This window comes from Neobacillus sp. MER 74 (assembly GCF_023714155.1).
The window spans coordinates 1-50,087 of the sequence record NZ_JAMAUV010000028.1; the positions used below are offsets into that span (position 1 = coordinate 1).

The window sequence follows — 50,087 nt, forward strand, 5'->3', positions numbered from 1 at the left end:
CATAGCGCAAGCTAGTAAGAACCCTGAAAGATGATCAGGTTGATAGGTCAGAGGTGGAAGCGTGGTAACATGTGGAGCTGACTGATACTAATCGTTCGAGGACTTATCCTAATTTTAAGGTGAACTCAAGTTTACAAACTTCTTCAGCATTATCTAGTTTTGAGGGAATGAAGCCTCAAATTTTATAGTCTGGCAGCAATGGCGAGAAGGTCACACCCGTTCCCATACCGAACACGGAAGTTAAGCTTCTCAGCGCCGATGGTAGTTGGGACACGCGTCCCTGTGAGAGTAGGACGTTGCCAGGCACGAAAAGGACAATCTGAAAAAGGTTGTCTTTTTTGTTTTTCATGCTTTTTCCTCATATAAGTAAAAAAGGGCAATGAGTTAAATTTCATTGTCCTTTTCGGTCAGTTACATTATAATTATCGCCTTAATCGCCGTAATACCTTATATTCAAAATCATCACGATCGATATCCAATCCCAACACTTCATTTCGGAATGTCTTAAAACGTCCATTATCCACTTCCAAAGTAAAATAGCCTCTTTCACTTAAAAGATTTAAATCTCCAATGATATTTTTCCTGCGAACAGGGTCAAATAAATTAACTAAGTTAGGATTATTTGGATGTGGCTTGAATTGACATCCTTGTTCCACACAAGTTCTAACGATGTTTTGGACTTTTGGATGGGCAATACTCTCAATTTTTTTGGTTGCTTCGATACTAAGCATATCATCACTCCTTTTCCCGTCTTAAAACGATATGCATAGGCTATCACGAATATGCAATCCCTTCTTAGCAACATACAGGTCCATTCATAAATTAGAAGGATATATGTATTTCCATGCTAAAATAGATTTATGCTAGTCACAACGGAGGTCTTACTATGATACATATTGTGAATGGGGATGTGGTGGGGAATAAGATTAGAAATCTTCCAGGAGATGTTCTGGTTTGGCGGGAAATGTATGATTTTGGTCCACTCTCCCATGACATTACCGGTGAAAATTGGATTAGTCGTCGAGCCTATTTTTTTGAACAAAAATTGGCGATTCCAGCTGCGCTATTCATCCAGAATTGTAAAGACCAAAATCGATTTCTTTCTGAGATTCCAAAGGAAACAGAAATTGTTCTCTGGTTTGAGCACGATCGATATGATCAAACGATGTTAATGTTTTTGCTCAATGAACTATCAAAAAATGAATTGAAGAACTTATCAATGGTGACCATCAATGAGTATGATGGGGAAGAGCCATTTTATGGCCTTGGGCAATTAGCTTCAAATCAAATGGAAGAACTTTTTCATAAAAAGATACAACCTATTTCAGATGAGCAAATAAAAGAGGCAATTACGGGCTGGAAGGCATATACCTCAAAGAATCCCGCGGAGATTGAAACATGGATTGCAGCCTCAAAACAAAAATTACCTTTTTTAAAACAAGCATTACGATCTCATTTAAGCTTCTTTCCTTCAATACATACAGGTCTAAATGAGGTAGAAACCTTCGTGATTAAAAATCTTGATAAAAATCCTAGCTCCTTTATTGAATTATTCCACGCTATTACTCAAAAAAGAAGTAACGATGGAATAAGTGATCTATATTTTGCAGCTATGCTAAACGAGTTGATGAAGGGGCCATACCCATTGTTGGAATGTGATAATCCACTTCCTAACTATGAGAACCCAGTACCCTTAGCCCAACTTAGGTTAACTTCTAATGGTCTAGATATACAAAAAAGCCGGTTTGAGTTAATAGAACGTGATTGGTGGCTTGGCGGGGTCTATCTAAACAAGGAAAAGTGGTTATGGAATGGAAAAAGGCTTATTAATAAAGCTGAAAATAATAAGGGTCAGTCCTTCGCGACATAATGTTGTAAAGGACTGACCCTTTCTACGTCTTGGGACCGAGTGAAAAATCAAGCTTAGGCGCAATTATGATTACTAAGGAAAAAAGGTAAGATGATATCAAGATAAACAAAGGAGGAAAACAAAATGAAAAAATTCGGTTTACTTTTAGCAGGTGGGGTTGCAGCAATCGCCCTGCTTTCAACAATTGGTCCGATGCTAGGTCTGATTGTAAGTGCAGTCCTGTTATATTTCATCTACAAAAAGTTCCTAAAAACAGAATCAATTGGTTGGAAAATTGGCTTAGCGATTATCGGGGGGATTGTCCTGATCGCTTCTCTACACAATATTCCTGCCATCATTGGTGTTGGAGCTGCTTATGTGCTGTACCTAGTCTACAAAAAATGGAATAGCAGCAAAGTGATTTTTGAAAAAGAGGAATCAGATCCATTCATTAATTTTGAAAAGCAATGGAATGAATTAAAGAAATAAAAACAAAAAAGGAGAGAATAAGATGACAAACTTATTTACAAGAATTAAAAACACGATTACAGCAGATTTGCATGAGGCGATTGATCACAAGGAGAAGAAAAATCCAATTGCTCTTCTTAATCAATACCTTCGCCAATGTGAACAAGAGACCGAAAAGGTGCGAAAGTTGTTGGAGCGCCAGTATATCTTGAAAGATGAATTCCAAAGAGAATTACAGCATGCAGAAGAGTTAGCAGAAAAAAGAACATATCAAGCCGAAATTGCGTCAAAAGCAGGGGAAAATGAGTTATATCAGTTCGCCGCCTCCGAGCAGCAGCAATATACCGATCGAGCAAATCGTTTACGTACTTCCCTAGAACAAGTTAATGGGCAGTTAAGTGATTTAGAAAGAAAATATGAGGAAATGAAGCATAAGGTGAAAGATATGCATCTTCGCAGAATGGAATTAATGGGCAGAGAAAATGTGACTCGCGCGAATCTTCAAATTAACCAGGTGCTCGATTCCCATTCATACTCTGATAAATCATACTCAAAGTTTAAGGAAATCGAAAACTATCTTGACCGCTTAGAGCACCAAGTAAACAGCTCATTTTATCGCAGTACAATTGATGCGCGCGTTGCACAATTAGAAAAAGAATTGAAAAAAGAAACGATTTCATAAGTTTTTAAATGAACAAAGAGCGGGGCATCATTGCCTCGCTCTTTGTTTTATTCTTTAATGAATTCCTTGGTACTTCTAGTCGTATCAATTGGACGAACCATACTCTCAATTTGTGCCCGTTTGGGTTCTAAGAATGGCGGTAAAGATAATTTTTCGCCTAATGTTTCGTAAGGCTCGTCGCCCATAAACCCTGGACCGTCGGTTGCAAACTCAAACAGTATTTGTGGTGCCACTCTTGCATATAAGGAACCGAAGAAGAAACGATCAACGAACCCTGACGTTTGGAAGCCGAAGCTTTCCATGTGTCCAATCCATTCTTCTAAGACAGACCGATCTTCGACACGGAAAGCCGCATGATGGACGGTCCCGAAGCCTTGGCGGGCTTGAGGGAGGATCGCATTATACTCGACAACCACTTGTGCACCATTTCCGCCTTCACCCACTTCAAATAAATGAAATGAACCTTCATTTGCTATTTCTTTAAAGAGGAGTACTTTTTCCATCATTTCTTTAAAGTAGTCGAAATTTGCGACACGAACTAAGATCGGACCCAATCCTGTAATGGCATAATCTAATGGTATAGGCCCTTTTTGCCATGGGGTACCTGCTGCAATCCCTTGATTATTTTCATCTGAAATCAATTGATAATGCTGGTCATCAAAATCCACAAACGACAGGGTTTTTTTACCGAATTGTTCTTTAATCCCTGTATGCTTTACCCCTAAACGATCAAAACGTTTCACCCAATACTCAATCGCCGCGTCACTTGGGACACGGAAGGATGTTTTGGAAATTTCGTTGGTCCCATGAACTCCTTTCGGAATCCCTGGAAAATCGAAAAAGGTCATATCGGTTCCTGCACTGCCAACATCATCAGCAAAGAATAAATGATAGGTTTGAATATCATCCTGGTTAACTGTTTTCTTGACTAAGCGCATCCCTAATACATATGTGAAAAATTCATAGTTTTTTTCCGCACTGCTTGTAATCGCGGTTACGTGATGTATACCTTTTAAACCATTCATTGTCGTTCCTCCTATACCTCGAAATTTACATTTATTGTTTTAGTATCTTCTATCAATTTAAGGAATATTATCTTGAATTAATTTATCTTTAATTCAAAATAAATATAACACGAAATAACTATTCTGTCAAAAGTTCGTTCCTAAAGTTTTCACAATTTGGTTGTTACTAATGATGTGAATCACTAACAAGGATTTTCGGAAGTGGTAAGTTACTAATGAGAACAAATATCAAAAGTATTTTGCCACAATGAAGGAGAATCCTATTATGAGTGAAATCATTAATAATCGTGAACAACTGACTAAATCAAATTCAGAACGCTTAAGTATATTAAAACAACTGTTTGTCGATCTTCATCAAGGAAGAAACTTGGACGAGGTTAAAGCCCACTTTGATGCATTGATTGGAAAAATAACCATTGAAGAGATTACACAGCTCCAACATGATTTTGTCGAAGAGGGAAGTATTTCTGCGAAAGAACTACAACATCTCTATCATCAGCATTCAGCTATTTTTCAAGGAGCGATTGTGGAAGATGGAACCCAAAACGGAAGATTAGAAGAACAGCCTGGGCATCCCGTTCATACTTTTAAGCGTGAGAATCAAGAAATAGATAAATTGTTATCGAAGAAGCTTCAGGTCCATTTGGAGGAATTTATGAAGGAAGATTCTACAGAGAATATTTACAAACTAATGGAAGATATCAATCGATTGCTGGATATTGAAAAGCATTATAGCCGTAAAGAGAATTTGATTTTTCCCTATTTAGAAAAGTACGGGATTTTCGGTCCAACCACCAATATGTGGAGAATTGATGATTTCATTCGGGACGCGATTAAGGATTGCAGGCAGAAACTTGTTAATTATCAAGGGGATAAGGAAGCTATTATTGCCGTTGTAAATTATGTCATTCAAGAAGTAGCAGGGATGATTTATAAGGAAGAGAACATCCTTTTCCCGATGGCCATAAATAATTTTACGGAAGATGAATGGGTTAAAATTGCCCATGAAAGTGATGAAATTGGTTTTTGCCTGATCGATTCTGCTGAGGTTTGGAGGCCGGAGAGAAAGGCCTTGGAAGAAAAGGCCATCTCTGAAGGGTATATTAAGATGGAAACCGGGATTCTCTCCTTAAAGCAGCTGGAGTTGTTATTAAACCATTTACCAGTGGATATCACATTTATTGATCAGGATGATGTGGTCCGTTATTTCTCGCACGGGAAGGAAAGAATATTTGCTCGGACGAAAGCGGTCATTGGCCGAACTGTCCAAAACTGTCATCCGCCAAGAAGTGTCCATGTTGTAGAGGCATTGTTGGCAGACTTTAAGTCTGGCAAAAAGGACTGTGAAGATTTTTGGATTAAGTTCAAGGATAAATATGTTTATATTCGCTACTTTGCGGTTCGTGATGTGAACGGAAACTATATCGGCACGCTTGAATTTACCCAGAATATTGATCCGATCAAAGCAATTGAAGGAGAGAAACGGATCTTAAATTAAGAGCATATATAAAAAGAACTGTCATTTCAATGTCGAGGTAATCGCCAGGAAATGGTAGTTTTTTTGTTATGGGCAATATTCGGTATTTAAAATTACGACAATACTAGCTAATATTTGAGTTTACTTACTTTTGGTGTCGATAAAAAAGTTGGTCACTTTCACAAAGCTGTAACAGGTTCACCGGGAAACTGGAAGAAAACGGAGATAATAAAAGTAGAGGAAGATGTTATAGATGTGCACATGTTAGGAACTAATTTTCGAGGAGGGTAACAATGAAAAAACAAAAATGGATTGCTTTGTTATTGGCTGGCGGGAAGGGTACAAGGTTAAACCTGCTGACAAAATCACTAGTTAAACCAGCAGTCCCCTTTGGTGGGAAGTACCGCATCATTGATTTTGCCTTAAGTAATTGCAAGAACTCCGGAATTGAAACTGTAGGAATTTTAACACAATACAGACCCTACGTGCTGCATTCACATCTTGTTCATTGCAGCTATTGGAACTTGTATAATCGTCATGGGGGCCTGACGATTCTCCCACCATTTCAACGCAATAACTCTGGAGTAGAATGGTATGAAGGAACTTCCCATGCTGTTTTTCAAAATATTGAATTTATCGAGCAGCAAAAGCCAGAGCATGTTCTGATTCTTTCTGCAGACCAAATCTATAAAATGGATTATTCTTTGATGCTTGAACAGCATATTGAAACGAACGCGGATTGTACGATCGCTGTTGTTGAAGTTCCGTGGGAATACGCCGGCCGCCTTGGTCTCATAAAAATGGAGAAGGAAAGCTATAAAATTATCGATTTTGAAGAAAAACCAGAACATCCGACGACGAATTTGGCATCAATGGGTATTTATATTTTCAAATGGCCAGTGTTAAAAGAATACTTGCTGCAAGAGGAGCAAAAAGAAATTACAAATCGAGATTTTGGTAAGGATATCATTCCTTCAATGCTGTGTGATGGACGAGGGCTCTATGCCTATTATTTCAACAACTATTGGAAAGATGTGGGGACCGTTCGGAGTTTTTGGGATGCTAATTTAGATCTTTTAAATAAGGAGACAAACATTTTTCTGCAAAATCCGGAGTGGAAAATCCATACGGTCGAACATAATGCGGACCCTTTATATTTGGATCAATCCGCAAAGGCTCAGCAAAGTTTACTAAGTGAAGGCTGTGAAATATACGGGACTATCGAAAAGTCTGTTGTGTTTAGCGGGGTGAAGGTTGGAAAGGGGGCGCGAATCAAGAATGCTGTTATCCTGCCTAATACCATTGTTGAAGAGAACGCTTGGATTGAATATGCGGTCATAGGCAGCCAAACAGTGATTAAGAAAGGTGTCATCCTTGTCTCAAAGGATCCGGACGTCCATTTAATCGTTGTCGGAAATAATGTGACCGTGGACCCTGCCCTTCACGAAACAACATCCAAAAACAATGTATTGACAATATCCTCCTAAAAATCGGAAACCTTCCCTTTTAAAATAAAATAATAAAAAATTCAGAATGATATATTTTTTATTTGTAAAATGGTAAACTAGTAAAATATATCTTGGACAAGGGGAAGATTACGATGGTTAAAGCTATTTTTTTTGATTTAGATGATACACTGCTTTGGGATCAAAAAAGTGTTAAGGAAGCTTTTGTTGCTACGTGTAAAGTGGCAGAGGAGAGGTATGGGCTTAATGTGGATCAGCTAGAAGAGGCTGTTCGCGAAGCTGCGAGAAGTATTTATGCCGGCTATGAATTTTACTCTTTCACGCAAATGATTGGCATCAATCCGTTTGAAGGATTGTGGGGGAATTTTTTAGATGATCAAGATGACTTTAGAAGGATGAAGGAAATGGTTCCTTCCTACCGGAAAGATGCTTGGACAGCAGGCTTGAAAGCTTTGGGCGTAGAAGATGCTGATTTTGGATTGGAACTGGCAGAACGATTTCCTCAGGAACGCAGGAAATTACCTTTTGTATATGAGGAATCTTTTAAAATTCTAGATAGGTTGAAAGGAAATTACCAACTGCTATTATTAACCAATGGTTCACCAGATCTTCAAAAAACAAAATTAGAGATCACACCGGAACTTGTTCCCTATTTTGACCACATTGTTATATCGGGGGATTTTGGCAGAGGGAAACCGGACCCGGCCATTTTTGAACACGCACTTGAGTTATTGTCGGTTGATAAGGATGAGGTCATTATGGTAGGGGATAATCTGATGACCGATATTCTTGGTGCGAATCGAGCAGGAATCAAGACAGTCTGGATAAACCGACATGACAAAGCGAGAAATGAAGTTATTCCTACGTTTGAGATTAAACATTTAGAAGAACTTTTTCCTTTATTAGAGGAATTGAAGTCGAAATAAAACACATATTCTAAAAAAATTGCTGTAGATGTAGGGGGGTATCCTATATTTATGGCAATTTTTTTGGTTTTAATGGAAATTGTCGAACTTAAAATATTTAGTAAAGATGTAACTTTGTTCTCCTTTTCGGCGACTATATGGCTAAGACCACCAAATTGCTTTTTGAAAAGGAGAGGAAAAATGCGAAACATTAAATGGTTTTCTATTCTTTGTTCAACATTGGTGATTGGGCTTATAGCAGGGTGTGGAACAAATTCTGTTCCTAAGGGGAGTGCAGAAGGGACGAAGACTGAAACCCCAGAAGAATATGAGATAGCTGCTAAATTTCATCCTACGATCGAAACGAAGTCTGTGAACAATTCAATGATTATTAAGTACAAGGTTAAAAATCTTTCAGACAAATCCCAAAAGCTAACGTTTCCTAGCGGATTAGAGGCAGATTATATTGTTTACGATATACATGGGAAGAAAATCAAACAGTATTCCGATGAGGTTATGTCAACGCAAGCGATTAAGATATTAGCGTTAGGAAGTAATCAAGAAATTGCTAAGAAATTTACGATTTCGGATCTTCCTAATGGCCGCTATCAAATTGAGGTATTCTTAACAGCAAAAGAAGAGGGAGCCAAAGTTGTGACCGACTTAATTGTTAATAATTCGTTTAGCAAAGGGAGCGGAGTGCTTGTTGGTCAAATAGATCCCCATTCAATTGAAATTGATATCAAGGGCAAAAAGGTAGCCTTTCAGCTAACAGAGGAAGCTATCAAGCAATTATCGCAGCTTAATGAAGGTAAACAAGTATCATTTTTATACACAGAAAACGAGACTGGACAAAAGTTGATTCATAAATTTGTTACAGGAACTCCATAAATGCTAGAGATATATCAAACAGACCTTTGCCGACAAGTGGATAAAGGTCTTTTTGTTTTCTTAATTGTGAATATTTGTTATCTCAGAATAGAACTTCAAAATTGGTTAGAATCATTTGACATCTTTTTCTTGTTTTGAAAAATCAAGTAAATTCGTTTTATAATGGTATTTTATTCCTGTCGAAATTATCTAATAAATCTTAAAAATAGGTTGATATTAATTTGTAAGGATAGTAATATAATTCTCGGACTATATAAAAACTAAACATAGAAACAATTTAGGTAGGAGTAATAAAATGCAGAATAAATTACCATTTTCAAGGTATTTCGTTATAGGTGTCATGTTATTTGCCCTGTTTTTCGGGGCTGGAAATTTAATTTTTCCTGCGGCACTTGGTCAGAATGCAGGTTCTAATGTTTGGATGGCCATTACTGGTTTTTTAATGACTGGCATTGGGCTTCCTTTTTTAGGGATTCTCGCAATGGGGTTCTCAGGAAGTAAAAACTTAGAGGAACTGGCAAGCCGTGTCCACCCGCTCTATGGGGTTATATTTACTTCTGTTCTTTATTTAACGATTGGGCCATTTTTTGCTGCACCAAGGACAGGTGCAGTTGCCTACGATATCGGGATAGCCCCGTTTATTAGCAAAAGTTATGGACAAGTTGGCTTATTTGTATTCACATTGCTCTTTTTTATTGTGACATTATGGTTTTCTTTAAACCCAGCCAAGTTAGTCGATCGGGTCGGCAAAATTCTTTCTCCTGCGATCATTGTACTAATTTTTATCTTATTAGTTATGGTCATTGTCAAACCGCTTGGTTCTATCGAAGCGCCACAAGCGGCTTATGCTAACGGTGCATTTATGAAAGGATTTATGGAAGGTTATAACACAATGGATGCTCTTGCATCACTTGTATTTGGAATTATCGTTATCAATTCGATTCGTTCAATGGGTGTTACCACCACTCGAGGAATCCTATTAGCTTCAGCTAAATCTGGGTTAATTGCAACGATTTTTCTTGGGATTATTTATGTAGGTGTTGCTTATCTAGGGGCGACGAGCACAAATGCATTCGGGTTGTTTGAAACAGGAGGTCCTGTTTTAGGGAAGGCATCTACCTATTATTTTGGATCAATCGGAACGGTGATGTTGTCAGTTATTATCCTGCTCGCTTGTCTGACTACGAGCATTGGCTTAATGTCAGCGTGCGGCGAATACTTCCATACGCTTCTTCCTAAAGTCAGTTACAAAATGTGGGTGTTGTTTTTTTCAGTCGTTTCATTTGTGATTGCTAACTTTGGGTTATCGAATATCATTAATTTTTCCATTCCGGTATTAATGTTGCTATACCCTTTGGCGATTGCGTTAATGCTGCTGACATTTTTGTCGAAACTATTTAACCATTCACGAATTGTTTATGCAGCTGTCATTATTGTCACCTTTATGATTAGTACCATAGATGGTTTTAAAACTCTCTGCGATCTGCTTGGGATTGAATATTTCGGCTGGCTTGCGAAGATTGTTTCGTTTTATGATCAATTCTTGCCTTTTTATCACAATGGGCTCGGATGGTTCCTGCCAGTTTTGGTTACGATCATCATTACTGGAATCATCGTCAATGTGAAGAATTTTACAACGATTCGTGTAAAAAACAAAACTGAAAGTTTCTTATAACATACAAAAACACTCTTCCTCGAAAATAACTATTTGCATTCCTGTCATTTTTCTGTTATAGTTAAGAAGAATTATTTTTGTTAGTTGTAGGATAATAAGTGCTAAACTTTCTGTCTTAAAGAACTGAGCAAGGATAGTAACACAATGTGTGCTAAGCACACGAGGAGGAAACAACAATGGAACAAGGTAAAGTAAAATGGTTTAATGCAGAAAAAGGTTTCGGATTCATCGAACGCGAAGCAGGAGACGATGTATTCGTACACTTCTCAGCTATCCAAAGCGAAGGTTTCAAAACTTTAGACGAAGGTCAAGCAGTTACATTTGAAGTAGAACAAGGTCAACGTGGACCACAAGCTACTAACGTTCGTAAAGCATAATTGAACCTAAATAATAAAAGACTCTCTTATGAGGGTCTTTTTTGTGTTTGTCTATGTTAAAGGTTAATCTGATCAGCATTCTGTTGATTGGAGTGGAGGGCACGAAGACTCCTGCAGGATACGGGGCAGGGGAGACCCCGCAGGAGCAAAGTGACGAGGAGGCTCCCCGGCACGCCTGCGGAAAGCGAAGTGCCTGGAATGGAAATCAACATACAAGTTTAAAGCAGCCATGTGTTTAATAATAATATTAAAATATTCAGAGGTGGAAGTGTTGGAATTAAGGCAATTACAATTATTCATGGAAGTGGCTAAGCATAAAAGTATAACAAAAGCGGCAGAAAGCATGCATCTCTCACAGCCAGCCATTAGTAAGTCAATCCGGGCGTTAGAAGAAGAGCTAGGGATGACGTTGATTATTCGGACCAATAAGACGAGTGACCTAACTGATGCAGGAAGAATTGTTTTAGAATATGCGCAGAGAATAGCTGGACTCCTATCTGAAATGAAAACAACCTTAAATGATATAACGAACCTGTCTAGAGGGCAGATCGATATTGGGCTGCCACCTTTTATAGGCAGTTTATTTTTTCCAAGGGTAATCGCGAAGTTTCATCATTCCTATCCAAATATAGGACTGAATATTACTGAGTATGGTGGAGCAAGAGTGGTAAAAAGTGTCGAGGAAGGAGAGTTCGAGCTAGGTATAGCAGTTCTCCCTATTGATGAACAGCAATTTGATGTGTACCCCATCGTGGAAGAAGAAATGAAGCTGCTGGTTTACAAAGAACATCATTTAGCAAGGCATAATGTAGTCGATATTAAGGAATTAAGGAATGAGGAGTTTATTTTTTACCACGAGGAATTTGCTCTTAATCAAATTATGAGGAATCATTTCATTGCTGCCGGTTTTGAACCCAATATCTTATTTATGAGTTCTCAGTGGGACTTGATGACAGAAATGGTAGCTGCCAACCTCGGAATTACGATTCTTCCACAATCTATTTGTAACCGGGCATTTAACCCAGATATTAGGATTATCGACCTTGAACAACCGATTTTATGGAGGCTTGCGGTTCTAACCAAGAAAGACCGCTATATCTCTAACGCGGGTCGAACCTTCATTGATTTTATCTTAAAAGATCCATTATAACTTTAAGTTATGCAAACTATTCGATATATGTATTTTACGAATGACGGAAATCAGCGTACGATATACACTATAGTTAATTTCGGAATGAAAAGGAGTTTATTAGCTCCTTTTTTGCATTATGGAGGGATTTTTTCGATGAAACTTGGAGTTATCATCTTACAGGTATTATTTTTACATGTATTCTTATTTCTCGGCGCGTCACTGAAAGAGGTAATTCCACTTCCTATTCCTGCGTCTATGTTCGGACTGTGCCTTCTATTTCTCGCGCTCTATATCAAAATAATCAAATTGGAATGGGTGGAAAAAGGAGCAAATTGGCTGTTAGCCGAGCTGTTGCTTTTCTTTGTCCCATCAGCGGTGGGAATTGTCAATTATGATGAAATACTTAGTGTTGAAGGGGCAGAAATCGTCGGTTTGATAGGGATTAGTACGATTATTGTTATGGGAATTACCGCACTAATTGCTGAAAGAATAACGGGTAGGAAAAGGAGTGAGCAGCATTGATGATGTTTTTATTTACGATTGTAACATTTCTTGTCTACCGACTTTCGAAGAAGGTTCATTCAAAATGGAGCCTGTTCCTTTTCCATCCTTTATTACTGGCCCCTATTTTATTAATTATATTGATTTCCGTAACGCATGTCTCAGCCAATCAATACCTAGAGGATACAAAATGGCTGTCACATTTATTGGGACCAGCAACAGTTGCATTTGCTGTACCGATTTATAAACACTTAAAGATTATTAAAAAATATGTGGGTACAATTATCATTAGCATCACCTCTGGCTCTCTTGTGGCGATTTTTTCTACATTTGGTTTGTCGAAATTGTTTCACTTAAAATATGACTTTATCACATCGATGCTTCCAAGGTCGATTACAACGCCGATTGCCATTGAGGTTTCAAAAGAAATTGGCGGTCTGCCAACCTTAACAACGGTTTTCGTCATTTTAACTGGGATTATTGGCAGCATTGTTGGGCCATCGGTGATCAAAGGGCTATCCATTAAAACACCCATCGCCAAAGGCCTTGCATTAGGCATGGGTGCCCATGGAGCAGGGACAAACAAAGCGTTTGAATACGGGAAACAAGAAGCAACCTTCTCATCCCTTGCCATGATCTTCGCAGCATTAATTACCTTAATTTGGGGTGCTCTTCTCATACCACCACTAATGCATTTTACTGTCTGAAAATATAAAGGTGTCAGGCACCATGTGAATATTTCACATGGCGCCTGACACCTTTTCCTAATGATTTGGGACACGTGTTTGTTTTTGATAGCTAGTTTTGAGTATGCCTGTTGGTTTTTCCCAAAAGTATGCAAGGTGGGGTGTATTTTGGTTAAAGAGTTCAATAAGTTCATGGAAGTTTTTCATCTGATATACATTAAAGGCGATGCCCTTTTCTGTTTTTACTTGAAAATAACATGTGGTGGTATTATTTTCACCTGCCGATTCTTTCTCATAATAAAGGGTGTCCGTTACGTCTTCCCAGGTATACTCATTAACAAATGTCCCTTTTCTTTGGTTCGCGATGGTGACAGTAAACCCTTTTTCATGACAAATAACCGTGGTGTCATTGCCAAAGAAATACATTATAAGAAATATGACGAGGGCAATAATAACGATAATTGATCCAACTAATACGTTAATAAACATGAATCCAATTCCAATAAAACAAAAAATAAGTCCAAAAATACCAGAAGATCTGGATGACGTTTTATTTGCGAATTCTCTGTTCAAAAAAAATCCCTCCTTTAGTAAGAAGGGTATGCTTTCCACTATGTTAAATGACTGAACAAGTCTAACAGATGGTAAGAAAATTAACCGACAAATTGTGCAAAATCCAATGATAAAGTGAAATCTTTCATCATAAGATTGTTTCTTTAGCATTTAATAACTGTAAGAGTTCGCGAACAGCATAGGAAAAACCATCTTCGTCATTAGTTTTTGTGATAATATCGGCTTTTTGTTGAACAAGGGCAGGGGCGTTCCCCATTGCAACAGACGTGGTTGCGACTTCAAACTGGGCAAGGTCATTACCGCCGTCACCAAAGGCAATAATTTCCTCAAAAGAAAGATTCATCATTTGCTGGTATCGTAATAATGCTTTTCCCTTATGGGCTTCACTCGAGGTCATTTCCACATTGTTTGGAAAAGAAGAAGCCATAGAAATATCAAATTTCCCTTCTAAAGCGGTTTTAACTTTTTCAATTTCTTCTACTTGATCAGGATGGACCAAAGCAATAAGTTTATAGATTTTTAGATTGTCTTTTTCAAGAATTGTATCATAATTAAATGTTTGAAAAAGTTCATCCAACTCCTGTTTACTTTTGCCGTGTAATGGCGGCAATGTGGAAGGAAAACCTCCATAATTCGTGTAAACAAGAATGCCCACACCTAGTCCTTTCAGTTTCTCCAAAATATTTTTGTAGGTTGAAATAGGTAAGACAGCCTCATACATTAATTCTCTAGTTTCTGAATATAAAACAGACCCGTTGATACAAAAGATCGGAATCTCCATATTTTGAACAGCTTTTAATTTAATGACATCTGCGTAAGCCCGTCCTGTATTCAAAATAAGGCAGTGACCTTGAGCCTTTAATTCGTTTAAAACTTTTTCATTCTCCACAGAAATTTCATGCTGCGAGTTTAATAATGTACCGTCTAAATCAATTGAAATACATTTCATAATATCAAAATTCCTTTCCATTCCATCATAAAGACAACTATATCAGATTTACACACAAAAATGGGATTCCAAATTTTATAGTTAAATTGAGATATAGTAGTGCCTGACACCAATTATCAGGAAATGATGCTTGAATATTTAACATTTTAGTTGATATAACATTTTTTTCCTTCTATAATCAATACAATAACCTTATTGGTGAAGTGTACTGTCCCATTCCTCACGTTACTTTTTCACAGATTGTTTTAAGAATAAGAGATCGGGAGTGAATTGTGATGATATTGAGAATTAGTGAAATAACTGGATTTCTTCATGACTTTGAGAGATATGCTCACCAGGATGGTACGAAGTATTATCTTACATTAAACACGTTAAGTCCAAAAGGTACACTTACGATTATGAAGTATCCAGAAGGAAATTTTACTTACCACCGAAAAAATGAAAATTATTGGGACATTAAAGAAGTTGATATTGACCTGGAGATGTTATCTGATATTATATGGGGGTTTAGAAAGACCATTAACGATATGATCTTAGCGGGTACGATGGCACATTAGTGGTTTCATAAAAAATAACATAGCCTCCTGAACATGCAAATTCTTGTTTTCTTGCAATAATCCATCATTTGAAAAGTATGTTTTCGGGAATTTATGGATACGATATTGTCGAGGTGATGGAATGGCAACGGCTAAGTTAGGCGATACAATTTCCTTTCAACGGGATGGAAAAAACCTTGAAGGTGTCGTTTCTGGGATAAGGGAAAATTCTGTTATGGTCCAATATGGATTCTCGAAGGAGAAAGATGAGCCTCTGACAACCATAGTCAACCATAAAAATTACAAAATTAAGAAGTAAGCGTAAATTAGGAGTTCTTTCCCTTAGTGGGGAAAGGGCTCTTTTTTGTGGCAGGGGTGTAATAGATGGCAGCTAAAAACAAAGAGCATTTAATTGGCACTTTATGGATAAATCAGTTAATCTGTAAAAGTACGTTTTTTTCAAAGGCTAATGGTGGAGCTCACCATCATAAAGAAATAAAAGGGAACGGGGGATGGATAGATGGCGATTACAAATAATAAGCAGTCGACGATTGTTGCGCTTTTGCTTGCAGGAACTTTTATTGCTATTTTAAATCAAACTTTGATGATTACAGCGATACCTCCAATTATGGAAGAAATGAATATAACCGCTAACAGTGCACAATGGCTGACAACCGTTTTCATGTTAGTTAATGGAATCATGATTCCGATTAGTGCATTTCTATTAGAGCGGTTTACAACAAGGCAGTTGTTTCTTACGGCGATGAGTATTTTTGCTGTTGGAACCCTTGTAGGCGGAGTTGCACCTAATTTTGAACTACTTCTATTAGGAAGGATTATCCAATCTGGCGGGGCAGGGATTATGCTTCCCTTAATGACAACGGTATTTCTGATGATTTTTCCAGTCAATAAACGGGGTGCCGCCATGGGGCTGGTCGGTCTAGTCATATCCTTTGCGCCGGCAATTGGTCCGGCACTGTCAGGATGGGTGACCTCACAATTTTCATGGCGAGTCCTGTTTTTTATCATATTGCCAATTGCTCTTATAGATATTCTTGTTGCTTTCTTTGCTTTAAAAAATGTAACTGAGGTATCAAAACCAAAAATGGATGTTATTTCTATCGTGTTATCTACACTAGGTTTTGGCGGCTTGCTGTATGGTTTTACTTGTGCAGGAAATTATGGATGGGCAAACCCGACCACGCTCTTAACGTTAGGAATTGGTGGATTGTCACTGCTTCTGTTTATTACCAGGCAGTTAAGGCTTAAACATCCCATGCTTGAATTCGGTGTATTTAAGTATTCCGTTTTCCCATTTGCCATTATCATTGGTATGATTGGCTTTATGGGATTGATTGGGGCAGAAACAATTATCCCTTTATTTATGCAGCGGATGCGCGAATTTACGGCTGTGGAGGCAGGCATCGCACTATTACCTGGTGCGCTAATCAGTGGATTGATGGCACCAATTATTGGGAGAGTGTTTGATAAAATCGGCGCGAGATGGTTAGTAATGATTGGTTTAACAATTATGACTGCATCTTCGTTTGCTTTTACGAATTTGGGTCCTTCGACGACAATGACCTATATTACTGTTTTATACGGGGTCAGAATGTTTGGCTTTTCGATGGTAATGATGCCGGTTGCAACATCTGCCTTGAACCAGTTACCCAAACAATTAATCCCCCATGGAGCCGCCGTGGATAATACGATGAAAATGATCGCTGCCTCTGTTGGTACTGCAATCCTTGTCACGGTTATGACGACCACAGCGGAAAATGCCCAGACACGCCCAGAGATTTCCAATCCAGATATGTATGGAGCCAATGTCGCGTTTATGGTCATATCCATCCTGTCACTATTAGCCCTCATTCTTTCCTTTTTTATAAAAAATGACCCTCAGACAGAAGGGGATGGAAAGCGACAAAAGAAGGTAAAAGTTAAATTGCAGGAGTAGATTGATGTATTAACCAAACAAGAACTCTGAAAAACAAAGGTAATTTGTTTTTCAGTGTTCTTTTCATTTGGCATGTCATTAGATCAGGGAATGAACCTTCTGATTAGGTTCATAATAAAACCAAAAGGAGGGAACAAAATGGACCAAAAATACAATACAGGCGATGATGCTGCAATTGAATTAAAAAAGGCGTTAAACAAAAGCCGGCCCCGAAGCAATCCGAATATGAGTGAAGCCGAGCAGAAACTTAAATTGCAAAATAAGAAAAGCTAAGGGAGTTAATGGAGGTTATCAATAGGAGGTGAGAAAATGCCGAAGAATAATCCAATTGAGTATTCCGGGAAAGTTCTAGATCAAAGAAATGATCTTACTGGACCAGATGTAGGAAAGGGTACCTATCCTGAACGGCCAATGCATGTACCGATTCAAGACCCAACCAGCAAAAAAGGGAAATAAATGAGGCTTGGGCTAAAGAAACGGTAAAAAGTTACTTTGTGTTAAACGAAAAAGGCGGAACAGCGATTCGTTATTCGTTCAGTTTTCGTAGTAAATAAAAATGGCGTAATAACCTACATAAACACCTCATTTAAAGCGGACAAAATAGAAGATAATGAAGCGGTATTTAATGAACTTGAAAAATTAACAAAGCAAGTAAAAAGGAAAGGTGTCAGGCACCGACCAAGCACTGACACCTTTCTTTTTATTTAATAATCGGTAACGATAAAGCCTCTCTCAAGAAAATCCTCAATGACTTCGCTAACTTGAAAGGAAATCTGCGGCGAATCATAATTTTCAAAGGCGTGTTCACAGCTATTTTTGTAGTTCATGGTTTCATCATAATGGGCCATGTGGCGAGCAATGTCTTGATCATTATCTTGTCGTACTTTCTGTCTTTCAATAACCGTATCACGGTCGGCATAGATGAAAAAGCGCATGACACGATCACCGTACATTTGTTTTAATTTTTCGGTTCCTTCGGGATTTAATGTGAGGTATACGAGGTTGTGGGATTCGAATGCTTTAACAATGTCCTCTTCGCGAATACCATAATGGATACCATCGATTTCTACACATTCAAGAAACTCCTGATTTTCTTCCATTTTTTTGAATGTGTCTTCATTAATAAAATGGTAGTCTTCCCCATTCTTTTCATAGTGACGAGGAGAGCGAGTCGTGTAGGAGATGACTGTCTCCATGTCAAAAGCGGTCGCTACCATTTTGGCAACTGTTTTTCTTCCTGAACCATCTGGACCTGTGTAAATGAATAGCTTTTCCTTGTTCTTAATATTATACATAGATAACCTCCTGAAATGGATTATATAAAAAAGAATCTACCTATTGGCAAATGCTTTTTAGTATTACACCATTATTTGGTCGGACTGGTAATATTTTAATTATATCAAAAAGTTGCAGAAAGAAAAGTTTGACTCTTCAATTTTTTAAAAGACTATGCTTTAGTACTAAAATACATAGAAAATCAATAGAAGCTCACACTCACTTCCAAGGTAAGATTAGTGTTTTTTTTTTGTACCACTAATTGTAGTCCGTTAACATCTACGTCTTAAGTCGTAGTGAAAAATCAAGCTAAAGCGCAATTATGAAACACTATGAAAAAAGGTAAGATGAAATCAAGATAAAGTTATGAAAAGTTAAGTGAAACGAAGGAGGATAATAGCATGAAAAAATTTGGTTTGCTGTTGGTGGGTGTAATTGCAGCATTTATTTTACTAAAAACCATTGGACCAATGGTAGGGTTAGTTGTCAGCTTAGCGATTCTTTACTTCATTTATAAACAGTTTTTGAAGGCGGAATCTACAGGGTGGAAAGTGGGGTTAATCATCATCGGCTTAATTGTCTTATCAGCAACCATCCACCATATCCCAGCTCTTATCGGGGTAGGGGCAGCTTATGTACTATTTCTTGTTTATAAACAATGGAATAAAAATAAAAAGCCACCAGTGAACAAAGAGTCCGATCCATTTGAAAATTTTGATAAACAATGGAATGAATTAAACAAATAACTGTGTTAAAGGTTAATGTTTATTTTGGTACTCTGTTGTTTGGAGTGGAAGGCACGAAGACTCCTGCGGGAGTACGGGGCAGGGGAGACCCCGCAGGAGCAAAGCGACGAGGAGGCTCCCCGGCACGCCCGCGGAAAGCAAAGTGCCTGAAACGGAAATCAACAGACAAGTTTAACACAGCCAAAAAAATAATAATCAAAGGGGAAAATGAAAATGGCTAACTTATTGACTAAAATTAAAGATCTCATTATTGCTGATTTGAATGAAACGCGTCAACACAAGGAAAAACAAAGTCCAATCGCTTTGCTTAATCAATATCTTCGTGAGTGTGAGCAAGAGACAGAAAATGTTGGTAAACTAGTCGAACGCCAAGCAAGTTTGCAGGAAGAATTTACGCGAGAATATCATCAGGCAATAGAGCGAGCGGAAAAAAGGAAGTACCAAGCAGATATTGCTTCAACCGCTGGTGAAACAGAACTCTACCAATTTGCAGCAAAAGAGCATCAGCAATATACTGAGCGTGCAGAACGTCTGAAGACATCGCTTGCGCAAGTTTCGGAGCAGTTAAGTGAATTAGAAAGAAAGCACGATGAAATGAAACATAAGTTAAAAGACATGCATCTGCGCCGGATGGAATTAATGGGACGCGAAAATATCACACGGGCTAATCTCAAAATCAATCAAGTTGCAGAATCCAGTTCTGTCCCGGACCAATTTTCTTCCAAGTTTAAGGACATTGAAAACTATCTGGAACGATTAGAACAAAAGGTGAACCACTCCTTTTTCCACAGCACAATTGATGCACGGATGGAGCAGTTAGAAAAAGAAAGGGGTAAGCAGGACGAACAATCTGTGAACCTAACAAAAGAATAACGTGAAAAGGGCAGTGATTTGGGGATCACTGCCTTTTTGTTGAACGGAAGGCCCTATTATGGGTATGAATCTTATTATCTTACGTATATGTAGTATGAGATCAATAAGAAATCAATGCTCAGAAAGGGGAATGTATTTTGTGGTACTATCGCAATAATGTAAATGGTGCTTTTAATATGTATAGTTACTATGTCGGAGCAAACCCTCCAACATCAACAAATCCAACCCCCATTTTTCCAAAAATCAATAAAACCGTCTTTTTAAGTCCGTTCACCTATATTGTCGGCGATGTCACGATTCGCAGTAATACGTTTATTGCCCCATTTGTCAGTATCCGTGCAGATGAAGGGACGCCATTTTATATCGGAAGCAACTGTAATTTACAGGATGGTGTGATCCTGCATGGCTTAAAAAACAAACAGATAGAGATTAATCACAAGAAATACTCGATTTATATTGGGGACGAGGTATCCTGTGCCCACGGGGCGTTGATTCATGGTCCTTGTCAGATTGATCAAAAGGTATTTATTGGATTTAAGTCTATCGTTTATCATGCCAGGATTGGTGAGGGCAGTTTCATTGCCTCCGGAGCGATTGTTACCGGTGGTGTGACACTTAAACCGGGCAGCTTTGTCCCACCCGGAGCTCATATTGATTCGCAGAAAAAGGCGGATTCCTTATCCCAAGTTCCTAAAAATGAAGTCGAATTTGCCCGTGAGGTCCAGCGGGTAAATCAAGAATTTCCTTCTGCCTATTCGATTGTGTTTGGAAAAGACCGTTGTACATGCGGTTTATCATGTTAATGATGAGATTTATCAGGTGAAAAATAACTTTTGGAAGGTTTTAGCACCTATTTTGTTGAATTAAGAAAATAAGAATTTTGGGGTGAGGTGGGAGAATGAACGATATCCAATTAGCGTTTATCGATGAATCAGGTGATTATAGTTTTGATTTTGAAAATAATGAAGTCTCAACCCACTTTATTATCGTAGCTATTCTAGCAAAAGAATCTAGTAAAGAGTGGTTAGAACAAGAAGTTGAGCAGGTTCGACAAAAATATTTTTCAACCGAAGTTATGCAATCAGACAAAATCGACAGCCCCCATGTAAGAATTCAACTATTAAATGAATTGAGGGATCTGCCGTTTAATATCTATGCCTACATCGTCGACAAAAGGAAAATTAGAGAAGAGAGCGGCATCATGTTTGAAAAGACGTTTATTAAATACATGAATCGGTTGATATATGATGACTTACAAAGAACCTTTGATCAGCTCGATCTTGTTTTGGTTGAACAGGGATCGAAAGAATTCATGACTGAATTTAAAACCTATATCATCGAAAAAAGTATTCCCGATCTATTTAATTACTCCACCTTTGGATTTAACAACAATTCATCAGAGATTCTCCTTCAATTGGCTAATATAATCGCTGGGACGATTGCAAAAGGGTATGATCAACCCCAGTATTCGGAGCATTATCCACATTTTCATAAAATCATTAAAAAGAAAATCATTGCAATGAATTTATGGCCGCAGAACTATAAAAATTATTTGCATGATTACAAATCAAGGAATCAAGACTCTCAGTTTGATGAGGTTATTTTTCAACAATCGGTGAATTTAACCATTCATTACCTAGAGAAAAATAAAAACAATGAAGACTTAGATGAAAAAATTAGAATTGATTTTCTCAAGTTTTTGCTATTTAATCTGCGAGAAAACCCAAATGAATATGTCTACACGCAAGAAATTCTCGATAATCTTAATGCTATTCGCGTGAACAAAATCAATCACCATTTCTTCAGGTCGAACATCGTCTCCAAGCTCCGGGATAGCGGTCTGTTAATTGCCAGCAGCAACAAGGGCTATAAATTGCCGGTTTGTTTAACAGACGTATACGATTTTGTTAATTTATCCAGCCTAACGATTCACCCGATGATTCAAAGAATATCCAAGTGCCGCAATCAAATTCTATTGGCCACAAACAATGAGATCGATATTCTCGAAAATAATGAATATGAATATCTAAAAAAAATGATAGAGATGGAAAAATTTTTGGTTACGGAATAAAGGTCAGTCCCTGCTAGCAATCGGTAGTAGGGAACTGCCCTTTTTTTACTTTTTTATAAGAGAATTGTAAAATACATCTATTTACCTAATTTACTGAATAGTACGGATTTGCTAAAATATTACTTAAGTATAAAACTATTCTTAATATATATATAAGATTATTTTGAAATAGTTTTTTCGATAAACAATCCATTGTCCCTCAGATAAATCCAACGATGTAATGAGGAATAGTTACTAAAGATTGAGAACATCATCCAGGAGGGATTCGGTGAGTTTACAAATATTCGATATTTTACAATTAGAAATTATGAAAGACGCTAAAGTGTTATCTGGGGCAAAACTTATTAACAAAACCGATGTTAAATGGGTATCTGCTATCGAAATGCCGGTTGAGAACTTTGTCCGAAAGAATGAATTTGTTTTAACTACAGCGATAGGTTGTGGCCATAATCTTGAGGAATTTGAAAAATTTGTTAAAGATATCATGGATTCCGAAGCATCCGCACTAGCTGTTGCATTAGGACGGCATATTTATGAAATCCCGAGAGAAGTCATTGAAATGGCCGAAAAGAATAATTTTATAATTATTGAAATACCATGGGAAGTCCGTTTTTCGAGTCTAATTGAAGCGGTCATGTTGAGGTTAAATCATGTCTCTAACGAAGAAAATCGGAAATCAGAAAAAGTTCAGCAGGATCTTTTAAATTTAATTTTAAAAGAGGCAGACCTTGCATGTATATCAACCTATTTACATGAGCACCTAGGATTTCCTGTTATTATCACTGATCAAACTGGTACCATTCATGCCCAAAGTAAAGAGATACCGAATTTATTGGAAAACTGGAAGAGGTATGTTGTTAAAGGAATCATCCCTGCTCTGAAGACGGTGTCCTTATCTTCACATGACCCTATGATTCAGAAAATTCAATTGATTAATATAGAAGAGCATTGCATTGTACAACTGCCTGTTATTCAAGTTTCAGAAAATACACAAAATTATCTGTTTGTCATATTGTCGTCTGATATAAATTTGGATTGTTTTTTAACACAAAATACAGTCAATGTCCTCGAGCATGCTGCGACAACAATAGCTCTATGGTTCTCAAGGAAAAATGCAGTAGAAGAAACAAAAATAAAACTCCATGCTTCTTTTATTAACGAGCTAATTAATGGAGAATTTAATTCCTGGGAGCAAGCAAATTCAAGGGCTGAAATTATTGGCTATAATTTGAAACTCCCATATCTATGCATAATTGGAGCTCCAGAAAATTTAAAAGAAATTTTTAAAAAAAGGAAATTAGCCAAAGCTGCTTATCAACAATGGGCTGATAGCATGATCCATTACATAAAAGAAGAAATATTCTATGCGGCACAAGCATTAAATAAAGAAGTAATGATTACCTATTATGAGGAGAAACTGTTGGTTTTTCTTGAAATTTCACTAGATAATAAGAATGAAAGTATTACGAACTTTTTAGATCTTGTAGATCGTCGAATGAAGAATTTGCTGCCCAACGTCGTTATTTCTTGGGGGATCGGTAATTATAATGAGGACATATCCGGTTTTAAAGAAAGTTATCAAAATGCGAAAATTGCCTTAAATATCGGCAGGAATAAAAAAGGGATTGGTCATCGGGTTATGTATGAAAATACCCGTGTCGACCGTCTCCTGTTAAATCTTTTTCAAAATCCTGATATGAAAGAAATCATTATGTCCACCATCGAGCCTCTAGTAGAATATAATATACAGCGGAATCTTGACTTAATAGAAACGATTAGCACATATAACCAATATCAAGGGAATGTAAGTCAAACCGCTAGGGCATTATTTTTACATAGACAATCTTTACTCTACCGTTTACGGAAGATTGAAGAATTAACGGGTCTTTCACTTGTCGATCCTGATGATTTGTTTTTATTAGATTTAAGCATAAAGACATGGAAAATGGGGAGTTAATACTTTGGGAATACTAAGAAAGCCAGCAGCCTTGCTGGCTTTTTTAGATGGAAGTTAATCGTTTATCGTTAAAATTGTATGAAAAGCATACTAACAGTATAGTCAGTTTTGACAATGGAAATCTCTAATAGATGGATTTAGTATCTAAAATATAAATAAATGTTTAGGTTCAGGGGAGGAGTAAGTATGAATTTTACTAAACAGATAAAAGAAGTCAAAGAGATGGACATTCGCGATGTGTGGGCGGCCCGAAAACGAATAAGCCCGATTATTAACAAAACGCCAATCATCCATTCTTCGATTCTATCAGAAAAAATCGGTCGTAATGTTTATTTAAAGTTGGAAAATGTTCATGAGGTAGGAGCCTTTAAAGTGAGAGGGGCGGCTAATAAAATACTAAGTTTGAGTGAAGAGGAAAAAAGACGCGGGGTTGCCACGTTTTCAACAGGAAATCATGGGATGGCTGTGGCGTACATTGCTAAGAAAATTGGAATTGATGCCGTTGTCTGTATTTCCAATCGGGTGCCCAAGGCAAAAGTAGACTCACTAAAAAGGCTGGGTGCTCAAATTGAAATCGTCGGAGACAGCCAAGACGACGCAGGAGTTCGCTGCTATCAATTGGAAAAAGAGCAGGGATTAACGGTGATAGAGCCCTTTGATGATCCCCATGTTATCGCAGGACAAGGAACGATAGGATTGGAATTGTTGGAGGATCTTCCTCATTTAACAGATGTGATTGTGCCGCTTTCCGGCGGCGGGTTGCTCTCTGGAATTGGCTTGGCCTTAAAGTCCAATGATAAGAATCTTCGGGTAACAGGTGTTTCTATGGAAAAATCTGCAGTAATGTATGAAAGCTTAAAGGCCGGCAAGCCAGTCGTTCTAGACGAAAGCGAGACACTTGCAGATAGTTTACTAGGTGGAATTGGACTGGATAATCTATATACATTCAACATGGTCCAGAAATATATGGATAATGTCTTACTGATTCCTGAAGATGAAATTGCCTATAGTATGGCTTATATGATGGATAAACACCGTATCATTATGGAAGGGGCAGCAGCAACAGGAATTGCAGCAGTTTTAGGAAAGAGAATCCCTCACCATGAGGGTGATGTGGCTATAATAATAAGTGGGCAAAATGTGGATCTCTCTATATTACAAACATTAATACAAAAGTATACCTTTGAAAACAAAGGGAACTGATTTATAAACCAGTTATCTCCTATCTTTCATGCCGTACAATTGCGGAATTTAAAGGATGGAGGTAGCTGGTTTTTGTTATTTTGACAAATTTGACTAGAAAGGAACAAGAACGTTCATACAATCTGTCAGATGAAAAACATAATTGGTATTTCGTATAATGAACCCAGATAAAAGAAATATTCAAAAAATTTAGTTAAAGTTAGACAGGAGTGAATGAGGATATGTCATTCTTAACAACTGAATATAAAGAAAGAGTCCGTAAAACAAAAGAAAGGATGATGCAAAAAGGAATTGATGTTCTTCTAATTACTGATCCAGCCAATTTAAATTACCTTTCTGGCTATGATGGATGGTCATTTTATGTACACCAGATGCTTGTCCTCATTATTGATGAAGAAGAACCGAAATGGATTGGACGGGGTCAGGATGCCAATGGCGCAAAAGTGACGACATGGCTCTCGCACGACAATATTATCCCTTACCCAGATGAATATGTTCAGTCGGACATCTTGCATCCTATGGATTTCGTGGCCGATCGATTAAAAGAGTTAGGCCAGGAAAAGCGCTCGATTGGCGTAGAAATGGAAAACTATTATTTCACAGCCAAATGTTATCAACAGCTCACAAAGGGATTACCGAATGCCACCTTTTTAGATGCTTCTTTATTAGTCAACTGGGTTCGGCTAATCAAGTCGGATACAGAAATTGAATACATGAAGCGGGCAGCAAAAATCGTAGAAAAAGCAATGCAGGCAGGGATCGATTTGATTGAAGAAGGCGTAAGAGAATGTGATGTAGCTGCCAAGATATTTTATACACAAATTACTGGAACAGAAGAGTTTGGCGGGGATTATCCTTCCATCGTACCGCTCCTGCCATCCGGAGAAAAAACGTCGACACCCCATTTAACTTGGACAGATGAACGATATAAAAATGGCGATGCAGTGATTTTGGAAATTGCGGGCTGTTACAAAAGATATCATTCACCGCTCGCAAGGACCGTTCAGATCGGTACACCAAAGGAAGAAATGAAAACCCTTTCAAGTGTTGCCGTGGAAGGCATAAATGCTTGCTTGGAGATGATTCGCCCGGGCATTGCATGTGAAGAAATTGAAGAAACATGGAGAAAAACCATTGAAAAAAGTGGATTTGTGAAAGATTCACGACTTGGATATTCAATGGGACTGAATTATCCACCTGATTGGGGCGAACACACCATGAGTATTCGAAAAGGTGATAAAACAATCCTGCAGCCAAATATGACTTTTCACCTTATACCAGGATTATGGTTGGACCATTACGGTTTTGAAGTAAGTGAGTCGGTCCGGGTTACCGAAACCGGATGCGAAACATTTGCCAATGTCAACAGAGATTTGACGCTAAAGGGGCATCAAATGACGAAATAATGTGGGGGAGGTGAACAACCCGATGCTTATTTTTACCGAAAAGGAATTAAAACAATATGTCCAAATCAATCAAGATGCAATAAAAGTAGTGGAGGATGCCTTTACTAAACTGTCCAGTAATGAAGTGATCATGCCACCAATCATGAGAGTGGACATTGAGGAACAGAATGGCGAAGTTGATGTGAAATCAGCTTATATCAAGGACAAAGAAATGTTTGCGATTAAAATTTCTTCCGGCTTTTTTAATAATTATCAGCTAGGCTTACCAAGCGGGAACGGCATGATGATTTTAATCAGCACACAGACTGGTGTACCTGAAGCTATTCTTTTAGATAATGGGTACTTAACCGAAGTTCGTACTGCCGCAGCAGGTGCAGTAGCCGCTAAATATCTGTCTAAAGAATCTATTGAAACCGTAGGTGTTATTGGTGCCGGCAGCCAGGCAAGATTTCAACTCAGGTCGTTAAGTCTTGTAAGGAATGTTAGCAAAGTATTGGTTTATGCTCGCTCCGCGGAACGCGCTCAAGCATTTGCAGCTGAAATGGCCGCAGAATTGGGAGTTGAAATCACAGCGGTGCCTGATGCGGAAACTGTCGTAAAAAACAGTGATACCGTGATTACTACAACCCCGACAAAAGAACCGCTAATTAAAGCAGACTGGCTCCATCCTGGACTACATATTACAGCAATGGGTTCGGATGCGGAACATAAACAAGAATTAGAAGCTGAGGTATTGGCGAAAGCGGATCTGCTGGTTTGTGATACAAAAGCTCAATGCGCCCGTTTAGGGGAATTACATCATGCACTAGCGAGAGGTGTACTTACAGAGAACTCGCAAATTATTGAATTGGGTGAGCTTACTTCCTTGCAGGTGGAAGGAAGAACAAGCGATGAACAAATTACAGTTTGTGATTTAACAGGTACAGGTGTACAGGATACAGCGATTGCCTTGTTTGGCTATCAAGAAATGAAGAAGAGAAATTTAGGATTAAACATTGAGGGCAGCAATTTACTAATAAAAAACTAATTGAGGAGTGGTTAATATGACAAACAAACAACCAAAAATGGGAACACAATCAGTATGGGCAGGAGAGAAAGATTATTTAGTACATGGCGCAACACAAGTTCCAGTTGTATTAAGTGTCGCTTATGGCTATGACGATATGGATGAATGGTATGATGTGGCAATTGGCAAGAAAAAAGGTCATATCTATGGACGTAATACAAATCCAACTGTTCAAGCATTTGAAGATAAAGTCAAAATCCTTGAAGGTGCAGAAGCTGCAACAAGTTTCTCAACAGGGATGGCAGCGATCAGCAATACACTTTCTACCTTTTTAGTACCTGGTGACCGCATTGTATCAATTAAAGATACATATGGCGGAACAAATAAAATCTTTACTGAGTTCCTGCCGCGCCAAGAAATTGAAGTGGCTCTATGTGAAACAGGAAACCATGACCAAATTGAACGTGAAGTTGCCAAAGGCTGTAAAATTTTATATTTGGAAACACCAACAAATCCAACCGTGAAAATTACCGATATTGAACGTATGGCAAAAGCAGGCCGAGCGGCAGGGGCGCTTGTTGTCGTGGATAATACCTTTGGTACTCCAATTAACCAAAATCCAATCGCATTAGGTGCGGATTTAGTCATTCATAGTGCGACAAAGTTTTTGGGTGGACATGCAGACGCGTTAGGCGGTGTCGTTTGTGGTTCTCACGAACTGGTTGAAAAAATCTACCATTTCCGTGAAATTAATGGAGCAACAATGGATCCAATGGCAGCCTATCTTATCCTGCGCGGAATGAAAACACTTCATTTACGTGTCCGCCAGCAATGTGAAAATGCGATGACCCTAGCAAAATACTTGGAGACAAAAGAAATGGTCGAGGCAGTTTATTATCCAGGTCTTGAAACACATCCAAACCATGATATTGCAAAGAAACAAATGAAAAACTTTGGCGGAATGCTTAGCTTTGCCGTAAAGGGTGGAGTAGATACCGTTCGCGACCTTCTTCCTAAATTACAATATGCCAACCGAGCAGCAAATTTAGGTGCGGTAGAAACAACAGTTGGACCGGCTCGTACAACAAGCCACGTAGAATGTACACCAGAAGAACGTGCAGCCATGGGAATTCCGGAAGGACTCATTCGAATCTCTTGTGGAATTGAAGACATCGAAGACATCCTTGCAGATTTCGAGCAGGCCTTCAACCATGTTGAAAGTATTTTAAAGGTTTAATAGCTTTCAATCCAGTTTTAGGAGGAAAACAACTAATGCCGGAACGTTACGATCACCCTACAGTAGTTCAAGCAAACGAGTTATCAGATAGGATTATTGAATGGCGGCGCCTGTTTCATCAACATCCCGAACTCAGTTTTCAAGAGTTCGGGACCTCAAAATTTGTTGCTGAAACGCTAAAGAAAATTGATGGATTAGAGGTTGAAACGGGTATTGGTGTAGAAACGAGTGTCGTAGCCACATTAACGCAAGGCGTGGGCCCTGTGATTGCCATCCGTGCGGATATGGACGCACTGCCAATTAAGGAAGAAAACACCCATCATTTTAAATCAGAAAATGAAGGAATCATGCATGCATGTGGTCATGATGCCCACACATCTATATTACTTGGTACAGCCCATCTTCTTGCAAATAAATTTAAAAAGGAAGAGTTGAAAGGAACTATTAAATTTATTTTCCAACCGGCTGAGGAAAGTACGGATGACAAAGGCCTATCAGGTTCGCCGTACATGGTTCAAGCCGGTGCTTATGACCAAGTAGATGCTGCGATTGCCCTTCATATGTGCCCATGGCTTCCTGTTGGGGCAGCACAAGTGAACGATGGATACAGCATGGCTAATGTCGATGTGTTTTCGGCGAAAATTTTTGGAACAGGTGGTCATGGCGCCTATCCAGAACTTGGAACGGATCCCATCTGGATGCTCGGGGTTGTCATGCAAGCATTGCATGGAATCGTTGCTCGTAAAATACCAGCATTGGAAGCTGGAGTCATCAGTATTGGTCAGATCCATGCGGGGACGGCAAGCAATATTATCCCAAATGAAGTGAATATCTCAGGAACGATTCGCAGCTATACACCAGAGGTCAGGGATTTATTGAGTGCCGAATTAAATAAGGCTCTCTCTGTGGTTGAATCGTTGGGTGGAAGTTTTACGCTCGATGTCGAAAGAGGAGAGCCGGCTTTATTCAATGATACTCGTGTGAACAGTTACTTATTAAAATCGATAGAAGAAATGTATCCAGAGTGCCAAATTGTAAGGCGTCCCTTTGGGATGGGCGGTGAAGATTTCGGCTATGTGACACAAAAGTTACCGGGAGCATTATTTTTCCTTGGAAGCGGCACAGCGGATGGAATCAAAAGAGATTTACATACTCCCATCTTTGATATTGATGAAAACAGCCTAGCGATGGGTGCAGCTATTCTAGCACAAACTGCTGTCCATTTTTTAAAAGATGAATCTAATTCACCAGTTAATAAGGAGGGAAAGGCACATGTCTCATAAACTAGCTTTTATCGGATTTGGTGTAGTTGGTCAAGGGTTAGCAGAAATTCTGCTTGATAAAAAAGAAGAATTGAAACAAAAAGAAGGCTTTGAAGCAACTGTAGTTGCTATTTCCGATTTTCTGAAAGGTTCCATCTATCATCCCAATGGTCTGGATTTAGAGGTCGTATTGAAAACCTTAAAAGAAACCGGGAATTTGGAAAACTATCCGCAGTCACCAGGATTAATCACTGGATGGAACAGCCTGCAAACGATTGTTGGTACAAATGCAGATACGATAATTGAAGTGTCATATACCGATGTAAAAACTGGCCAGCCGGCGATAGATCATTGCAAAGCCGCATTTGAAAGTGGAAAAAATGTTGTCATGACAAATAAAGGTCCGGTAGCTCTTGCTTATAAGGAACTATCAGAAATTGCTGAGAAGAATGGTGTTTATTGGGGATTTGAAGGCACCGTTATGAGTGGGACCCCATCTTTAAGAATGCCTATTGTTACTTTGGCTGGAAATGAAATTAAAGAAATTCGCGGTATTCTAAATGGTACGACCAATTATATCTTAACGAAAATGGAACAAGAAGGTGTCACCTATGAAGCTGCCTTAAAAGAGGCACAGGCGCTTGGCTATGCGGAAGCGGATCCAACTAGTGATGTGGAAGGTTATGATGCAAGATATAAAATTGTCATTCTAGCGAACTATGTCATGGGTATCCCGTTAAGCGTTGAAGATGTTTCTTGCAAGGGAATTACTGAGATTACATTAACCGACATTGAAGAAGCAAAGGCAGAAGGAAAACGATGGAAGCTGCTGGCTAAAGTCAAAAAGGAAAACGGAACGATTATTGCTTCCATCGCACCAGAAAAGGTGGATATCACGGATTCCTTAGCATCCATTGGCGGCGCAGTCAATGCGATTACATATGAGTGTGATTTACTAGGACCTGTCACACTAAGCGGGGCGGGAGCCGGAAAAACAGAAACAGGATTTTCACTTTTAATTGACTTGATTAATATCAACCGTGAACGTAAACCCGTAACTGTGTAAGGAATGGAACTTCCCTATGCTCAAGACGGAACCGGACAATTCTCAGGAGTCACTAATTAACGTTAATAAGAGAAGGGCGGGAATGATTATGTCAGTTCAAATGGCAGGAAAGAAGATGCTGCTTGGTGGAGAATGGGTGGGGCGTGACCAGATTATTGAAGTGCGTGATCCACAAGATAACAGCTTAATAGATACCGTTCCAGCTGCATCAGCTGAAGATATGATTCGCTGTATTGAGGAAGCTAAGGAGGGTGCAAAGCTTGCCGCAGCCATGCCCATCCACGAGAGAATGAGAATCCTCAATGCAGCAGCGGATTATATTGAAATGCATCGAGAAAGATTTGCTGTTACCATCTCAAAAGAAGGCAGTAAAACAATCAGGGAAGCAACCAAAGAAACAACTAGATGTATACAAACCTTAAGAATCAGTGCAGAAGAGGCAAGAAGAATTAATGGTGAAACGATCTCCTTTGATCAAATGCCAGGAAGTGAAAACCGAATCGGGTATTACTATCGCTTCCCAATTGGTATTATTGGCGCAATCACTCCGTTTAATGATCCATTAAACCTTGTTGCACACAAAGTAGGACCAGCGATCGCATCTGGTAACGCGATTATCGTGAAACCAGCTACGGTGACTCCACTAAGTGCCCTATTGCTTGCCGAAGCCTTTGCACATGCAGGACTTCCTCCGAAAGTTTTATCCGTCATAACAGGTTATGGGCATGAGATAGGGGATGTTCTAGTAACCCATCCCGCCATACGAATGATTTCCTTCACCGGAGGACTGGAAGCGGGGGAAAACATCGTTCGAAAAGCAGGGTTAAAGAAAATTAGTATGGAGCTTGGATCCAATTCCCCAGTGATCGTATTGGAGGATGCTGATCTAGAAGAAGCAGTCGAATCAAACGTGTCCGGTGCGTTTTGGGCAGCGGGTCAGAATTGCCTTGGTGTGCAGCGTCTCTATATTCAAGAGAGCATCATGTCTAGTTTTCAAAAAAAGTTCGTCACTCGTACGGAGCAATACATTATCGGTGATAAACAAGTACAAGAAACGGATATGGGTCCGCTAATTAATGAAAAAGAAGCGAAGCGTGTGGAAGCTTTAGTGAATGAAGCTATTGAAAAAGGGGCCAAGCTACTGACGGGCGGTCATCGACAGGGTGCTTTTTATACTCCTACTGTCCTAACCAATATTCCTGAAAATTGTAGAATCGCTAACGAAGAAATTTTTGGACCGGTTGTTCTTCTTTATCCGGTACAGGATTTAGACCATGCCATTCAAGAATCTAACCGAGTTGATTTTGGTCTGCAAGCGGGGATTTTTACTAAAAATATTGAAAATGCCCACCAGGCGATTGCGCAAATGGATGTTGGCGGCGTTATGATCAATGACAGCAGTGACTATCGAATTGATGCCATGCCGTTTGGCGGAGTGAAGAAATCTGGATTAGGCAGAGAAGGAATAAAGTTTGCCATCCAGGAAATGACCGAACCAAAGGTCGTATGCTTTAAGCTATCTGACCGATCATGATAAAACAATACAACTAGCGATTATGGGGGGGATTTTCTAATGTCATTTTCAACTATTGAATATAAAGAAAGAATTCGCAAAACAAAAGAGAGAATGATCCAAAAGGGAATTGATGTCCTTCTTATCACGGATCCAGCCAATATTAATTACCTATCTGGCTATGATGGATGGTCATTTTATGTCCATCAGATGCTCGTTCTAATCGTTGATGAAGATCAACCAATGTGGATTGGGCGAGAAATGGATGCTAATGCAGCAAAGGTAACCACATGGCTCTATCGTGATAATATCATTCCTTATCCAGATGAATATGTGCAATCGGAAAGTAAACATCCGATGGATTTTGTCGCAAGTATTTTACGGGAAATTGGTCATGATAATCGCTCCATTGGTGTTGAAATGGAAAACTATTATTTTTCAGCTAAGTGCTATGAACAGCTGAAAAAAGGTTTAGTGAATGCCACTTTTACTGATGCCACCTTACTAGTAAATTGGGTGCGCCTCATAAAGTCGGATGCTGAAATCGCATATATGAAAAAAGCTGCAATCATCGTTGAAAAAGCAATGCAGGCTGGCATCGAGTTGATTCAGGAGGGTGTCAGAGAGTGTGACGTGGCTGCAAAAATTTTCTATACTCAAATCACAGGAACCGAGGAATTTGGCGGTGATTATCCTTCCATTGTTCCTTTGCTGCCTTCAGGTGAAAAAACTTCTACTCCGCATTTAACTTGGACCGATGACCGTTATAAAGATGGGGACGCTGTTATTTTAGAATTAGCGGGTTGCTATAAAAGATACCATTCGCCATTGGCACGGACCGTTCAGATTGGAAAACCGAAGCCTGAAATGGAAACCCTTTCAAAAGTTGCCGTCGAAGGGATCAATGCTTGTTTGGAGATGATCCGTCCAGGTATTGCTTGTGAAGAAATTGAAGAAACTTGGAGAAAAACGATTGAAAAAAGCGGCTTTGTAAAAGAATCGCGTCTAGGATATGCGATGGGTCTGAATTATCCACCGGATTGGGGCGAGCATACAGTGAGCATACGAAAAGGGGACAAAACGATTTTGCAGCCAAACATGACTTTCCACCTCATTCCAGGATTGTGGCTTGATCATTATGGCTTTGAAGTAAGTGAGTCGATTCGAATCACAGAAAACGGCTGTGAAACCTTTGCCAATCTTCCAAGGAACCTGACATTAAAGGAATTTGTTTAGCGAGTGGAATTTAATAAAGGGGATGGTGCATGTATGAAGAAGGCTACAATGGCGACTGCAATTGGCAATCTTGTTGAATGGTATGAATACGGTATTTATAGTTATACTGCAGCAATTATCGGATCCCAGTTTTTTCCGGAAGGGAGCGGTACAACTGCTTTACTTTACGCTTTTGCGGTGTTTGCCATTTCGTTCTTCTTTAGACCATTGGGAGGCTTGATTTTTGGATCAATTGGTGATCGCTTGGGTAGAAAGAAGATATTGGTCATAACCATTATGCTTATGTCACTGTCAACAGCTGCCATTGGTCTGGTTCCACATTATGGAACCATTGGTGTAACGGCAACAGTGTTGCTCATCATTCTACGGATTGCCCAAGGGTTGGCTGCAGGCGGGGAATATACAGGTGCTTCTGTTTTTATGAATGAGTCTTCTCCTTCAAATCGCCGGGGATTATTCACTAGTTTACTTGAATCAGGATCTTTGTTGGGGTATATCATCGGATCTGTTTTTGTCGCTATTCTTACTTCTATTCTAAGTACTGAAGATATGGCAAGTTGGGGCTGGCGGATCCCATTTATTTGTTCACTGCCATTAGCGTTAGTAGGTATGTACGTCAGAACGAAAATTGATGATACGCCAACATTTATAAAAATGAAGGAAGAAAACACCTTATCAAAGAATCCTCTCAAAGAGATGTTCTTAACAGCACGAAAACCTTTAGTGATCTCATTTTTAGTAGTGGCGTTCGCAAATGGAGCTTATTATACATTATTGACCTATCTTCCATCTTACTTTGAGACGCAAGTCGGTTTATCGAGTATGGAATCAATGATTGTTACTACGCTAGGAATGGTATTAATGCTCATTCTTATTCCAATATTTGGTGTAATGAGCGACCGGTATGGAAAAAAGCCTTTTCTATTATTGTCATCTGGATTAACGATTCTAACAGCCATTCCAATCATTGCTTACGTTTCTAGTGGTGCACCATCAGGTCCATTGGTTGGTTATTTTGCTTTAGATGTAATCGTTGCTATTTTTATAGGTGTTTTCCCATCCACACTGCCAATGTTGTTTCCAAATCGAGTACGAAACACGGCATATGGAGCTTCCTACAATGTTTCAACAGCCATCTTTGGAGGGGGAGCGCCATTCATCATTACAACATTACAGACATCTACAGGAAATAAATTAATGCCTGCCTTCTTCTTGATGGGTACCGCCTTAATGGCAATCGTGGCGATCATGTATTTACCGAAAGTTATTAAAAACACTAGTATAAATGATAGTGATGCTTCAATTGAAAAAACTAAAATCATTTAATGGGAATTTTATCTCCTTCAAAGTGAAATTTTTCCATTTGCGCTAAACTAAATAATCGACCTCCGCCGGATCCTTATTAAGGAGTAGGCGGAGGTCTTTTTTTATTAAATTAGGTTTTCTATATTTTGTGAAAAATGATAAACAGAGGCAGTTAAGCATTTATTTTTGATTTCTTCTTTCCTATTGTTACTATAGTAATATTCTCTCTAGGGAAAGGAATGATAAAATGACAACTATTCAAATACCTTTATCTGTCTTAAATTTAGCACCAATTCGAAAGGGGCAGAACCCAAGTCAAGCGATTGAATCAATGGTCGAACTTGCACAAGCGGTTGAAACAATGGGCTATCAACGTTATTGGATTGCAGAACATCATAATACTGCTACACTTGTGAGTTCAGCTACATCTATTTTGATTAAACATGTGTTAGAGCATACCAAAAGCATTCATGTAGGTTCTGGCGGGATAATGCTGCCAAATCACTCTCCGCTTGTGGTTGCTGAACAATTTGGCACTCTAGCAACTATCTATCCCGATCGCGTTGACCTTGGACTCGGGCGGGCACCTGGTACAGATATGATGACGGCAAACGCCTTAAGACGCTCGAAAAATGATTCAGTTTACACCTTCCCGGATGATGTAAAGGCCTTGCTTACATATTTTGGCCCAGCAGAACAGCAAAGTTATGTCAAAGCCTATCCTGGTGTTGAAACGAATATACCTATATATATCCTAGGATCTTCAACAGATTCCGCATATTTAGCAGCAAGCTTGGGTCTTCCGTATGTATTTGCCTCCCACTTTGCACCGAGATACATGGAAGAAGCGATCTCTATCTATCGGAGTCGATTCCAGCCATCTGAATATTTGGATAAACCATATATGATGGTTTGTTTAAATGTTATTGCTGCCGAAACAGATGAAGAAGCCCAATTTTTATCGACAACAATGCAGCAATTTTTCCTCAATGTCGTTCGTGGGACGCAAAATCCATTACAGCCGCCAGTTGAAAGTCTGGATGAGATTTGGACCCCGATGGAGAAAGAAATGGCGGCAACGAAGCAAAGTGTGACATTAATCGGAAGTAAGGAAACTGTCCGCCAACAGTTGACAGCATTCCAAGAGAATTATCACGTCGATGAAATCATGGCGGTATCGTATATTTATGACACAGAAAAACAAAAACGTTCGTATGAAATATTGAAAGAAGTAGTTGACGGTAGATAATGAAAATAAAAAAGACCAGAAGAGACATTTTATCTCCTCTGGTCTTTTTGTTGTACAGAAATCTTAATTATTTTCTGATTGGAATTTAATCATAAACTCTTTGAATGCCTGGCAGGCTTCCACTGGTACCGCATTATAGGCTGATACTCGGCATCCGCCAATGGAGCGGTGTCCGTTTACGCCGACAAAGCCTTCCTGTTTCGCTTCCTCAAGGAATTTCTTTTCTAAGTCTTTTGATGCTAAGTTGAATGTAATATTCATGAGAGAACGGCTTTCTGGTGTGGCATGACCAATATAAAAACCATTACTAGCGTCGATTGTATCGTAAATTAAGTTCGCTTTTTTCTCATTCAGCCTCGCAATGGCATCCAAACCGCCCAATTCACGCGCCCAGTTTAATACCTCTCCAAGCATATAAATACCAAAAGTCGGCGGTGTGTTATACAAAGAATTATTTTTAGAGTGGGTGCTGTACTTTAACATCGTTGGGATATTTGTGTTTGCTTGTTCAAGGAAATCCTTGCGAATAATCACAACGGTTACGCCTGAAGGGCCAAGGTTTTTCTGGGCACCAGCATAAATGAGCGCAAACTTGCTGACATCAATTGGCTTAGACAGAATATCACTTGACATGTCAGCGATTAATGGAACATCACCAGTATCTGGGAAGTCCTTCCATTGTGTACCATAAATCGTATTATTTGAAGTTACATGGACATATGCGTCAGATGAATCGTACTGTAATTGATCGATGGCAGGAATGCTGCGGTAGCTGCCTTCTTTCGTAGAAGCCGCATGGTAAACTTCACCAAATAGTTTTGCCTCGGTGAAAGCTTTCTCTGACCAAGAGCCAGTCATGACATATGCTGCTTTTTTACCTGTTTGTAAAAAATTCATCGGTACCATTGAAAACTGAAGACTAGCACCACCCTGCAAGAAGAGTACTTCATGCGTATCAGGAATAGACAGAAGCTCCTTTAAGCTGTCAATCGCCTGATTATGTACCTCTTCATAAGCTTTGCTGCGGTGGCTAAGTTCCATGACGGACATGCCCGTACCACGAAAATCAATTAATTCTGCCTGAGCTTTTTCTAAAACAGAAATGGGTAATGCAGAAGGACCTGCGTTGAAATTATAAGCACGTTGGACTTGCAGTTTCATTTTTATCACTCCATTTTTTCTTTTCTATGACTATACCACACATATAAAATTCCGAAAATAATTTTAATTGTGAAATAGTGAATTTTTAAATATTTTTTTCAAAATAACAAAAAGAAATAGGATGTCATTTCCAGAAATCCTAATTCTTCTCATCAGCTTATTTCCTTTATTTTTTGATTACTACGAGACCAGATAACGACAGGAATAAGCAAAAGGGAAAGAATTGCTCCAGCGAATGAAAGCCCTGCGTAACTTGTTTGTGCGACCACCATTCCGGATAGGGCTCCCCCAGAAGCCCCTGCTAAAGCAATCAAGACATCTACCGCTCCTTGAGTTTTGGCACGTGTTGAGGGATGAGTGGAATCGACGATTAATGCAGTCCCACTTATTAAACCAAAATTCCAGCCAAGTCCAAGCAAGGAAAGCGCGACGATTAAGAGAAGCATGGAATCTGAAGGAGCGCTGCCAGCTAGTAAGCCCGCCGAAAGAAGTGTAGCACCAGAAGCAATGGCCATTGCGGTTCGACCGACTTTATCCACGAGAATACCTGTGATGAGAGAAGGAAGATACATCGCGCCAATATGGAAGCCGATGACCATTCCAACCTCCCTTAGACCATGACCATGATGTTTCATATAAACAGGTGTCATCGTCATGATTGCGGTCATGACAATTTGCGTTAACACCATAATGGTTGCTCCGACAACGATTCCCCGTTTATTCATTGCAAGATTACTAGATTGCTTCTCAACAGGATCACTCTTGTCGATGACCTGCCGATCTGCAAGGGCGTTGGCAACAATCAAAGGATCTGGCCGTAGAAAAAATAGCAGGACTAATCCTGCCAGTAGAAAGGCTGCAGCCCCTAAAATGAAAGGACCAGCAAGAGCAGGGACACCTATAGAGATTGCAAATCGGCCCATGACGTCCACCAAGTTTGGTCCTGCCACTGCCCCAAAGGTCGTTGAAACCATGGCGATACTGACAGCGGTCGCTCGCTGTGTGGGCTTGGCTAAGTCTACCCCTGCATAGCGTGCTTGTAAGTTTGAAGCAGATCCCGCACCGTATACAAGGAGTGATGCAAAAAGAAGAAAGATATTACTAGTAATGGCTGAAACAATGACTCCAACTGCACCAATCCCGCCGGTCAAAAATCCTCCCGCAAGACCAATGCGACGGCCAAATCGTTGGGAGGCACGACCGATTAGCAGCGCTGCTCCTGCCGAGCCAAACGTTAACAATGCTGCCGGAATCCCTGCATAACTGTCTGTCCCTAACATTTCTTGGGCAAGGAGTGCACCAACAGTAATACCAGCAGCTAATCCAGCCCCACCAAAAATTTGTGACATGACGACAATGAGCAATGTCCGGCGATATAACTTTTGCTGCTTTTCTGGTGAATCGACGTAGTTCTGCAACCAAGCTGGTTTTGAATTTTTTGGATTATGTGACACACTTAAACCTCTTTCTTTTTAAAGGTTGATATTTGTTTTTTATTTTAACAAGAAAGAAAAGCAGTTTATATAGAATAGTGTCGAAAAATTCAAAACTTGTTCACGCTTATAATTCATATAATTCCAGTTCTAATCATTTATTTCTGTTTATACTCAGCATCATATGAATTTTCACCGGCATGAACTGAAAGCAGTGTGTCCGCATAACCAACGAGCCGATTGACCAGTTCATCTGCAATCGCGTAGACGAGCAGGTGAGCATCAGGTTTATGTAGCACTGGATTGTCAATAATCACTGTAGTATTAATAAAAATTTCTCGATTTCCGTATAGATTATAATGAATCATGGTTTTTCCAGCTGCCCCGCCTGATCGTGGATCTGAGTAGCCGGGCAAGAAAAGATACCACTCTTCAGCAGTTGCAGAACGGAAATTTTTTGTGAAAGTCATGCCATGGATTACTCGTTCAATTTCTTGTTGTTTCTCGGGTGAAACTGCTTCAATAATTTTGTCTGTCATAATGGTCTCCTCTCGCATTTTTATTTTGCCCAATTTACTACGGATAGTAAAAACTATAAATTTCCATCTAGCACATTCTTTGTTAAGGGAACAATACTTGTTGAGGTGAGATAGGATGAAACGTGATGAACCACGTGATTATATAACGATTCAGGATACCCAAGGGAATCTTAAAGATTATGCTGTTGAAGCATTGTTTGATATGGAGGATGAATCCTATGCGTTATTAAAGGCTGAGGATGAAACCATCGTTATGAAAATAGAAGGAGAGGAAGGGAATCAAGATTTAGTGGGTATTAATGATCCTTCCGAAAGTGAAGCGATATTGGATGCATACCAAATCGCCGTGGAACATGCTCCAGCAGAATAAAACAAAAGCAGCGAAAGGTACCTCCAGAAAACCGAGGGCCTTTCGCTTGATTTTTTTTCAATAGTAATTAAAACCAAGATAGATGATATAAATGATGATAGCAGTCATTGCGATTATCCAGACAAGAAAAACTGGATTTAATAAATAAGGATGTCTTTGTGTGCCTTCATTAATTGGAGTATCAAATTCTCCTGATTTAGTACTTACCATTCTTCCAGTACCCAACGTAACAACTAAACCGATGATTAAGACTAACAAGACAATTCCGGCCAAAATCAGATGCCAATTATTCATGAGAACCCCACCTTTTTTATCATATAATTTGAGAAAATGTGGCGAAATATACATAACTAGGTTTAAATTTCTTCAACTAAAAAAAGCTGAAAAAGGGTACATTCCCTTTTTCAGCTTTTTTTAGTTTAGGTCCGTTAATTCTGATGAATGAACCAATTGTATATTATGTATACTATCGACTTCCTTAATTTCACAGAATCCTGAAGTGTACTTATAAAGGATTAAATATTTCTTGCCATTGTAAAGAACATACTCCATTTTATCTCCATCCCTTGACAATATTTATATTATTTTATATAAGTCGTACAGAGTAATCTATGAAGGTTATTTAAAGATTATGTAAATTTTTTTTGAAGTTCAAATAGCAGCTCATTCAAGAATATAATCTATTAGAATGATTATGGTAAGATATTGTTGTTAGCATGTTAAGGGGGAAAAATTATGAACAAAAAACCAGTTATCGGCATTACGGGTGCCTATGTAAAACATAACGAATATATGGAAGGTGTCTATGTGCACCATGATTATCATAAATGTGTTGCTGCCAATGGAGGAATACCTGTCATTCTTCCTTACATTAACCCTAAGATGGCAATAGAAACGCTCGCCTTATGCGATGGACTCATTCTCAGTGGAGGAGAGGATGTCGATCCGAAACTTTTTGGACAGGATCCGCATCCACACTTGGGTCCAACTACACCGGAGCGGGACGTGGCAGAGATTGCGATGGTGAAATACGCGCTTGAAAACAATATTCCGATCCTTGCCATTTGCAGAGGCGTTCAGATTTTGAATGTTGCTCTTGGCGGTACGTTAATCCAGGACATCCCGAGTCAAGTCAAGGAACCCATTCAACACAACCAGAAAATTGATAGAAGTCGAGATACTCACTGGGTGACCATCGCCACCGATAGTAAATTATTCGAAATGGTCGGTTCTGAACGAGTACGTGTGAATAGTCTCCATCATCAAGCCATTGATAAGGTGGCTAATGACCTTCGAGTTGTTGCCCAGTCATCCGATGGGATTGTTGAAGCAGTGGAGTATATCCATCCAACCACCTTTACGGTCGGTGTTCAGTGGCATCCTGAATCAATGGCGAGTACAAACCATGAAATGAACAATTTATTCAAAGATTTTATTAACAGTATAGTTAAGGTCCCAGCTTCTGTCTAAGGGGAAAGGAATTGAATAACTAGATGGAAAAAATTTATCTTGATTACAATGCCAGTACACCGATTGCTCCTGAAGTATCCGCGGCCATGAAGCCATTGTTAGATCAATTTTATGGAAACCCGTCGGCCTTACACTGGGCAGGGTTACCAGTAAAGGAATTATTACATCAAACCCGAGCACAGGTTGCGGAATTAATTGGCTGTTCCCCCAGAGAGGTTATTTTTACAAGCGGAGGCAGTGAAGCCAATAATCTTGCATTAAAAGGTTATTTTTTAAAAAATCGGCATAAAGGCAACCATATCATTACTTCCAAAATTGAACATCCTGCGATTATGAATCCGTGCAAATTCTTAGAACAAATTGGGGCAAAAGTCACATATGTAGACGTTGATCGGAATGGGAAGGTTACACTAGAAGCAATAAAAAACGCAATCACAAAAGAAACCATTCTGATTTCGATAATGCACTCCAATAATGAAACAGGTACATTGCAGCCCATTATGGAGATTGGGGAAATAGCTAAGGAACATGGGGTTGCTTTTCATACGGATGCTTCCCAATCGGTTGGAAAAGTTCCGGTGAATGTGAATGATTTGAAAGTGGATATGCTAACGATTGCCGGCCATAAGCTTTATGCACCTAAAGGAATTGGCGCGTTGTATATACGAGAGGGAATCCATCTGGAACCGCTTATCCATGGAGCGGGCCATGAGTTTGGCCTTAGGGCAGGTACCGAAAATACTTTATTAGCGGTGGGCTTAGGAAAGGCCTGTGAGATGGCTAAACAACACGTAGAAGATTGTGGAATAAAAGAGTTAACCGATTATTTTTGGATGCAATTAAAGGAGAAGTTCGGCAATCAGGTAGTATTGAATGGCCATTTGGAGGACCGTCTGCCGAATACTTTGAATGTCAGTTTTGTAAGAAGAGTGGGTCAAGAGATATTGGATGCGATCCCTCAGTTAGCTGCGTCCACAGGGTCTGCTTGTCACGCGGGAAGTATAGAATTATCCCCAGTTTTAAAGGAAATGGGTGTTTCTGAAGAAGTTGGAATGGGTGCCATCCGTTTTAGTTTAGGAAGGTATACGACGAAAGATGAGATTGACCAAGTAGTGGAATCGATTAAGGGGATTTTGTGAAAGTCTTACGAATGTAGCTGCTGGTGAACGCTAACATCAAGCAGGCATGAAAGGCGTCAATTTGTAATAGTGATTGACGACCGAGCTGTCTCGTTTCGGATCATACCGGTCGCCAATAGACGTATTGACGACTGACCGACGACATTTCGGCTAATATAGGTCGCCAATAGCCCCGATTGACGACCGAACTGGCTCCTTCAAGCAAACTGTGGTCATCTATACCTCCTCCACACCTTAGAAGTGTCACAAAATTGAAATTGATTACGAGGAACAGGCACGATGAAAATGGTAAAATAAGAAAATACAGAGGAAGGAGCCAGAATGAAATGAACCAAGTAGAAATTATTGCTCGTAGAATACTAGGCTGGAAGTTAAATAGATGGGACAGATGGTTTGATTTTGAAAAGGGGACATTTATACCAGTTTCAGATTTTCAACCTGAGCAAAATCTCGAGCACGCGATGCTCATCGTAGAAAAATTAAAAGACTTCGGTTTTACCTATACAACCAATGGGAGCACTGAAGTTTGCTTTAACAACATATGTGAAACGGGCGACACACTGGCTCAAGCCATCAGCAATGCAGCCTTCACCATCGCTGATAATAGCTCGATCGCTGAGGAGTGGCTGTAATAAGTACATATAAAAAGCTTGTAGATTATATCCATATGGATCAAATCCTACAAGCTTTTATCGATTCTACTTGCTTCGTAATACAGTTATAAACCCATCCAAGATCTCATGACTGACCGAAAATCCCTTACGCTTGTAAAATTCCAGCGCGTCATTATTGCCGTTAGAGACAAAGATAAAATAATCCTCGACGTCATCAAATTGTTTTAACCACTCCATCGACATCTTGAAAAGTGTAGACCCAACTCCATACTTCCGATACTCGCCCTTAATATAAAATTGCGATAAACAACCAACATTTGGACTACGAACTGTAGACATGTCAAAAAAAGTAGCAAAATCATTAGAATAGGTCTCTTTTGGCGAGATATTAGAATAGACGTACCCAACGACTTGTTCGCCATCCTTCACGATCACGATATAATTATGAATGGCGCTATTAATCGAAGGGACCAGGCGGGTGTCAAAGTTCATGCTGTCAAACAGTTCGGGTGTTATGTAAGCTTTCGACTTTTGAAAGGCCATTAGTTCATTGCATACATCCCGGCAATATTCTATTTCTTCGTCCGAGATTACATCATATGATAAATTCATGATTGCTCACTCCTTATCTCCCATTTCAAAACTGAAAAGAGCTCTCGGTTTAAATTAAACCAAGACGCTCTAATCCATAACGGACACCGTCTTCTTCGGCGGAGAGTGTGACCATATTGGCCATTGCTTTCAATTCATCACGGGCATTTCCCATGGCGACTCCCATTCCGACTAGTGACAGCATTTCCATATCATTTAAACCATCGCCAAAGGCAACGGCCTCATCAGGTGCAATCCCAAGTTTTTCTAATAATTTACTAAGTCCCACTGCTTTGTTTGAGTTAGACAAATTTACATCACAGGTTCGTGCCCCTGAACTCCATCTGCGGAAATCCAGTTCTGGAACCTTTGACTGATAGGATAATTCCTCTTCCAGATCGCAATGAAGGAAGATTTGATAAATATCCTGGTCTTTCCAAAATTGCGGCGGGGCCAGCTCCGGTTTCCATGGATCATGCTGGTACGCTTCTACGACGAAGGGATGTTCTAAATGCGTGACTTTAAAACTCGTATCGCCTAAATAAGTCAGCGGATGTTGTAAGTCATTGGATAATTGATGGACTCTTTCTAATACTTGCTTATCAATCGAACTCTTGTATATTTCTTTTCCTTCATGGAAGGCAAAGGAACCGTTAAAAAAGACCATCGAGTCGACCCCAGTTTCTTGAATAATCGACTCAGTAAAGTAAGGTGCTCTCCCGGTAGCAATCACCACTTTCGTCTGTTTCTCTTTTAACCTCTGGATGGCATCCTTTGTGGCATGACTAAGTGTTTTTCCATGCGGGAGGATGGTTCCGTCTATATCTAAGATGACAACCTTATAATTCATAAAACACGCTCCCATAAATTCTTTCACAGATATTTCTATAGCAAAGTATAACATGTTCCAAGAAAAACCCTATGCAAAACACACCTAAACAGGAACATTTATGATCGATGGGGGTCTATTATATAGGTTCAGGATATTCCCAGTCAAATTTAACAGAAAATCCGACTAGGTATGTTCCATTTTTTTATTAACAATAATTACATTATGTAAACTTAGAGGCGGAATTTGAAAAGGATTCATAGAACATGAAGGTCTCGGGCAAAATGTGATAATGATAATGGTTTCTTTTATGGATAAAACACAACACGCATTAGGGGAGGTATTTCTGTGGATCAAATAGAAAAAAAGCGAAAACTACTTCGTGATTACGGCTATCCTGAAAAAGCCATTCCGAGATTAATGGAGGAAATAAGTTCGATGGACTACAATAGGCTGGAAAAATTGATTTTGCCATATAACGACATAACGTCAGAAAAATCCTAATAACTGAAGCAAAAAAAGACTCCAACCCAGGAGTCTTTTTTTAACTTCTTAATCTTCATTATTTTGCATTCCAGTAAACATGAGTACAAAACGGAGTAATTCTGCTACTGCTACTACAGTTGCTGCTACGTACGTAAGCGCAGCCGCGTTTAGCACTTTTTTCGCTCGATACTCTTCTTCATTTCTAATCAGACCAGAACCAACCATTACATCCAGAGCTCTGGAACTCGCATTGAATTCGACAGGTAACGTAACTACCTGAAACAGGACGGCAGCGCCCATAGCGATAATTCCAAGTAATAAAAAGTTGGCAGAGGATAAGAGAATACCGATTAAAATCAAGATAAATGAAAAATTTGAGCCAATATTTGCGACTGGTACCAATGCATGTCTTACACGTAAAGGTACATAACCATCCTTTTGTTGTAAACAATGGCCAACCTCGTGAATGGCAACGGATATCGAAGCAATCGAGGTCCCATGGTAGTTCGTTGAGGAAAGCCTAACACTTCTACTTCTTGGATCGTAGTGGTCCGATAAGTGACCTCTCACTTCTTCTACAGATACGTCGTATAAGCCATTTTGATCCAAGATTCTTCTAGCAGCCTGGGCACCCGTAAATCCAGAAGATGAGCCTACTTTCAAAAATTTAGAGTAGGTACTCCTTAAATACATCTGCACAAATATTGGAATTATCATGATTAGAATAAAATAAACGATAAAACCCATAATGCATACTCCTTCTCAAGATGCTATTTTATATACATTATTATACTTTAAGGGACACTTTTTTAGTAATAATGTGCTTGTTAAAAAAAGGACTAACCAATTTGGTCAGTCCTTTTACTCGAGTATTTTAATTAAATAGCACGGTTGACCGTACTTATTTTTTTCTTAAATATCTTCGGATTTGTTCCAATATAAACACCAGATAGGACAAAGGCTGCTCCAATTCCGTGAGCCAAAGTGAAGGTTTCATTTAAAAAGATGGTTGCCATCAAGACGGCCGATACTGGCATGACATTAATAAAAATCGAAGCTTTTGCCGCACCAATTTCCTTGATCCCGTAATAATACATAATAAATGCCACCACTGTTACGAAAATACTCATGTGGGTGATGGCTATCCAGGTTGAAATGTCAGCATGCTGTACATCTTTCCAAGTGGTTTCCACTAATGCAAATGGTAATAAAAATAATGTACCAAAAGCTACGGCATAAGTAGTAGATTCGACTGAACTAAATTTTTTTAAAACCACTTTGCCAACGACGCTGTACAAGGCCCAACAAATCACCGCACCAAGTAAAACAAAATCGATCGTTTCAAAGCCTATCTCCACCAGTGAAAGCACATGACCATCTGTAATGATAAAAGTTACCCCAATAAGAGCAGTCACCATACCAATTATATGGTTCTTGGTAATCGTCTCTTTTAAAAAGATGCCTGACAAAAGAACAATTAAAACTGGATTTGACGCAATAAATAAGGAACTCTTAATTACCGGTGCATGTTTGGTAGCAATAAAAAAGCATATATTATAAAGTGCTATTCCAGTTAAACCTAAAACCGCAAACAAGCTATAGTCTTTAAGAGTAGGCCTGATCCGATTTTTTTCAGTTAACCACATCAGCGGGAACAATAGGACAGAAGCTCCTAAAAAACGTAAAAAAGCAACTGTAGCCGGTTCAAAGTCTTGAACAGCAATTTTTCCAGCAATAAATGCACTTCCCCATGTCGCCGTAGCGAAAATCAACATTCCATATATAAGCCATTGCTTTTTTTTCATGTATGTCCCTTCAATCTATTAAAAGTAATAATTAGAATTGTAACATTTTTTTCGGATTTCGAAATAATTATTTTTAATAGATTTTGAATTATGCGATAAATAGGGGAGAGTTTAAAATTATTTCTTTTGTTTATTTCTAAACGAAATAATATTTGACTTTAAGGATGCATAAGTTCCAATCGCTGCATATCCGTAAAACCAGCCCATAAAAATACCGCCAAGAGTGTTGTGTTTATGACTAATAAAAATTGAAATTCCTAATCCAAAGAGAAGTGCAATGGTTGGCACAAACCACTTCGGTAATTTGAAATATAGCTTTATTAGTTGAGTTAATACAATAATGATGGGAATCGCAAAAACTGCATCCCAAAAATTTGTTTGAATGGCAGGGAAATCCACAGCAGAACACACCTTTTTTTACTTATTATGTGTGTTCTGCTAAAGATTTATGATTTAGCTTATACTGATATACCAAGCCAAGCCCCCAATTGCAGCTAAGATGACAATGGCATAAATAGCCGTCAACCGTATCGTGTTTTGTTTTGTGGAACTTTTATAGTCCTCATCCGGTTTCCCAGTAAGTGCTAAGGTACCAATTAGGGCACCAATTAAAACAACAATGATAAGAATCATGCCAAACGTCATAGTATTTCATCCTCACTATATGATAAAATTATTGATTTTTCATTAGACATAGTATGATTCCTATATTAAGGTTAAAGTTATAAAAAATGACCAGCCAATTACTAAAAAAATGGACCATCCACTTTTACTGTCATAAGTGATTGGAAAGGAGTGAGTTGGGTGGATTGGAGACCCGATCGAACAACTAAAAGACCAATTTATAAACAAATTGCTGATTACATTGAACAAGGTATTGCCACAGGCCATTTTTCACCGGAAACCATGTTACCTTCAGAAAGAGCCTTAGCTGAAGAGCTGCAAGTGAATCGTAGTACAGTGGTAGCCGCATATGAAGAACTGCAGTCAATGGGGATTGTTGAGAGAAAAAAAGGTAGTGGGACCATTGTGAGTACGGATATTTGGGGGCTCGAACATAGACGGATTCCAAACTGGGGTAGATATTTGGAGCGTGGCTCATTTCTTCCCAACCTTCCTGTTGTTCAAAGAATTCGTAAGGAAACCCAAGATAATGACCTTATTAATATGGCAAGTGGTGAATTGTCATCTAGTTTATTTCCAAATGAGCAATTCCAACATATTCTATCCGCGCATCCTTTTACAGGCTATCTTGGCTATGACGATCCGCAAGGAAATGAAGAATTAAGGTGTACGATTGCCGATCATGTGAATGAATATAAGAAAATTAATACAACTTCTTCTTCGATTCTTATCACATCGGGTGCACAGCAAGCACTGCATCTGATTGTCCAATGCCTGCTTAAACCTGGTGACGCTGTGGCAATTGAAGATCCATCCTATTGTTATTCTCTGCCCATTTTCCAGACGGCAGGTTTAAAAATCTTCCGATTGCCTGTGGATTCAAATGGGGTAAATCCAGAAGACCTTGTTCAACTACATAAGAAACATAGAATAAGAATGGTATTCCTAAATCCGGATTATCAAAACCCAACGGGAAAGGTTCTTTCCCTGCAACGGCGTCAACGAATTTTAAATATTTCAGCAGAATTTGGAATACCAATTATTGAAGATGACCCCTATAGTTTGACCTCCTTTGATGGAGTGGTAAATCCATCGTTAAAATCAATGGATGATAATGGGAATGTTCTATATATTAGTTCGTTGTCGAAAATTATTGCTTCAGGATTACGAATCGGTTGGGTTATTGGCCCCTCAAAGGTCATTCAACGGCTTGCTGACGCCAAACAACAAGTTGATTTTGGACACAGTGTATTTCCTCAATGGGTGGCGAACGAATTTCTCAAGTCACAGTCCTATGATACACATATACAATTTTTAAGAAAACAGCTTGAACAACGGAGAGATCAACTTGTTCAAAGTCTTAATCAACTATTGGGTGAAAAAGTTTCCTTCTCTATTCCAGATGGGGGGATTCATCTGTGGTGTAAAGTGAACAGACCTATCGACGTGCAGAAATTACTGGAGGAATCAATCAAGAAGGGAATTGCCTTTGTCCCAGGAAATGTTTTAGGCACTGAAAAAGGGTGTCTCCGTTTTACCTATGGCAGGGCGGAAACAAATTTGATTCATGAGGGAATTAATAGATTTTCACAGGCATTAAAGAATCTACCAGCAAATAATTAGCAGAAAGGATGATGACGATGAAAAAGATACTTATTACTGGCTTTGACCCATTTGGAGGAGAGCCCGTTAATCCTGCGCATGAAGCGGTAAAGTTATTACAAGGAAAAGAAATTGCAGGCAGCGAAGTAATCACAAGAGAAATCCCCACGGTTTTTGGCAAAGCGATTACTAGTCTTAAAGAAGCGATCGCTGAACTAAATCCAGATATAGTCATTTGTGTCGGCCAAGCAGGGGGGCGTGCCACAATCACGCCTGAACGTGTGGCGATTAATGTAGACGACGCCAGAATCCCAGATAATGAGAATAACCAGCCAATTGATAAAGAGATTGTCCCGGGGGGACCAACAGCTTATTTCTCTAAATTGCCAGTCAAGGCTATGGTGAAAAAGATGACGGAGAACGGAATTCCTGCTTCCGTTTCAAACACAGCTGGAACATTCGTCTGCAATCATATTTTTTATGGGTTGATGAATCTAATTGAAACTAGCAGCAAGGACATCCGAGGCGGCTTTATCCATATTCCCTTTATCCCTGAACAAATTGTCCGTAACCCCGGTCAACCAAGCATGAGTCTAGAATTAATTGTAAAGGGTCTGGAATTATCCATTGAAGCTGTAATTTTAAATGAGCAAGATATTGCAGCAGTTGGCGGGGAGATTAGCTAATTAAAAGGCTGTGTTAAAGGTTAATACTGATTTCAGAACTCTGTTGATTGGAGCGGAAGGCACGAAGACTCCTGCGGGAGTACGGGGCAGGGGAGACCCCGCAGGAGCAAAGCGACGAGTTATCATGAACGAAACTAGCTCCTTACTCGTAACATCGTAGATTAATTTGGTTAGAATGTTTACT

58 protein-coding genes and 2 rRNA genes are annotated in these 50,087 nt (G+C 39.1%); 44 read left to right on the forward strand and 16 right to left on the reverse strand.

All coding sequences use genetic code 11. The features are described from left to right. Together M3610_RS24435 and rrf are read left to right on the forward strand one after the other, a co-directional pair. Window positions 1-111: ribosomal RNA gene (locus tag M3610_RS24435) — 23S ribosomal RNA — on the forward strand; the annotation flags it as partial. A 77-nt stretch (window positions 112-188) separates the two neighbouring features. Then, window positions 189-305: ribosomal RNA gene (gene rrf / locus M3610_RS24440) — 5S ribosomal RNA — on the forward strand. A 117-nt stretch (window positions 306-422) separates the two neighbouring features. On the opposite strand, the gene M3610_RS24445 is transcribed toward rrf, so the two are convergent. Then, on the reverse strand, window positions 423-731 hold the full coding sequence (locus tag M3610_RS24445; protein ID WP_251463199.1) for a hypothetical protein: 309 nt from the start codon (window positions 729-731) through the stop codon (window positions 423-425). A gap of 155 nt (window positions 732-886) precedes the next feature. On the opposite strand from M3610_RS24445, the gene M3610_RS24450 reads away from it, so the two are divergent. From M3610_RS24450 to M3610_RS24460, 3 genes are all read left to right on the forward strand, one after another. Further along, window positions 887-1,870, forward strand: a complete 984-nt coding sequence (locus M3610_RS24450; RefSeq protein WP_251463200.1) for a DUF1835 domain-containing protein — start codon at window positions 887-889, stop codon at window positions 1,868-1,870. Between the two features lie 123 nt (window positions 1,871-1,993). Beyond that, the gene (locus M3610_RS24455; protein ID WP_251463201.1) at window positions 1,994-2,338 is read left to right on the forward strand and encodes a lmo0954 family membrane protein; all 345 of its coding nucleotides are present in this window, start codon (window positions 1,994-1,996) and stop codon (window positions 2,336-2,338) included. Window positions 2,339-2,360: 22 nt separating this feature from the next. Further along, complete coding sequence (locus M3610_RS24460; RefSeq protein ID WP_251463202.1) at window positions 2,361-2,999, forward strand: PspA/IM30 family protein; 639 nt, start codon at window positions 2,361-2,363, stop codon at window positions 2,997-2,999. Between the two features lie 47 nt (window positions 3,000-3,046). On the opposite strand, the gene M3610_RS24465 is transcribed toward M3610_RS24460, so the two are convergent. Further along, window positions 3,047-4,024 carry a ring-cleaving dioxygenase gene (locus tag M3610_RS24465; protein WP_251463203.1) on the reverse strand — a complete coding sequence of 326 codons (978 nt, stop codon included), beginning with the start codon at window positions 4,022-4,024 and terminating at the stop codon, window positions 3,047-3,049. Between the two features lie 265 nt (window positions 4,025-4,289). On the opposite strand from M3610_RS24465, the gene M3610_RS24470 reads away from it, so the two are divergent. The 10 genes from M3610_RS24470 to M3610_RS24515 all read left to right on the forward strand — a co-directional run bounded on the left by M3610_RS24470 (window position 4,290) and on the right by M3610_RS24515 (window position 13,155). Next, entirely contained in the window at window positions 4,290-5,522 is a 1,233-nt protein-coding gene (locus tag M3610_RS24470) for a DUF438 domain-containing protein (RefSeq protein ID WP_251463204.1), read from the forward strand. A 272-nt stretch (window positions 5,523-5,794) separates the two neighbouring features. Continuing rightward, window positions 5,795-6,988: a glucose-1-phosphate adenylyltransferase gene (locus M3610_RS24475; protein ID WP_251463205.1), complete on the forward strand. Its 1,194-nt coding sequence runs from the start codon at window positions 5,795-5,797 to the stop codon at window positions 6,986-6,988. A 113-nt stretch (window positions 6,989-7,101) separates the two neighbouring features. Then, window positions 7,102-7,893: an HAD family hydrolase gene (locus tag M3610_RS24480; protein WP_251463206.1), complete on the forward strand. Its 792-nt coding sequence runs from the start codon at window positions 7,102-7,104 to the stop codon at window positions 7,891-7,893. Window positions 7,894-8,073: 180 nt separating this feature from the next. After that, window positions 8,074-8,763: a BsuPI-related putative proteinase inhibitor gene (locus M3610_RS24485; protein WP_251463207.1), complete on the forward strand. Its 690-nt coding sequence runs from the start codon at window positions 8,074-8,076 to the stop codon at window positions 8,761-8,763. Between the two features lie 295 nt (window positions 8,764-9,058). Next, the gene (gene brnQ, locus M3610_RS24490) at window positions 9,059-10,438 is read left to right on the forward strand and encodes a branched-chain amino acid transport system II carrier protein (RefSeq protein ID WP_251463208.1); all 1,380 of its coding nucleotides are present in this window, start codon (window positions 9,059-9,061) and stop codon (window positions 10,436-10,438) included. Window positions 10,439-10,614: 176 nt separating this feature from the next. Beyond that, window positions 10,615-10,815, forward strand: a complete 201-nt coding sequence (locus M3610_RS24495; RefSeq protein ID WP_026568674.1) for a cold-shock protein — start codon at window positions 10,615-10,617, stop codon at window positions 10,813-10,815. Window positions 10,816-10,868: 53 nt separating this feature from the next. Next, window positions 10,869-11,054 carry a hypothetical protein gene (locus tag M3610_RS24500; RefSeq protein ID WP_251463209.1) on the forward strand — a complete coding sequence of 62 codons (186 nt, stop codon included), beginning with the start codon at window positions 10,869-10,871 and terminating at the stop codon, window positions 11,052-11,054. A gap of 32 nt (window positions 11,055-11,086) precedes the next feature. Then, window positions 11,087-11,965, forward strand: a complete 879-nt coding sequence (locus M3610_RS24505; RefSeq protein WP_285851472.1) for a LysR family transcriptional regulator — start codon at window positions 11,087-11,089, stop codon at window positions 11,963-11,965. A 135-nt stretch (window positions 11,966-12,100) separates the two neighbouring features. Then, entirely contained in the window at window positions 12,101-12,469 is a 369-nt protein-coding gene (locus tag M3610_RS24510) for a CidA/LrgA family protein (RefSeq protein WP_251463211.1), read from the forward strand. Continuing rightward, window positions 12,469-13,155, forward strand: coding sequence for an LrgB family protein (locus M3610_RS24515; protein WP_098576495.1), 687 nt, complete (start codon window positions 12,469-12,471; stop codon window positions 13,153-13,155). Before M3610_RS24510 ends, M3610_RS24515 begins: the two co-directional genes overlap by 1 nt. A 57-nt stretch (window positions 13,156-13,212) precedes the next feature. Here M3610_RS24515 and M3610_RS24520 read toward each other — a convergent pair whose 3' ends face one another. Both M3610_RS24520 and M3610_RS24525 read right to left on the reverse strand, forming a co-directional pair. Then, the gene (locus M3610_RS24520) at window positions 13,213-13,707 is read right to left on the reverse strand and encodes an SdpI family protein (protein ID WP_251463212.1); all 495 of its coding nucleotides are present in this window, start codon (window positions 13,705-13,707) and stop codon (window positions 13,213-13,215) included. Window positions 13,708-13,834: 127 nt separating this feature from the next. Next, a complete protein-coding gene (locus tag M3610_RS24525; RefSeq protein WP_251463213.1) occupies window positions 13,835-14,656 on the reverse strand; it encodes an HAD family hydrolase in 822 nt (273 codons plus the stop codon). A gap of 275 nt (window positions 14,657-14,931) precedes the next feature. Between M3610_RS24525 and M3610_RS24530 the strand changes: the two genes are divergently transcribed. The 6 genes from M3610_RS24530 to M3610_RS24550 all read left to right on the forward strand — a co-directional run bounded on the left by M3610_RS24530 (window position 14,932) and on the right by M3610_RS24550 (window position 17,605). After that, window positions 14,932-15,213 carry a hypothetical protein gene (locus M3610_RS24530; RefSeq protein WP_251463214.1) on the forward strand — a complete coding sequence of 94 codons (282 nt, stop codon included), beginning with the start codon at window positions 14,932-14,934 and terminating at the stop codon, window positions 15,211-15,213. Window positions 15,214-15,334: 121 nt separating this feature from the next. After that, entirely contained in the window at window positions 15,335-15,511 is a 177-nt protein-coding gene (locus M3610_RS24535) for a DUF2187 family protein (RefSeq protein WP_251463215.1), read from the forward strand. Between the two features lie 65 nt (window positions 15,512-15,576). Next, window positions 15,577-15,729: a hypothetical protein gene (locus M3610_RS24540; protein WP_251463216.1), complete on the forward strand. Its 153-nt coding sequence runs from the start codon at window positions 15,577-15,579 to the stop codon at window positions 15,727-15,729. Beyond that, entirely contained in the window at window positions 15,713-17,149 is a 1,437-nt protein-coding gene (locus tag M3610_RS24545) for an MDR family MFS transporter (RefSeq protein WP_098576477.1), read from the forward strand. Before M3610_RS24540 ends, M3610_RS24545 begins: the two co-directional genes overlap by 17 nt. A 138-nt stretch (window positions 17,150-17,287) precedes the next feature. Beyond that, on the forward strand, window positions 17,288-17,422 hold the full coding sequence (locus M3610_RS28115; protein WP_257148630.1) for a hypothetical protein: 135 nt from the start codon (window positions 17,288-17,290) through the stop codon (window positions 17,420-17,422). Between the two features lie 36 nt (window positions 17,423-17,458). Next, the gene (locus tag M3610_RS24550; RefSeq protein WP_251463217.1) at window positions 17,459-17,605 is read left to right on the forward strand and encodes a hypothetical protein; all 147 of its coding nucleotides are present in this window, start codon (window positions 17,459-17,461) and stop codon (window positions 17,603-17,605) included. A gap of 248 nt (window positions 17,606-17,853) precedes the next feature. Here the strand turns inward: M3610_RS24550 and M3610_RS24555 are convergent, their stop codons facing one another. After that, the gene (locus M3610_RS24555) at window positions 17,854-18,444 is read right to left on the reverse strand and encodes a guanylate kinase (RefSeq protein ID WP_251463218.1); all 591 of its coding nucleotides are present in this window, start codon (window positions 18,442-18,444) and stop codon (window positions 17,854-17,856) included. 381 nt (window positions 18,445-18,825) lie between these two features. Here M3610_RS24555 and M3610_RS24560 point away from each other — a divergent pair, with 381 nt between their 5' ends. From M3610_RS24560 to M3610_RS24635, 16 genes are all read left to right on the forward strand, one after another. Further along, window positions 18,826-19,170: a lmo0954 family membrane protein gene (locus M3610_RS24560; protein WP_251463219.1), complete on the forward strand. Its 345-nt coding sequence runs from the start codon at window positions 18,826-18,828 to the stop codon at window positions 19,168-19,170. A 2-nt stretch (window positions 19,171-19,172) separates the two neighbouring features. Next, window positions 19,173-19,391, forward strand: coding sequence for a hypothetical protein (locus M3610_RS24565; RefSeq protein WP_251463220.1), 219 nt, complete (start codon window positions 19,173-19,175; stop codon window positions 19,389-19,391). Next, window positions 19,384-20,043, forward strand: a complete 660-nt coding sequence (locus M3610_RS24570) for a PspA/IM30 family protein (protein ID WP_251463221.1) — start codon at window positions 19,384-19,386, stop codon at window positions 20,041-20,043. Before M3610_RS24565 ends, M3610_RS24570 begins: the two co-directional genes overlap by 8 nt. A gap of 137 nt (window positions 20,044-20,180) precedes the next feature. Beyond that, window positions 20,181-20,846 carry an LbetaH domain-containing protein gene (locus M3610_RS24575; protein ID WP_311315854.1) on the forward strand — a complete coding sequence of 222 codons (666 nt, stop codon included), beginning with the start codon at window positions 20,181-20,183 and terminating at the stop codon, window positions 20,844-20,846. 95 nt (window positions 20,847-20,941) lie between these two features. After that, window positions 20,942-22,114, forward strand: a complete 1,173-nt coding sequence (locus M3610_RS24580; RefSeq protein ID WP_251463222.1) for a DUF3800 domain-containing protein — start codon at window positions 20,942-20,944, stop codon at window positions 22,112-22,114. A gap of 268 nt (window positions 22,115-22,382) precedes the next feature. Beyond that, on the forward strand, window positions 22,383-24,071 hold the full coding sequence (locus tag M3610_RS24585) for a PucR family transcriptional regulator (protein WP_251463223.1): 1,689 nt from the start codon (window positions 22,383-22,385) through the stop codon (window positions 24,069-24,071). Window positions 24,072-24,257: 186 nt separating this feature from the next. Beyond that, the gene (eutB, locus tag M3610_RS24590) at window positions 24,258-25,274 is read left to right on the forward strand and encodes a hydroxyectoine utilization dehydratase EutB (RefSeq protein ID WP_251463224.1); all 1,017 of its coding nucleotides are present in this window, start codon (window positions 24,258-24,260) and stop codon (window positions 25,272-25,274) included. A gap of 221 nt (window positions 25,275-25,495) precedes the next feature. Continuing rightward, window positions 25,496-26,680 carry a M24 family metallopeptidase gene (locus M3610_RS24595; protein WP_251463225.1) on the forward strand — a complete coding sequence of 395 codons (1,185 nt, stop codon included), beginning with the start codon at window positions 25,496-25,498 and terminating at the stop codon, window positions 26,678-26,680. A gap of 22 nt (window positions 26,681-26,702) precedes the next feature. After that, window positions 26,703-27,707, forward strand: coding sequence for a cyclodeaminase (locus M3610_RS24600; RefSeq protein WP_251463226.1), 1,005 nt, complete (start codon window positions 26,703-26,705; stop codon window positions 27,705-27,707). 16 nt (window positions 27,708-27,723) lie between these two features. Beyond that, on the forward strand, window positions 27,724-28,923 hold the full coding sequence (locus M3610_RS24605; RefSeq protein ID WP_251463227.1) for a cystathionine gamma-synthase family protein: 1,200 nt from the start codon (window positions 27,724-27,726) through the stop codon (window positions 28,921-28,923). Between the two features lie 35 nt (window positions 28,924-28,958). Further along, on the forward strand, window positions 28,959-30,206 hold the full coding sequence (locus tag M3610_RS24610) for a M20 metallopeptidase family protein (protein ID WP_098573070.1): 1,248 nt from the start codon (window positions 28,959-28,961) through the stop codon (window positions 30,204-30,206). Then, the gene (locus M3610_RS24615; RefSeq protein ID WP_098573072.1) at window positions 30,196-31,251 is read left to right on the forward strand and encodes a homoserine dehydrogenase; all 1,056 of its coding nucleotides are present in this window, start codon (window positions 30,196-30,198) and stop codon (window positions 31,249-31,251) included. Before M3610_RS24610 ends, M3610_RS24615 begins: the two co-directional genes overlap by 11 nt. An 88-nt stretch (window positions 31,252-31,339) precedes the next feature. After that, a complete protein-coding gene (locus tag M3610_RS24620; protein WP_251463228.1) occupies window positions 31,340-32,785 on the forward strand; it encodes an aldehyde dehydrogenase family protein in 1,446 nt (481 codons plus the stop codon). A gap of 39 nt (window positions 32,786-32,824) precedes the next feature. Continuing rightward, window positions 32,825-34,000, forward strand: coding sequence for a M24 family metallopeptidase (locus tag M3610_RS24625; RefSeq protein ID WP_251463229.1), 1,176 nt, complete (start codon window positions 32,825-32,827; stop codon window positions 33,998-34,000). 33 nt (window positions 34,001-34,033) lie between these two features. Beyond that, on the forward strand, window positions 34,034-35,326 hold the full coding sequence (locus M3610_RS24630; protein WP_251463230.1) for an MFS transporter: 1,293 nt from the start codon (window positions 34,034-34,036) through the stop codon (window positions 35,324-35,326). 226 nt (window positions 35,327-35,552) lie between these two features. Next, entirely contained in the window at window positions 35,553-36,554 is a 1,002-nt protein-coding gene (locus M3610_RS24635; RefSeq protein WP_251463231.1) for an LLM class flavin-dependent oxidoreductase, read from the forward strand. 63 nt (window positions 36,555-36,617) lie between these two features. Here M3610_RS24635 and serC read toward each other — a convergent pair whose 3' ends face one another. From serC to M3610_RS24650, 3 genes are all read right to left on the reverse strand, one after another. Next, complete coding sequence (gene serC / locus M3610_RS24640; RefSeq protein ID WP_251463232.1) at window positions 36,618-37,715, reverse strand: 3-phosphoserine/phosphohydroxythreonine transaminase; 1,098 nt, start codon at window positions 37,713-37,715, stop codon at window positions 36,618-36,620. A 152-nt stretch (window positions 37,716-37,867) separates the two neighbouring features. After that, on the reverse strand, window positions 37,868-39,169 hold the full coding sequence (locus M3610_RS24645; protein ID WP_251463233.1) for an MFS transporter: 1,302 nt from the start codon (window positions 39,167-39,169) through the stop codon (window positions 37,868-37,870). Between the two features lie 137 nt (window positions 39,170-39,306). After that, entirely contained in the window at window positions 39,307-39,687 is a 381-nt protein-coding gene (locus M3610_RS24650) for a hypothetical protein (RefSeq protein ID WP_251463234.1), read from the reverse strand. A 115-nt stretch (window positions 39,688-39,802) separates the two neighbouring features. Here M3610_RS24650 and M3610_RS24655 point away from each other — a divergent pair, with 115 nt between their 5' ends. Then, a complete protein-coding gene (locus tag M3610_RS24655; RefSeq protein WP_098573086.1) occupies window positions 39,803-40,057 on the forward strand; it encodes a DUF1292 domain-containing protein in 255 nt (84 codons plus the stop codon). 57 nt (window positions 40,058-40,114) lie between these two features. Here the strand turns inward: M3610_RS24655 and M3610_RS24660 are convergent, their stop codons facing one another. After that, entirely contained in the window at window positions 40,115-40,351 is a 237-nt protein-coding gene (locus tag M3610_RS24660) for a hypothetical protein (protein ID WP_098573088.1), read from the reverse strand. 441 nt (window positions 40,352-40,792) lie between these two features. Here M3610_RS24660 and M3610_RS24665 point away from each other — a divergent pair, with 441 nt between their 5' ends. From M3610_RS24665 to M3610_RS24675, 3 genes are all read left to right on the forward strand, one after another. Further along, window positions 40,793-41,527 carry a gamma-glutamyl-gamma-aminobutyrate hydrolase family protein gene (locus tag M3610_RS24665; protein ID WP_098573090.1) on the forward strand — a complete coding sequence of 245 codons (735 nt, stop codon included), beginning with the start codon at window positions 40,793-40,795 and terminating at the stop codon, window positions 41,525-41,527. 23 nt (window positions 41,528-41,550) lie between these two features. Then, a complete protein-coding gene (locus M3610_RS24670) occupies window positions 41,551-42,666 on the forward strand; it encodes a cysteine desulfurase family protein (RefSeq protein WP_251463235.1) in 1,116 nt (371 codons plus the stop codon). A 326-nt stretch (window positions 42,667-42,992) separates the two neighbouring features. Continuing rightward, on the forward strand, window positions 42,993-43,298 hold the full coding sequence (locus M3610_RS24675; RefSeq protein WP_098573322.1) for a BC1872 family protein: 306 nt from the start codon (window positions 42,993-42,995) through the stop codon (window positions 43,296-43,298). Window positions 43,299-43,364: 66 nt separating this feature from the next. Here M3610_RS24675 and M3610_RS24680 read toward each other — a convergent pair whose 3' ends face one another. Both M3610_RS24680 and M3610_RS24685 read right to left on the reverse strand, forming a co-directional pair. Continuing rightward, window positions 43,365-43,892 (reverse strand): GNAT family N-acetyltransferase, encoded by a 528-nt coding sequence (locus M3610_RS24680; RefSeq protein ID WP_251463236.1) that lies wholly within the window; start codon window positions 43,890-43,892, stop codon window positions 43,365-43,367. A gap of 49 nt (window positions 43,893-43,941) precedes the next feature. Beyond that, window positions 43,942-44,721, reverse strand: coding sequence for a Cof-type HAD-IIB family hydrolase (locus tag M3610_RS24685; RefSeq protein ID WP_180230077.1), 780 nt, complete (start codon window positions 44,719-44,721; stop codon window positions 43,942-43,944). Between the two features lie 327 nt (window positions 44,722-45,048). Here M3610_RS24685 and M3610_RS24690 point away from each other — a divergent pair, with 327 nt between their 5' ends. Then, complete coding sequence (locus M3610_RS24690) at window positions 45,049-45,204, forward strand: hypothetical protein (protein WP_155929020.1); 156 nt, start codon at window positions 45,049-45,051, stop codon at window positions 45,202-45,204. Window positions 45,205-45,252: 48 nt separating this feature from the next. Here the strand turns inward: M3610_RS24690 and M3610_RS24695 are convergent, their stop codons facing one another. The 4 genes from M3610_RS24695 to M3610_RS24710 form a co-directional block, all read right to left on the reverse strand. After that, complete coding sequence (locus M3610_RS24695) at window positions 45,253-45,933, reverse strand: zinc metallopeptidase (RefSeq protein WP_098573099.1); 681 nt, start codon at window positions 45,931-45,933, stop codon at window positions 45,253-45,255. Window positions 45,934-46,064: 131 nt separating this feature from the next. Then, window positions 46,065-46,991, reverse strand: coding sequence for a DMT family transporter (locus tag M3610_RS24700; protein ID WP_251463237.1), 927 nt, complete (start codon window positions 46,989-46,991; stop codon window positions 46,065-46,067). Window positions 46,992-47,108: 117 nt separating this feature from the next. Next, on the reverse strand, window positions 47,109-47,390 hold the full coding sequence (locus M3610_RS24705; RefSeq protein ID WP_251463238.1) for a hypothetical protein: 282 nt from the start codon (window positions 47,388-47,390) through the stop codon (window positions 47,109-47,111). A gap of 54 nt (window positions 47,391-47,444) precedes the next feature. Beyond that, window positions 47,445-47,636: a hypothetical protein gene (locus M3610_RS24710; RefSeq protein ID WP_098573105.1), complete on the reverse strand. Its 192-nt coding sequence runs from the start codon at window positions 47,634-47,636 to the stop codon at window positions 47,445-47,447. Window positions 47,637-47,795: 159 nt separating this feature from the next. Between M3610_RS24710 and pdxR the strand changes: the two genes are divergently transcribed. Beyond that, window positions 47,796-49,238 carry a MocR-like pyridoxine biosynthesis transcription factor PdxR gene (gene pdxR / locus M3610_RS24715; protein WP_251463239.1) on the forward strand — a complete coding sequence of 481 codons (1,443 nt, stop codon included), beginning with the start codon at window positions 47,796-47,798 and terminating at the stop codon, window positions 49,236-49,238. Window positions 49,239-49,255: 17 nt separating this feature from the next. After that, on the forward strand, window positions 49,256-49,903 hold the full coding sequence (pcp, locus tag M3610_RS24720) for a pyroglutamyl-peptidase I (RefSeq protein ID WP_251463240.1): 648 nt from the start codon (window positions 49,256-49,258) through the stop codon (window positions 49,901-49,903). Here the strand turns inward: pcp and M3610_RS24725 are convergent. After that, window positions 49,904-50,087: hypothetical protein (locus M3610_RS24725; RefSeq protein WP_251463241.1), on the reverse strand; the 184-nt coding region annotated here is incomplete at its 5' end.

Coding starts and splice junctions, on each gene's coding strand:
- M3610_RS24445 (WP_251463199.1), bottom strand. CDS start 731: ATGCTTAGTATCGAAGCAACCAAAAAAATTGAGAGTATTGCCCATCCA.
- M3610_RS24450 (WP_251463200.1), top strand. CDS start 887: ATGATACATATTGTGAATGGGGATGTGGTGGGGAATAAGATTAGAAAT.
- M3610_RS24455 (WP_251463201.1), top strand. CDS start 1,994: ATGAAAAAATTCGGTTTACTTTTAGCAGGTGGGGTTGCAGCAATCGCC.
- M3610_RS24460 (WP_251463202.1), top strand. CDS start 2,361: ATGACAAACTTATTTACAAGAATTAAAAACACGATTACAGCAGATTTG.
- M3610_RS24465 (WP_251463203.1), bottom strand. CDS start 4,024: ATGAATGGTTTAAAAGGTATACATCACGTAACCGCGATTACAAGCAGT.
- M3610_RS24470 (WP_251463204.1), top strand. CDS start 4,290: ATGAGTGAAATCATTAATAATCGTGAACAACTGACTAAATCAAATTCA.
- M3610_RS24475 (WP_251463205.1), top strand. CDS start 5,795: ATGAAAAAACAAAAATGGATTGCTTTGTTATTGGCTGGCGGGAAGGGT.
- M3610_RS24480 (WP_251463206.1), top strand. CDS start 7,102: ATGGTTAAAGCTATTTTTTTTGATTTAGATGATACACTGCTTTGGGAT.
- M3610_RS24485 (WP_251463207.1), top strand. CDS start 8,074: ATGCGAAACATTAAATGGTTTTCTATTCTTTGTTCAACATTGGTGATT.
- brnQ (WP_251463208.1), top strand. CDS start 9,059: ATGCAGAATAAATTACCATTTTCAAGGTATTTCGTTATAGGTGTCATG.
- M3610_RS24495 (WP_026568674.1), top strand. CDS start 10,615: ATGGAACAAGGTAAAGTAAAATGGTTTAATGCAGAAAAAGGTTTCGGA.
- M3610_RS24500 (WP_251463209.1), top strand. CDS start 10,869: ATGTTAAAGGTTAATCTGATCAGCATTCTGTTGATTGGAGTGGAGGGC.
- M3610_RS24510 (WP_251463211.1), top strand. CDS start 12,101: ATGAAACTTGGAGTTATCATCTTACAGGTATTATTTTTACATGTATTC.
- M3610_RS24515 (WP_098576495.1), top strand. CDS start 12,469: ATGATGTTTTTATTTACGATTGTAACATTTCTTGTCTACCGACTTTCG.
- M3610_RS24525 (WP_251463213.1), bottom strand. CDS start 14,656: ATGAAATGTATTTCAATTGATTTAGACGGTACATTATTAAACTCGCAG.
- M3610_RS24530 (WP_251463214.1), top strand. CDS start 14,932: ATGATATTGAGAATTAGTGAAATAACTGGATTTCTTCATGACTTTGAG.
- M3610_RS24535 (WP_251463215.1), top strand. CDS start 15,335: ATGGCAACGGCTAAGTTAGGCGATACAATTTCCTTTCAACGGGATGGA.
- M3610_RS24540 (WP_251463216.1), top strand. CDS start 15,577: ATGGCAGCTAAAAACAAAGAGCATTTAATTGGCACTTTATGGATAAAT.
- M3610_RS24545 (WP_098576477.1), top strand. CDS start 15,713: ATGGCGATTACAAATAATAAGCAGTCGACGATTGTTGCGCTTTTGCTT.
- M3610_RS28115 (WP_257148630.1), top strand. CDS start 17,288: ATGGACCAAAAATACAATACAGGCGATGATGCTGCAATTGAATTAAAA.
- M3610_RS24550 (WP_251463217.1), top strand. CDS start 17,459: ATGCCGAAGAATAATCCAATTGAGTATTCCGGGAAAGTTCTAGATCAA.
- M3610_RS24555 (WP_251463218.1), bottom strand. CDS start 18,444: ATGTATAATATTAAGAACAAGGAAAAGCTATTCATTTACACAGGTCCA.
- M3610_RS24560 (WP_251463219.1), top strand. CDS start 18,826: ATGAAAAAATTTGGTTTGCTGTTGGTGGGTGTAATTGCAGCATTTATT.
- M3610_RS24570 (WP_251463221.1), top strand. CDS start 19,384: ATGGCTAACTTATTGACTAAAATTAAAGATCTCATTATTGCTGATTTG.
- M3610_RS24580 (WP_251463222.1), top strand. CDS start 20,942: ATGAACGATATCCAATTAGCGTTTATCGATGAATCAGGTGATTATAGT.
- eutB (WP_251463224.1), top strand. CDS start 24,258: ATGAATTTTACTAAACAGATAAAAGAAGTCAAAGAGATGGACATTCGC.
- M3610_RS24595 (WP_251463225.1), top strand. CDS start 25,496: ATGTCATTCTTAACAACTGAATATAAAGAAAGAGTCCGTAAAACAAAA.
- M3610_RS24600 (WP_251463226.1), top strand. CDS start 26,703: ATGCTTATTTTTACCGAAAAGGAATTAAAACAATATGTCCAAATCAAT.
- M3610_RS24605 (WP_251463227.1), top strand. CDS start 27,724: ATGACAAACAAACAACCAAAAATGGGAACACAATCAGTATGGGCAGGA.
- M3610_RS24610 (WP_098573070.1), top strand. CDS start 28,959: ATGCCGGAACGTTACGATCACCCTACAGTAGTTCAAGCAAACGAGTTA.
- M3610_RS24615 (WP_098573072.1), top strand. CDS start 30,196: ATGTCTCATAAACTAGCTTTTATCGGATTTGGTGTAGTTGGTCAAGGG.
- M3610_RS24620 (WP_251463228.1), top strand. CDS start 31,340: ATGTCAGTTCAAATGGCAGGAAAGAAGATGCTGCTTGGTGGAGAATGG.
- M3610_RS24625 (WP_251463229.1), top strand. CDS start 32,825: ATGTCATTTTCAACTATTGAATATAAAGAAAGAATTCGCAAAACAAAA.
- M3610_RS24630 (WP_251463230.1), top strand. CDS start 34,034: ATGAAGAAGGCTACAATGGCGACTGCAATTGGCAATCTTGTTGAATGG.
- M3610_RS24635 (WP_251463231.1), top strand. CDS start 35,553: ATGACAACTATTCAAATACCTTTATCTGTCTTAAATTTAGCACCAATT.
- serC (WP_251463232.1), bottom strand. CDS start 37,715: ATGAAACTGCAAGTCCAACGTGCTTATAATTTCAACGCAGGTCCTTCT.
- M3610_RS24650 (WP_251463234.1), bottom strand. CDS start 39,687: ATGACAGACAAAATTATTGAAGCAGTTTCACCCGAGAAACAACAAGAA.
- M3610_RS24655 (WP_098573086.1), top strand. CDS start 39,803: ATGAAACGTGATGAACCACGTGATTATATAACGATTCAGGATACCCAA.
- M3610_RS24660 (WP_098573088.1), bottom strand. CDS start 40,351: ATGAATAATTGGCATCTGATTTTGGCCGGAATTGTCTTGTTAGTCTTA.
- M3610_RS24665 (WP_098573090.1), top strand. CDS start 40,793: ATGAACAAAAAACCAGTTATCGGCATTACGGGTGCCTATGTAAAACAT.
- M3610_RS24670 (WP_251463235.1), top strand. CDS start 41,551: ATGGAAAAAATTTATCTTGATTACAATGCCAGTACACCGATTGCTCCT.
- M3610_RS24675 (WP_098573322.1), top strand. CDS start 42,993: ATGAACCAAGTAGAAATTATTGCTCGTAGAATACTAGGCTGGAAGTTA.
- M3610_RS24680 (WP_251463236.1), bottom strand. CDS start 43,892: ATGAATTTATCATATGATGTAATCTCGGACGAAGAAATAGAATATTGC.
- M3610_RS24685 (WP_180230077.1), bottom strand. CDS start 44,721: ATGAATTATAAGGTTGTCATCTTAGATATAGACGGAACCATCCTCCCG.
- M3610_RS24695 (WP_098573099.1), bottom strand. CDS start 45,933: ATGGGTTTTATCGTTTATTTTATTCTAATCATGATAATTCCAATATTT.
- M3610_RS24700 (WP_251463237.1), bottom strand. CDS start 46,991: ATGAAAAAAAAGCAATGGCTTATATATGGAATGTTGATTTTCGCTACG.
- M3610_RS24710 (WP_098573105.1), bottom strand. CDS start 47,636: ATGACGTTTGGCATGATTCTTATCATTGTTGTTTTAATTGGTGCCCTA.
- pcp (WP_251463240.1), top strand. CDS start 49,256: ATGAAAAAGATACTTATTACTGGCTTTGACCCATTTGGAGGAGAGCCC.